Annotated in this window: 51 protein-coding genes, 1 tRNA gene and 2 pseudogenes (2 of these 54 running past the window's edge); 25 read left to right on the top strand and 29 right to left on the bottom strand. The window is 65.0% G+C overall.

Annotation, left to right across the window (positions count from 1 at the left end; genetic code table 11):
* Nucleotides 1–639: the 5' portion of a DUF4166 domain-containing protein gene (locus AC3WLX_RS22815; RefSeq protein ID WP_492337667.1), read on the bottom strand. It extends 27 nt beyond the left edge of the window; only the first 639 of its 666 coding nucleotides appear in the window; its start codon is at nt 637–639; its stop codon lies beyond the left edge, outside the window.
* A gap of 15 nt (nt 640–654) precedes the next feature.
* A complete protein-coding gene (locus AC3WLX_RS22810) occupies nt 655–1212 on the bottom strand; it encodes a GbsR/MarR family transcriptional regulator (RefSeq protein WP_492337666.1) in 558 nt (185 codons plus the stop codon).
* 134 nt (nt 1213–1346) lie between these two features.
* Between AC3WLX_RS22810 and AC3WLX_RS22805 the strand changes: the two are divergent.
* Nucleotides 1347–2866 (top strand): annotated as a pseudogene (locus tag AC3WLX_RS22805) (PAS domain-containing sensor histidine kinase).
* A gap of 6 nt (nt 2867–2872) precedes the next feature.
* Here the strand turns inward: AC3WLX_RS22805 and AC3WLX_RS22800 are convergent.
* The 4 genes from AC3WLX_RS22800 to AC3WLX_RS22785 form a co-directional block, all read right to left on the bottom strand.
* A complete protein-coding gene (locus AC3WLX_RS22800) occupies nt 2873–3172 on the bottom strand; it encodes an acylphosphatase (RefSeq protein ID WP_492337665.1) in 300 nt (99 codons plus the stop codon).
* Nucleotides 3169–4035 carry an isocitrate lyase/PEP mutase family protein gene (locus AC3WLX_RS22795; protein WP_492337664.1) on the bottom strand — a complete coding sequence of 289 codons (867 nt, stop codon included), beginning with the start codon at nt 4033–4035 and terminating at the stop codon, nt 3169–3171. The genes AC3WLX_RS22800 and AC3WLX_RS22795 overlap by 4 nt, the downstream gene beginning before the upstream one ends.
* Before the next feature lie 148 nt (nt 4036–4183).
* On the bottom strand, nt 4184–6199 hold the full coding sequence (locus tag AC3WLX_RS22790; RefSeq protein ID WP_492337663.1) for an acetyl-CoA carboxylase biotin carboxylase subunit: 2016 nt from the start codon (nt 6197–6199) through the stop codon (nt 4184–4186).
* Nucleotides 6200–6363: 164 nt separating this feature from the next.
* Nucleotides 6364–7455: a zinc-binding metallopeptidase family protein gene (locus tag AC3WLX_RS22785; protein ID WP_492337662.1), complete on the bottom strand. Its 1092-nt coding sequence runs from the start codon at nt 7453–7455 to the stop codon at nt 6364–6366.
* A 227-nt stretch (nt 7456–7682) separates the two neighbouring features.
* Between AC3WLX_RS22785 and AC3WLX_RS22780 the strand changes: the two genes are divergently transcribed.
* The 3 genes from AC3WLX_RS22780 (at nt 7683) to AC3WLX_RS22770 (ending at nt 12844) form a co-directional block, all read left to right on the top strand.
* Nucleotides 7683–10145, top strand: coding sequence for a hybrid sensor histidine kinase/response regulator (locus AC3WLX_RS22780; RefSeq protein WP_492337661.1), 2463 nt, complete (start codon nt 7683–7685; stop codon nt 10143–10145).
* Nucleotides 10146–10294: 149 nt separating this feature from the next.
* Nucleotides 10295–11569: an MFS transporter gene (locus tag AC3WLX_RS22775; protein WP_492337660.1), complete on the top strand. Its 1275-nt coding sequence runs from the start codon at nt 10295–10297 to the stop codon at nt 11567–11569.
* Between the two features lie 24 nt (nt 11570–11593).
* Nucleotides 11594–12844, top strand: a complete 1251-nt coding sequence (locus tag AC3WLX_RS22770; protein ID WP_492337659.1) for an arsenic transporter — start codon at nt 11594–11596, stop codon at nt 12842–12844.
* Nucleotides 12845–12917: 73 nt separating this feature from the next.
* On the opposite strand, the pseudogene AC3WLX_RS22765 reads toward AC3WLX_RS22770, so the two are convergent.
* Nucleotides 12918–13349 (bottom strand): annotated as a pseudogene (locus tag AC3WLX_RS22765) (DUF2380 domain-containing protein); the annotation flags it as partial.
* Nucleotides 13350–13540: 191 nt separating this feature from the next.
* Between AC3WLX_RS22765 and AC3WLX_RS22760 the strand changes: the two are divergent.
* The 3 genes from AC3WLX_RS22760 (at nt 13541) to AC3WLX_RS22750 (ending at nt 18755) form a co-directional block, all read left to right on the top strand.
* Nucleotides 13541–14920 (top strand): sensor histidine kinase, encoded by a 1380-nt coding sequence (locus AC3WLX_RS22760; protein ID WP_492337658.1) that lies wholly within the window; start codon nt 13541–13543, stop codon nt 14918–14920.
* Nucleotides 14917–15579, top strand: a complete 663-nt coding sequence (locus tag AC3WLX_RS22755) for a response regulator (protein WP_291620344.1) — start codon at nt 14917–14919, stop codon at nt 15577–15579. The genes AC3WLX_RS22760 and AC3WLX_RS22755 overlap by 4 nt, the downstream gene beginning before the upstream one ends.
* A 287-nt stretch (nt 15580–15866) precedes the next feature.
* Nucleotides 15867–18755, top strand: a complete 2889-nt coding sequence (locus tag AC3WLX_RS22750; RefSeq protein ID WP_492337657.1) for an autotransporter family protein — start codon at nt 15867–15869, stop codon at nt 18753–18755.
* 96 nt (nt 18756–18851) lie between these two features.
* Here AC3WLX_RS22750 and AC3WLX_RS22745 read toward each other — a convergent pair whose 3' ends face one another.
* Nucleotides 18852–19835, bottom strand: coding sequence for a VOC family protein (locus tag AC3WLX_RS22745; protein ID WP_492337656.1), 984 nt, complete (start codon nt 19833–19835; stop codon nt 18852–18854).
* Between the two features lie 145 nt (nt 19836–19980).
* Here AC3WLX_RS22745 and AC3WLX_RS22740 point away from each other — a divergent pair, with 145 nt between their 5' ends.
* The gene (locus AC3WLX_RS22740; RefSeq protein WP_492337655.1) at nt 19981–20772 is read left to right on the top strand and encodes a DNA-binding transcriptional regulator; all 792 of its coding nucleotides are present in this window, start codon (nt 19981–19983) and stop codon (nt 20770–20772) included.
* Nucleotides 20773–20803: 31 nt separating this feature from the next.
* Here the strand turns inward: AC3WLX_RS22740 and AC3WLX_RS22735 are convergent, their stop codons facing one another.
* Entirely contained in the window at nt 20804–21988 is a 1185-nt protein-coding gene (locus AC3WLX_RS22735) for a cytochrome P450 (RefSeq protein WP_492337654.1), read from the bottom strand.
* Nucleotides 21989–22020: 32 nt separating this feature from the next.
* Entirely contained in the window at nt 22021–23169 is a 1149-nt protein-coding gene (locus AC3WLX_RS22730) for an ABC transporter substrate-binding protein (RefSeq protein WP_492337653.1), read from the bottom strand.
* A 205-nt stretch (nt 23170–23374) separates the two neighbouring features.
* Here AC3WLX_RS22730 and mhpA point away from each other — a divergent pair, with 205 nt between their 5' ends.
* Both mhpA and AC3WLX_RS22720 read left to right on the top strand, forming a co-directional pair.
* Nucleotides 23375–24883, top strand: coding sequence for a bifunctional 3-(3-hydroxy-phenyl)propionate/3-hydroxycinnamic acid hydroxylase MhpA (mhpA, locus tag AC3WLX_RS22725; RefSeq protein WP_492337652.1), 1509 nt, complete (start codon nt 23375–23377; stop codon nt 24881–24883).
* Nucleotides 24884–24908: 25 nt separating this feature from the next.
* Nucleotides 24909–25760: a fumarylacetoacetate hydrolase family protein gene (locus AC3WLX_RS22720; RefSeq protein ID WP_492337651.1), complete on the top strand. Its 852-nt coding sequence runs from the start codon at nt 24909–24911 to the stop codon at nt 25758–25760.
* A 123-nt stretch (nt 25761–25883) separates the two neighbouring features.
* Here the strand turns inward: AC3WLX_RS22720 and AC3WLX_RS22715 are convergent, their stop codons facing one another.
* The gene (locus AC3WLX_RS22715; protein ID WP_492337650.1) at nt 25884–26528 is read right to left on the bottom strand and encodes an MSMEG_1061 family FMN-dependent PPOX-type flavoprotein; all 645 of its coding nucleotides are present in this window, start codon (nt 26526–26528) and stop codon (nt 25884–25886) included.
* Between the two features lie 4 nt (nt 26529–26532).
* Entirely contained in the window at nt 26533–27510 is a 978-nt protein-coding gene (locus AC3WLX_RS22710) for a Bug family tripartite tricarboxylate transporter substrate binding protein (protein WP_492337649.1), read from the bottom strand.
* 140 nt (nt 27511–27650) lie between these two features.
* Here AC3WLX_RS22710 and AC3WLX_RS22705 point away from each other — a divergent pair, with 140 nt between their 5' ends.
* Nucleotides 27651–29204, top strand: coding sequence for a winged helix-turn-helix domain-containing tetratricopeptide repeat protein (locus AC3WLX_RS22705; RefSeq protein WP_492337648.1), 1554 nt, complete (start codon nt 27651–27653; stop codon nt 29202–29204).
* A 113-nt stretch (nt 29205–29317) separates the two neighbouring features.
* Here AC3WLX_RS22705 and AC3WLX_RS22700 read toward each other — a convergent pair whose 3' ends face one another.
* Nucleotides 29318–30160, bottom strand: a complete 843-nt coding sequence (locus AC3WLX_RS22700) for a hypothetical protein (RefSeq protein ID WP_492337647.1) — start codon at nt 30158–30160, stop codon at nt 29318–29320.
* A 212-nt stretch (nt 30161–30372) separates the two neighbouring features.
* Here AC3WLX_RS22700 and AC3WLX_RS22695 point away from each other — a divergent pair, with 212 nt between their 5' ends.
* The 4 genes from AC3WLX_RS22695 to AC3WLX_RS22680 are packed head-to-tail and all read left to right on the top strand — an operon-like array spanning nt 30373 to nt 34731.
* Complete coding sequence (locus tag AC3WLX_RS22695) at nt 30373–31260, top strand: IclR family transcriptional regulator (RefSeq protein ID WP_492337646.1); 888 nt, start codon at nt 30373–30375, stop codon at nt 31258–31260.
* A gap of 1 nt (nt 31261) precedes the next feature.
* Nucleotides 31262–32458 (top strand): CaiB/BaiF CoA transferase family protein, encoded by a 1197-nt coding sequence (locus AC3WLX_RS22690; protein WP_492337645.1) that lies wholly within the window; start codon nt 31262–31264, stop codon nt 32456–32458.
* A gap of 51 nt (nt 32459–32509) precedes the next feature.
* Nucleotides 32510–33496 (top strand): Bug family tripartite tricarboxylate transporter substrate binding protein, encoded by a 987-nt coding sequence (locus tag AC3WLX_RS22685; RefSeq protein ID WP_291620373.1) that lies wholly within the window; start codon nt 32510–32512, stop codon nt 33494–33496.
* Between the two features lie 20 nt (nt 33497–33516).
* Complete coding sequence (locus AC3WLX_RS22680) at nt 33517–34731, top strand: ABC transporter substrate-binding protein (RefSeq protein WP_492337644.1); 1215 nt, start codon at nt 33517–33519, stop codon at nt 34729–34731.
* Between the two features lie 116 nt (nt 34732–34847).
* Here AC3WLX_RS22680 and AC3WLX_RS22675 read toward each other — a convergent pair whose 3' ends face one another.
* From AC3WLX_RS22675 to AC3WLX_RS22660, 4 genes are all read right to left on the bottom strand, one after another.
* Nucleotides 34848–35114, bottom strand: coding sequence for a hypothetical protein (locus AC3WLX_RS22675; RefSeq protein ID WP_492337643.1), 267 nt, complete (start codon nt 35112–35114; stop codon nt 34848–34850).
* Nucleotides 35115–36299: 1185 nt separating this feature from the next.
* Entirely contained in the window at nt 36300–36791 is a 492-nt protein-coding gene (locus AC3WLX_RS22670) for an SRPBCC family protein (protein ID WP_492337642.1), read from the bottom strand.
* Nucleotides 36788–37180, bottom strand: coding sequence for an ArsR/SmtB family transcription factor (locus AC3WLX_RS22665; RefSeq protein WP_492337641.1), 393 nt, complete (start codon nt 37178–37180; stop codon nt 36788–36790). Before AC3WLX_RS22665 ends, AC3WLX_RS22670 begins: the two co-directional genes overlap by 4 nt.
* An 88-nt stretch (nt 37181–37268) precedes the next feature.
* The gene (locus AC3WLX_RS22660) at nt 37269–37973 is read right to left on the bottom strand and encodes an SDR family oxidoreductase (RefSeq protein WP_492337906.1); all 705 of its coding nucleotides are present in this window, start codon (nt 37971–37973) and stop codon (nt 37269–37271) included.
* Between the two features lie 104 nt (nt 37974–38077).
* Between AC3WLX_RS22660 and AC3WLX_RS22655 the strand changes: the two genes are divergently transcribed.
* Complete coding sequence (locus AC3WLX_RS22655) at nt 38078–38920, top strand: GNAT family N-acetyltransferase (protein WP_492337640.1); 843 nt, start codon at nt 38078–38080, stop codon at nt 38918–38920.
* Nucleotides 38921–38926: 6 nt separating this feature from the next.
* On the opposite strand, the gene AC3WLX_RS22650 is transcribed toward AC3WLX_RS22655, so the two are convergent.
* Nucleotides 38927–39376 (bottom strand): hypothetical protein, encoded by a 450-nt coding sequence (locus AC3WLX_RS22650; protein ID WP_492337639.1) that lies wholly within the window; start codon nt 39374–39376, stop codon nt 38927–38929.
* 284 nt (nt 39377–39660) lie between these two features.
* On the opposite strand from AC3WLX_RS22650, the gene AC3WLX_RS22645 reads away from it, so the two are divergent.
* The gene (locus AC3WLX_RS22645; protein WP_291630079.1) at nt 39661–39945 is read left to right on the top strand and encodes a hypothetical protein; all 285 of its coding nucleotides are present in this window, start codon (nt 39661–39663) and stop codon (nt 39943–39945) included.
* An 848-nt stretch (nt 39946–40793) separates the two neighbouring features.
* Here the strand turns inward: AC3WLX_RS22645 and AC3WLX_RS22640 are convergent.
* Nucleotides 40794–41366, bottom strand: a complete 573-nt coding sequence (locus AC3WLX_RS22640; protein WP_291630804.1) for a hypothetical protein — start codon at nt 41364–41366, stop codon at nt 40794–40796.
* A 393-nt stretch (nt 41367–41759) separates the two neighbouring features.
* Between AC3WLX_RS22640 and AC3WLX_RS22635 the strand changes: the two genes are divergently transcribed.
* Nucleotides 41760–42419, top strand: coding sequence for a peroxiredoxin (locus AC3WLX_RS22635; protein ID WP_492337638.1), 660 nt, complete (start codon nt 41760–41762; stop codon nt 42417–42419).
* 116 nt (nt 42420–42535) lie between these two features.
* Here the strand turns inward: AC3WLX_RS22635 and AC3WLX_RS22630 are convergent, their stop codons facing one another.
* Complete coding sequence (locus tag AC3WLX_RS22630; protein WP_492337637.1) at nt 42536–44266, bottom strand: methyl-accepting chemotaxis protein; 1731 nt, start codon at nt 44264–44266, stop codon at nt 42536–42538.
* 169 nt (nt 44267–44435) lie between these two features.
* On the opposite strand from AC3WLX_RS22630, the gene AC3WLX_RS22625 reads away from it, so the two are divergent.
* Together AC3WLX_RS22625 and AC3WLX_RS22620 are read left to right on the top strand one after the other, a co-directional pair.
* Entirely contained in the window at nt 44436–45827 is a 1392-nt protein-coding gene (locus AC3WLX_RS22625) for a cryptochrome/photolyase family protein (RefSeq protein WP_492337905.1), read from the top strand.
* A gap of 66 nt (nt 45828–45893) precedes the next feature.
* Nucleotides 45894–46181 (top strand): histone, encoded by a 288-nt coding sequence (locus AC3WLX_RS22620; protein WP_492337636.1) that lies wholly within the window; start codon nt 45894–45896, stop codon nt 46179–46181.
* Between the two features lie 83 nt (nt 46182–46264).
* Here AC3WLX_RS22620 and AC3WLX_RS22615 read toward each other — a convergent pair whose 3' ends face one another.
* Nucleotides 46265–47137, bottom strand: a complete 873-nt coding sequence (locus AC3WLX_RS22615) for a DMT family transporter (RefSeq protein WP_492337635.1) — start codon at nt 47135–47137, stop codon at nt 46265–46267.
* 99 nt (nt 47138–47236) lie between these two features.
* Nucleotides 47237–47683: a hypothetical protein gene (locus AC3WLX_RS22610; RefSeq protein ID WP_492337634.1), complete on the bottom strand. Its 447-nt coding sequence runs from the start codon at nt 47681–47683 to the stop codon at nt 47237–47239.
* A gap of 288 nt (nt 47684–47971) precedes the next feature.
* Here AC3WLX_RS22610 and AC3WLX_RS22605 point away from each other — a divergent pair, with 288 nt between their 5' ends.
* On the top strand, nt 47972–48235 hold the full coding sequence (locus AC3WLX_RS22605) for a hypothetical protein (RefSeq protein ID WP_291629396.1): 264 nt from the start codon (nt 47972–47974) through the stop codon (nt 48233–48235).
* Between the two features lie 25 nt (nt 48236–48260).
* Here the strand turns inward: AC3WLX_RS22605 and AC3WLX_RS22600 are convergent, their stop codons facing one another.
* Nucleotides 48261–48722, bottom strand: a complete 462-nt coding sequence (locus AC3WLX_RS22600) for a host attachment protein (RefSeq protein ID WP_492337633.1) — start codon at nt 48720–48722, stop codon at nt 48261–48263.
* 41 nt (nt 48723–48763) lie between these two features.
* Nucleotides 48764–49150: a DUF3775 domain-containing protein gene (locus AC3WLX_RS22595; RefSeq protein WP_291629400.1), complete on the bottom strand. Its 387-nt coding sequence runs from the start codon at nt 49148–49150 to the stop codon at nt 48764–48766.
* 250 nt (nt 49151–49400) lie between these two features.
* On the opposite strand from AC3WLX_RS22595, the gene AC3WLX_RS22590 reads away from it, so the two are divergent.
* Together AC3WLX_RS22590 and AC3WLX_RS22585 are read left to right on the top strand one after the other, a co-directional pair.
* Nucleotides 49401–49682: a hypothetical protein gene (locus AC3WLX_RS22590; RefSeq protein ID WP_492337632.1), complete on the top strand. Its 282-nt coding sequence runs from the start codon at nt 49401–49403 to the stop codon at nt 49680–49682.
* A 327-nt stretch (nt 49683–50009) separates the two neighbouring features.
* Nucleotides 50010–50978, top strand: coding sequence for an AraC family transcriptional regulator (locus tag AC3WLX_RS22585; RefSeq protein ID WP_492337631.1), 969 nt, complete (start codon nt 50010–50012; stop codon nt 50976–50978).
* A 55-nt stretch (nt 50979–51033) separates the two neighbouring features.
* On the opposite strand, the gene AC3WLX_RS22580 is transcribed toward AC3WLX_RS22585, so the two are convergent.
* From AC3WLX_RS22580 to AC3WLX_RS22570, 3 genes are all read right to left on the bottom strand, one after another.
* Nucleotides 51034–51110, bottom strand: a tRNA-Arg gene (locus AC3WLX_RS22580).
* Between the two features lie 147 nt (nt 51111–51257).
* Nucleotides 51258–51773, bottom strand: a complete 516-nt coding sequence (locus AC3WLX_RS22575; protein ID WP_492337630.1) for a hypothetical protein — start codon at nt 51771–51773, stop codon at nt 51258–51260.
* A gap of 161 nt (nt 51774–51934) precedes the next feature.
* Nucleotides 51935–52507: a hypothetical protein gene (locus AC3WLX_RS22570; protein WP_492337629.1), complete on the bottom strand. Its 573-nt coding sequence runs from the start codon at nt 52505–52507 to the stop codon at nt 51935–51937.
* A 179-nt stretch (nt 52508–52686) separates the two neighbouring features.
* Here AC3WLX_RS22570 and AC3WLX_RS22565 point away from each other — a divergent pair, with 179 nt between their 5' ends.
* On the top strand, nt 52687–53073 hold the full coding sequence (locus tag AC3WLX_RS22565; RefSeq protein ID WP_291624384.1) for a VOC family protein: 387 nt from the start codon (nt 52687–52689) through the stop codon (nt 53071–53073).
* 40 nt (nt 53074–53113) lie between these two features.
* Here the strand turns inward: AC3WLX_RS22565 and AC3WLX_RS22560 are convergent, their stop codons facing one another.
* Nucleotides 53114–53611 carry a hypothetical protein gene (locus tag AC3WLX_RS22560; protein WP_492337628.1) on the bottom strand — a complete coding sequence of 166 codons (498 nt, stop codon included), beginning with the start codon at nt 53609–53611 and terminating at the stop codon, nt 53114–53116.
* Between the two features lie 253 nt (nt 53612–53864).
* Here AC3WLX_RS22560 and AC3WLX_RS22555 point away from each other — a divergent pair, with 253 nt between their 5' ends.
* On the top strand, nt 53865–54218 hold the full coding sequence (locus tag AC3WLX_RS22555; RefSeq protein ID WP_492337904.1) for a GrlR family regulatory protein: 354 nt from the start codon (nt 53865–53867) through the stop codon (nt 54216–54218).
* On the opposite strand, the gene AC3WLX_RS22550 is transcribed toward AC3WLX_RS22555, so the two are convergent.
* Nucleotides 54219–56254, bottom strand: partial view of a PAS domain S-box protein gene (locus tag AC3WLX_RS22550; protein ID WP_492337627.1) — the 3' portion only. Its footprint extends 652 nt past the window's final position; 2036 of the gene's 2688 nt are visible here — the last part of the coding sequence; its start codon lies beyond the right edge, outside the window; the stop codon is at nt 54219–54221. It abuts the gene before it with no gap.

Here is a 56254-nt window from a genome sequence, read left to right as displayed (position 1 = left end):
GGACTGATGGATCAGCGCGCCGTAGCGCGGATGAATGACATCGAGGGTGAAGCGGAACACGCCCTCGCCGAGGTCGCGGTGCGTCACCGTGAGATCGCCCGGCGTGAGCCATGGCGGCAGAGGGATCCAAAGGTGTCCGATTTGCAGGCCATAGCCGGCGCTGCGGAAGACCAGCGTCTGGTCCTCGACCGCAATGCGCAGCGCCATGGACACCCCGAAGCCAACATATTCCTCGAGGCCGGTTGGGCCTGCAAAGCGCTTTGCCGAATGGATCACCTGCGGAAAGCCGCGTTCGCGGGCGCAGATGCGCGTCCAGGTCTGGCCGCCGGTCGCACCGTCCTCGGTGACCGTGACGATCATCGGGACACCGATATCGCGGCCGGTCGGCAATGGCCCGCCGATCAGTCGCGCCGCTTGCGCGAACCACCAGCCGAGATTGCTGAACGCGACCTTCTCGATGATTCCGACATAGACAACGCTGTCGCCATCGGCGACGCGCTTGGAAAAGCGCCGCCAGGTCGCAAGCGGCAGGCGGCCCCAATCCTCATCCGATAGCAATGCGCGGAAACGGCGATCGTCGAGCAGTTTCGTATGAGCGTAGGTTCGTGCCTTGCAACCTGACAATCGAGCCGACGTCATCGCCCTCTCCTTCCGCTATTTGGTTTTGCCCAGCGGCAGCAGGTTGGCGATCTTCTCGCCAAGCCGCATCAAGGCGACCAGCCGCGGCCGCGGCACTTTCAGCATCTGCATGAACCAGTGGTCGGCGAGCTCGGTGAACGCGAGCATCTCCTTCAGGCGCTTGGCTGCGACCGGACTGATGCCGGGATCGTCCGTGGCATCGGCCACGCAGGCGCGAAGCGCCGCGATCGCCGGGTCGATCTCCCGCTCCTTGCGCCGCGCCGCGATCCTGGCCGCGATCTCCCAGATGTCGGTCTCGGCCTCATAGTGGTCGCGGCGGTCGCCGAGGATCGGCACCCGCCGGATCAGGTTCCAGGCGAGCAGCTCCTTCAATGAGTTGGACACGTTCGAGCGGGCCATGCCGAGCGTCTCGGCGATGTCCTCGGCCGTCATCGGCGCCTCGGCGAGATAAAGCAGCCCGTGAATCTGGCTTACCGAGCGGTTCACTCCCCACTCGTCGCCCATGTCGCCCCAATGCAGGATGAAGCGCTCAACGGCGATAGGGAGTTTTGTTTTTCCGGTCATTTCTGTCATGACAGAAATATCTGACGAAATCGCCTTGTTGTCAAGGCGCCTTGCCTACGGCCGGTTACCTGCCCAGAAAATGCGACATGCCTAGGGAACAATTTGGCCGGTGCCGCGTTTGTCCCCGTCGAGGCGGGCCCGGAATGATCGAAAAGCTCAATCAGCAGAGAGACTTATTCGAAAGCGAACGCAGTTTCCGGCTGTTGGTTGAAGGCGTTGCCGACTACGCCCTCTACATGCTCGACCCCAACGGGATCATCACGAGCTGGAACATCGGCGGCGAGCGCATCAAGGGCTATTCGCCGAGGGAGATTCTCGGCCAGCATTTTTCCCGTTTTTACACCGAAACCGATCGCGCCAACGGCAAGCCCGCACGGGCGCTGGGCATCGCACGGGACAAGGGCCGATACGAGGAGGAAGGCTGGCGCGTCCGCAAGGACGGCACCTTCTTCTGGGCCAGCGTCGTGATCGACCCGATCTACGAGGCCGGCGCACTGATCGGCTTCGCCAAGATCACGCGCGACATCACCGAGCGCCGCAATTCCCAGCTCAAGCTCGAGGCGATGCAGAAGCAGCTCGCCGAGTCGCAGAAGTTCGATGCACTCGGACAGCTCACCGGCGGGGTCGCCCACGACTTCAACAATCTCCTGATGATCATCAGCGGCAGCCTTCACATCCTCAAGAAGGGCACCGCCGAGGACCCCAGGCTCGCGCGCGCCATGTCCGCAATCGAGACCGCGACCAGACGCGGCGCCGCGCTGACCAGCCAGCTCCTCACCTTCGCGCGGCGGCAGAGCGTCAACCCACAGGCGATCGATTTCGCCGAACGCGTCGCGGCCATCCGCGAGGTGCTCGAGGCCGGCGTCGGCAGCTCCGTGCGCCTCGCCTTCGACATCGGCTCCGACACCTGGCCGATCAAGACCGACGTCTCCGAGCTCGAGACCGCGCTGCTCAACCTCGTCATCAATGCCCGCGACGCGATGCCGGACGGCGGCACGGTGACGATCCGGGCGCACAATGTCGTGCTGAACGAGACGCCCCTTGCCGGCGATTTCGTCGCAATCGAGATCAGCGATACCGGGCTCGGAATTCCCTCCGACGTTCTCGACAAGATCTTCGAGCCCTTCTTCACGACCAAGCCGATCGGAAAAGGCACCGGCCTCGGCCTGTCGCAGGTGCACGGGTTCGCCCACCAGGCCGGCGGCACGGTGAAGGTCGCAAGCGAGCTCGGAAAAGGCACGACCTTCACGGTCCTGCTGCCACGAGGAGACGAGACGCCATCAGCCGACGCACCGGGAGAGCCGGCGTTTCGCGGCAGCGGCACGGTATTGCTGGTGGAGGACAATCCCGACGTCGCGCTCGTCAGCACCGGACTGTTGGAGCAGCTCGGCTACCAGGTGCGCCGGGTTGCCGACGCCGAAGCCGCCTTGCGCGAGATCGAGACCAACGGGGTGGACTTCGTGTTCTCGGATATCGTCATGCCCGGCAAGATGGATGGCTTGACCCTCGCCCATCATCTCCGCCAGATCCACCCAGGCCTGCCGATCCTGCTCGCGACCGGCTACAGCGAGGTGGCCGCGGGCGTCCGCGGCGATTTCCCGATCCTGCGCAAGCCCTACGAATCCACGAGCTGAGCGAGGCGATCGCGAAATTGCCGAGGTGACCGGACCTACACCGTCGGCAGCACCGAAAACGCTTCCCCTGCCCGGCGCAGATTCAGCTCATCCACGCTCGCCGTCTCGCTGGTGACACTGTCGACGCGCGCGGACGGCGGGCCGTGGCGGCACAGCGCAACCATGTCGGCGACGTGCTTCGGCGTGCCCGCGAACAGCGCTTCCACGCTGCCGTCGCGGCGGTTGCGGACCCAGCCTTCGAGACCGCTCGTCGTCGCCTGGTATTCAACCCAGGCCCGATAGCCAACGCCCTGCACGCGCCCGCGGATCATGACCTGGAGGATCGCCCGGCTCATCGCTTCAGCCCGAGCACGTCGGCGCTGCGCGCCTTGACGTCGGCCTCCCGCATGACGCGGGCCGTCAGCTCGGAGGATGCGAGCCCTTTGAGGTTTTTTGGCGCAACGCCTTCGCGCAGCGCCTTCTGCGTCTCGTAAACCGCCTGCGTCGCGGCGGCGATCGGTGCATGGCCCTGGAGCGCGATGCGAACGCGTTGGCGTGCGAGGTCATCGAGCGCGCTCAACGCCTCCGGCGCGCCGCCGAGCACGATCGGCAGGCGCGTGGCGGATGCGATGGCCTCGAGCTCGGTGCGCGACTTGATGCCGGTGAAGAACAGCGCATCGACCCCGGCGGCCTCATAAGCGCGGGCGCGGCGAACCGCATCCTCGATCGAGGTGATCGCGGCGGCGCCCGTGCGGCCCATGATGACCAGGGAGGGATCGCTGCGGCCGTCGAGCGCCGCCTTCATCTTGCCGATGCCTTCCTCGAGCGAGACCAGCTGCGCCTTCGTCTCGCCGAACGCCGCCGGCAGCAGCGTATCCTCGATGGTGAGCCCGGCAGCGCCCGCCATCTCCAGCTCCTGCACCGTGCGGCGCACGTTCAGCGCATTGCCGTAGCCGTGATCGGCATCGACGAGCACCGGCAGCGCCGAGGCACGCGACATCCGCCGCATCTGCTCGGCAAGCTCGGTGAGGGTGATAAGCGTGATATCGGGGTCGCCGAGCACGGCCAGCGAAGCGACTGATCCGCCGAACATGCCGAGCGGAAAACCGAGATCCTCGGCAATGCGGATCGAGATCGCGTCATAGACCGAGCCGGGATGGACGCAATTGTCGCCCGACAGGATGGAGCGAAGTTTCTCGCGGCGGGAACGAAAGGCCATGGGTGCCTCACTCTCAATTCCTCATCCTGAGGAGCGCGCTCTTGCGCGCGTCTCGAAGGATGCAGGCCCGGCTGTGGCCTCGCCCTTCGAGACGCCGCGCAAGCGCGGCTCCTCAGGGTGAGAGTCGACTGTCGTGCTCCGGAGCGCTCTAAGCAAACTCCAGGATCAGCGCGTCCACCGCCAGCGTCGCGCCGGCGCTGGCGTGGATCTTCTTCACCGTTCCATCCTGCTCGGCGCGCAGCACGTTCTGCATCTTCATGGCTTCAACCACCGCGAGCGTCTCGCCGGCCTTGACCTCCTGCCCCTCGGTCACAGCGATGGAGACCACGAGGCCGGGCATCGGGCAGAGCAGCTTCTTGCCGCTGTCGGACGCAGTCGTGACCGGCATCAGCCGCGCGGACGCTGCTTCCGCCTCGGTCCAGACATAGACCGGCACCTCGACGCCCTGATGCGCGAGACGGACTCCGTTCGCGATCGGGCGTGTCTGCACCGCGACAAGGTGGCCGTCGATGGTGCCCTGCCAGACCGGATCGCCGGGCTTCCAGGGCGAGGCCAGCAGATGCGTTTTGCCGGCCTTGCCGTCGGCGTCGATGAAGCGGATCGCGATCGCCTCGCCCTCGCGCGCCACGTCGAGCAGAATCTCCTGGCGGTCGAGCCAGACCGCGCGACGCCGCTCGCGCTGCACGACGCGGCCACCCATCTGGCCGGAGATCTGCCGCTTGCGCTCGCCGAGCACATGGTCGATCGCGGCGCCGACCGCCGCGATCCGTCGCGCGACCTCGCCTTCAGGCACGCGCACTGCAAAGCCCTTGGGAAATTCCTCGGCGATGAAGCCGGTCGAAAGCCGTCCCTCGCGCCAGCGCGGATGATGCATCAGCGCCGACAGGAACGGGATGTTGTGCCTGATGCCGTCGACATAGAACGAATCCAGCGCAGTGGCCTGAGCCTCGATCGCGGCCGCACGCGAGGGCGCATGCGTGACCAGCTTGGCGATCATCGGATCGTAGTGGATCGAGATCTCGCCGCCCTCCTGCACGCCGGTGTCGTTGCGGATGGTGATGCCGTCGTGGCTCGCTTCTGCGGGCGGACGATACTTCACCAGGCGCCCGATCGAGGGCAGGAAGTTGCGGAACGGATCTTCGGCGTAGAGGCGCGATTCCACCGCCCAGCCCGTCAGCGTGACGTCCTTCTGCGCGATGGCGAGCTTCTCGCCGCTCGCGACGCGGATCATCTGCTCGACGAGGTCGATGCCGGTGACGAGCTCGGTCACGGGATGCTCGACCTGAAGACGCGTGTTCATCTCCAGGAAGTAGAAGCTCTTGTCCTGGCCGGCGACGAACTCGACGGTGCCGGCGGAATCGTAGTTCACGGCCTTGGCCAGCGCGACCGCCTGCTCGCCCATCTTGCGGCGCGTCGCCTCGTCCAGCAGCGGCGACGGCGCCTCCTCGATGACCTTCTGGTTGCGGCGCTGGATCGAGCATTCGCGCTCGCCGAGATAGATCACGTTGCCGTGCTTGTCGCCGAGCACCTGGATCTCGATGTGGCGGGGATCGACGATGAACTTCTCGACGAAGACGCGGTCGTCGCCGAACGAAGCCTTGGCCTCGGCTTTGGCGAGGTTGAAGCCTTCGGCGACCTCGGACCTGGAATTGGCGATACGCATGCCCTTGCCGCCGCCGCCGGCGGAGGCCTTGATCATCACGGGATAGCCGATCTCGTCGGCGATCTTGACGGCGTGCTTGTCGTCCTCGATGACGCCGAGATAGCCCGGCACGGTCGAGACCTTGGCCTTCGCGGCCGCCTTCTTGGATTCGATCTTGTCGCCCATCGCTGCGATCGCGCCCGGGTTCGGGCCGATGAAGACGATGCCCGCGGCCTCCAGCGCGCGCGGAAAGGCCTCGCGCTCGGACAGGAAGCCGTAGCCGGGATGCACGGCCTCGGCGCCCGTCTTGCGGCAGGCCTCGACGATCTTCTCGATCACCAGATAGCTCTCGGCCGCGGCGGGGGGACCGATCAGAACGGCCTCGTCGGCCATCTCGACATGGAGGGCATCGCGGTCGGCCTCGGAATAGACCGCAACCGTCTGAATTCCCATCTTGCGAGCGGTCTTGATGACCCGGCAGGCGATTTCGCCGCGATTGGCGATCAGAATGCGTTTGAACATGCTTTTCTTGAGTCTCGACCTTGGGCGGGACCCCTTCCCCGGCCGTTGGGGCCTGTGGGAGGAGCCGTGTGGCTCCCGTGGTACATCAAAATGGGCTGGAGGCAACGGTCTAAATCCGGGGCCTCTGGCGTACCAGCGCAAGACCGAAATGGGCTCGGGAAGACCTAAGGACGCAGCGCCGCTCCCTGGGGCTCCCCCGCCTTGGCCACGTCCCGGACCAGGTCATGGATGAAGCCCAGCTTGCCGACCACCGCGGGCGACAGGATGAAGGGATAGAGGTCGCGCAGGCCCATGGCGCGGTTGACGCTGTTCATGGCGAAGGTGAAGGGCAGCCATGCGTCGATCAGTGCCTGGACGTCCCTGGCCTCGTAGGGATTGAACCGGATGCGCGCCGTCAACTCCCCGTCGCGATCGACCTTGGGCCGCACCTCCATCCCGAACTCGCTGGCCATCTCCAGCGTGTCGACGATGTGGAGATAGTGCGCCCAGGTCTCGGCGAAGTCTTCCCAGGGATGCATGGTGGCGTAGGCCGAGACGTAGCTCTGCTGCCAGTCCGGCGGCGCGCCTTCGGCATAATGGCGCTGCAGGGCCTGCCCGTAATCGGTGGAATCGTCACCGAAGACCGCACGGCATTCCTCGAGCTTGCCGCCGCCCTGCACCAGCACATCCCAGAAATAGTGCCCGACCTCGTGACGGAAATGCCCGAGCAGCGTCCGATAGGGCTCGCCCATCTCGAGCCTGCGCCGCTCGCGCTCGATCTCGTCGGTCTCGGTGAGCGCGATCGTGATCAGGCCGTTGTCGTGGCCGGTCATGACCCTCTCCCCGCTGTTGGGATCGTCGGCAAGAAAATGGAAGATCAGGCCGTGCTCGGGGTTGTCCTGCCGGGTTTCGAGCGGCAGCTTCCAGCGGATCAGGGAATAGAACAGACGGTGTTTCGCCACCTCCAGCTCGCGCCAGCCGGCAAGCTGAACCGGGTCGGACAAATCCGGGACGATGCCGTTGTGGCGGCAGGCGCGGCAATAACCGGTGGTATCGCCGGCGTCCGTCAGCCAGTTGCAGGCGTCATATTCGGCGTTTCGGCACAGCATCCGGCTCTCACCCTTGTCGGCCAGGATTTTCCAGGCCTCCCCGTCGGGCTCGATCGCCGACATCGTCTCCTTCTCCGGGAGGAAGGCGACCCGGTGGCCGCAGCGTTCGCAGGCCCGGTTCTCGAAATAGAGAACATTGCCGCAGGCCTGGCAGACAAAGAGCTTCAAGATCTGGCCTCTCTGGAAAGGGAGCATTAAGAGAAAACTGGCGCCTCGCGAAGACGCTTCGATCGGCGGATCGTTCCAGCGTCTGGAACAAATTGACAGACCGGACGTTGCTTAGCGGAGTTCTCGGCGCCGAGGATGTGCGCAGTCATTTCCCGTCAATTTATCCTCTAAACAATGGTCATCACGCCCCGTCTGTGTGAATATCGGTCCGGCAAGCGCTCACTTGCATGATGGCCGATGCCTTGAACGATCCCTTGCCTGAGACCATCGCCGCCGAAAGGCTGCGCCAGCACCTCGAAGACGTCGCGCGCGAGCGCGACAACGCCTATCGCGCGCTGCAGGAGCGCGAGGCCGAGCTCGCACGGATCCAGCGCATAGGCAAGGTCGGCGGCGTCGAAGTCGATTTCCGCGAGGGGTTCAAGAACCGCCGTTCGCCCGAATATCTGATGATCCACGGCCTGCCCCCCGAGGCGGCGGACGAAACGCACGAGGCTTGGGTCAACCGCATCCATCCCGAGGACCGGGACGCGACGGTCAGGCATTTCCTGGACGCTCTCGCCGGAACGAGCGGGGATTACACTGCCGAATACCGCATCATCCGTCCGAGCGACGGCGAGACGCGCTGGATCCGGGTCGTCGCCAAGATCGAGCGCGACAAGGATGGCCGCGCCCTCCGCCTCGTCGGCGCCCACATCGACATCACCGACCAGGCGCTCGCGCGCGAAACGCTGCGCGAGAGTGAGGAACGCTTTCGCCTGATCGCCGACAGCGCGCCGGTGCCGATCTGGGTGACCAAGCTCGACCGCAGGCGCTCCTTCGCCAACCAGGCCTATGTCGATTTCGTCGGCCTGCCCTACGATCAGGCCATCGATTTCGACTGGCGTAAGGTGCTGCATCCCGACGACCTGCCGCGCGTGCTCCAGCAATCGGTTGAGGGCGAAGCCTCCCTGAAGCCCTTCGTGCTGGAAGCGCGCTACAGGAACGCCGGCGGCGAATGGCGCTGGCTGCGATCGGAATCGCAGCCGCGCTGGGACCCGACCGGCAAGCATATCGGCTTCATCGGGGTCGCCCACGACATCACCGTCGCCAAGCAGGCGGAGATCGAGCTCCGGCAGCTCAACGAGACGCTGGAAGAACGCATCGCCCAGCGTACCGCCGAGCTCGAAGCCAACGAGGCCCGGCTGCGCGCGATGCTGGAGACCAGCAATCAGTATCAGGGGCTGGTCAATCTGAGAGGGGAGCTGGTCTACGCCAACAGGACCGCGCTTGACGGCATCAAGGCGAGCTCTTCGGAAGTGATCGGAAAGCCGCTATGGGAGACGCCCTGGTTCAGCGAAACGGAGGGCATGAGCGCGCTGGTGCGCCAGGCCTTCGACACCGTGCTGAAGGGTGAAGCGGTCCGCCTGGAGATGCGGCTGCGCCTGCCCATCGGCGAGCGCGATTTCGATTTCGGCATGCGTCCCGTGCTCGACCGCCACGGCAACATCACCGGCGCCGTGCCCGAGGCCGTCGACATCACCGAGCGCCGTCGCGGCGAGGACGCGCTGCGGCAGTCGCAGAAGATGGAGGCGATCGGGCAGCTGACCGGCGGTGTCGCGCACGATTTCAACAATCTCCTCACCATCATCCGCTCGGCAACGGACTTCCTGCGCCGCCGCGAGCTGCCCGAGGAGCGGCGGCGCCGCTATGTCGACGCCATTTCCGACACGGTCGAGCGCGCTTCCAAGCTGACCGCGCAGCTTCTCGCGTTCGCGCGGCGGCAACCGCTGAAGCCGCAGATCTTCAACGTCGGCAGCCAGGTCGAGGGCGTGGCGCAGCTGGTCCGGCCGCTCGTCGGCAGCCGCATCGAGATCGACGTTGAGGTTCAGGATGCCGATTGCTTCACCGTGGCCGACATCGCCCAGTTCGAGACCGCGCTGATCAACCTCGCGATCAACGCCCGCGACGCCATGGACGGCGAAGGCCGCCTCACCATCGCCGTGCGCAAGGTGCAGGGCATCCCGAGCCTGCGCGCGCAACCGGCCCGCAGCGGCGCCTACGTCGCCATCTCCGTCAGCGACACCGGCAGCGGCATCGCGCCGGAGCATCTCGACGCGATCTTCGAGCCGTTCTTCACCACCAAGGAGGTCGGCAAGGGCACCGGCCTCGGGTTGAGCCAGGCCTTCGGCTTCGCAAAACAGTCCGAAGGCGACATCGCGGTGACGAGCAGGCAAGGTGAAGGCACGACCTTCACCTTGTATCTGCCGCAGGCGGACAGCCCAGCGACGGACAACGCTGCCGCGGCGCTGACCCATGAGGCCGCAGCCACCGGGCGCGGCCATCGTGTGCTCGTGGTCGAGGACAACGACGAGGTCGGACGCTTCTCCACCGAACTGCTGGAGGATCTCGGCTATGTCGTGCGCCGTGTCGCGAACGCGAGCGCGGCGCTGGCGATCCTTGGCGAAAACGAGTTTGCCGTCGACCTCGTGTTCTCCGACGTCATCATGCCCGGCATGAACGGCGTCGAGCTCGCGGGCGTGATCCGCGAGCGTTATCCGGGCCTGCCCGTCGTGCTCACCTCCGGCTACAGCAACGTGCTCGCCGAGAACGCCCATCGCGGCTTCGAACTGATCCAGAAGCCGTATTCGGTGGAGTCGCTGTCGCGTATCCTGCGCAAGGCGATCACGGAGAAGATATCGATGGCGAGGTGAGTGTAAGGTTCTCGCGGGGTTGCCGCATCCCTCGTCGTTGCGAGCAATTAGTACCCCGCCCCATCCAACAGACGTGAAGCTCAAAGTCGGGAACAAAGCCGGCCTGACGGCAGTTTCAGCCGCGCTTCACAGCCTCGATCGAGAACCCGATGTCCAGCGAAAATCCCGATCAGGCAAGGCGCGCCGGCCGAGCGCTGGATGCGGCCAATTTCTTCCTTGCCGACGTCCGCGACGGGCTCGGCCCCTACCTCGCCGTCTACCTCCTCACCGAGCAGCGTTGGGACGAGGCGCGCATCGGCCTCGTGATGTCGGTCGCGACCGTCGCCGGCATCGTGGCGCAGACGCCGGCCGGCGCCCTGGTCGATGCGACCCGGGCGAAACGTCTTGTCATGGTGATGGCTGCAATCATGGTGACGCTGGCATCGCTGTCGCTGCCGTTGTTTCCGAGCTTCCTCCCCGTCGCGATCTCGCAAGGCATCGCGCAGGCCGCCGCCGTGGTGTTTCCGCCCGCGATCGCCGCGGTCTCGCTCGGCATCTTCGGCCATGCCGCCTTCACCCGCCGGATCGGTCGCAACGAGACCTTCAACCATGCCGGTAATGCGGTCGCGGCCGCGCTGGCCGGCGTCTCCGCCTATTGGTTCGGTCCGACGGTCGTCTTCTTTCTCCTCGCCGCCATGGCGATCGCGAGCCTCCTCAGCATCCTCGCAATTCCAGCCCGCGCCATCGATCATGACCTCGCCCGCGGGCTGCACGATGCGACGACGGATGCGCAGCGGGACACGCCGTCGGGCTTCGCCGTGCTCCTCACCTGCCGTCCCCTGCTCGTCTTCGCGATCTGCGTGCTGCTGTTCCACCTCTCCAACGCTGCAATGCTGCCGCTGGTCGGGCAGAAACTGGCGCTGCAGGACAAGAACCTGGGCACCAGCCTGATGTCGGCCTGCATTGTCGCCGCGCAATTGGTGATGGTGCCGTTCGCCATGCTGGTCGGCGCCAGGGCCGACCGTTGGGGCCACAAGCGATTCTTCCTTGCAGCGCTCTTGATCCTCCCGATTCGCGGCGCCCTCTACACGCTCTCCGACAATCCGTTCTGGCTGGTCGGCGTCCAGTTGCTCGACGGCGTCGGCGCCGGAATCTTCGGCGCCATCTTCCCCGTCATCGTCGCCGATCTCATGCGCAACACCGGCCGCTTCAACGTCGCTCAAGGCGCGGTCATCACGGCCCAAAGCATTGGCGCGGCGCTGTCGACGACGCTGGCCGGCTTCGTCGTGGTCGGCGCGGGCTACAGCGCGGCGTTCATCACCCTCGGCGTCGTCGCGGCGATCGGCGCAGCCGTCTGCTTTCTCGCGCTGCCCGAGACTCGGCATCGTCCCTCCCGCCCCAAGGGGGAGACAGCAGCGGTGGCATCCGCTATCGCTGCCGAATGAACTCGTTCATCTCAAGGACTGACCGTGCCGTCTGACGCCATCTGGGCCTGGAGCATCATCGCCGTCGCGACCGCAGGGGTGATCATCCGGCCATTTCGTCTGCCGGAGGCCATATGGGCCGCAATCGGTGCCAGCGCCCTGGTGCTGCTGGGTCTGCTGCCGTGGCGGGACGCGCTGACGGGAATCGAGAAAGGCGTCGACGTCTATCTGTTCCTGATCGGCATGATGCTGATCGCCGAGCTCGCCCGGCTCGAAGGCTTGTTCGATTATCTCGCCGCGCTCGCCGTGGAATACGCACGCGGCTCGCCACAGCGGCTGTTCCTGCTGATCTACCTCGTCGGCACGATCGTGACCGTGCTGCTCTCCAACGATGCCACTGCGATCGTGCTGACGCCGGCCGTCTATGCCGCGACGCGCGCGGCGGGCGCCAAGCCGCTGCCTTATCTGTTCGTGTGCGCCTTCATCGCCAATGCCGCGAGCTTCGTGCTGCCGATCTCGAACCCAGCCAATCTGGTCGTGTTCGGCGCTCGCATGCCCCCGCTGGTCGAATGGCTGCGCCTGTTCGCCCTGCCCTCGGCAGCTTCGATCGTGCTGACCTATGTCGTGCTGCGCCTGACCCAGCACCGCGCGCTGAAAGAGGACAAGATTGCGCGCAGCGTGCCGCATCCCGAGCTCGGACGCGGCGGCAAGCTCACGGCCGTCGGCATCGTTGCGATCGGGGTCGTGCTGGTCACCGCGTCCGCGCTGGACCGGCAGCTCGGCCTGCCGACCTTCATCTGCGGCGTGGCGACGGCAGCCATCGTGCTGCTGATCAACCGGCAATCGCCCCTGCCGGTGCTGCGCGGAGTCTCCTGGAGCGTGCTGCCGCTGGTCGGTGGTCTCTTCGTCATGGTGGAAGCGCTGGTGAAGACCGGCGTGATCGCGCAGCTCAGCACGCTGCTGCAGCAGGCTGTGGCGCAGTCCGTGCCGAAGGCCGCCTGGAGCGTCGGCCTCGCGACCGCGCTCGCCGACAACATCGCCAACAATCTTCCGGTCGGCCTCGTCGCCGGCTCGGTCGCCGCCAGCGACCACCTGCCGGCGCCCGTCGTCAGCGCCATCCTGATCGGCGTCGATCTCGGCCCCAATCTGTCGGTCACCGGCTCGCTCGCCACCATCCTCTGGCTGGTCGCGCTCCGGCGGGAGAAGATCGAGGTCGGGGCCTGGCCATTTCTCAAGCTCGGCTTGCTTGTGACGCCGCCCGCTTTGATCGCGGCATTGGCTGCGGCCATCAGGTAACGGCCGCCGGACGCGGCCGCCCAGCCATTTGCGGTGCGCCAATGCCGGCAGCGAGCCACGGCTAAAGTTTCCCCGTCGCGAGCGCAGCCAGGATCTCGCGGGACAGGAATATTTCGGCACGCTCCCAGGCTTCGTCATTGTCGCCGCGGAAGGAATAGAGCTTGTCCATCACGATCTTCCTGGCGCTGATGTCGATCACGGCGACCTTGGCCCATTGCACCAGCGTGCTCGTCTTCTGGATGCCGCCGATGACCTTGAACGCCGCGCCGTCCTGCGCGGACGGAACCAGCCGATAGCGCGGATCGGCACCAATATCCCTTCGAAGGGCAGCCATGAACGCCGCCAGCCGCCGCGCGTGGGCGGCGGTCTGATCGGTTGGTTCGCCCGATGTGTCGCTATAGCTGAAATCGTCCACGGCAACGCCAACGGGGGCCCCGGCAACGACTGGCGAACAAGAGAGGACGAACAGGAGAATGGCAGAGATAATCAGCCGACGGCGGTGCATGAACGAACCTTCCAGGACGGAGTTTTGGCACATCTGGTCGCACGACGAAGGCCATGCAGCTGCGATCATCCCGCCGGATACCGGGAAAATTTCCCGACGTTGCACTGCGGCGAAGCGGGAACGCTTCCCGCACCCTGCGTTCTGCCCTTTAATGCGGGGAGCGACAGCCCCGTTCGCACCAGGTGCCGCCGATGTGGAATCCGAGATTCGATCTCAAGGTCCGTCTGACGCTGCGCGTGGCCGCGATCTCGGCCGCCTGCTTCGCCGCGATCTCCGCCTACTTCCTCGTATCGGCCGACCGTGCTGCGCAGGCGCGCATCGACGGCATCGCCGCCATCGTGGCGAAATCGCTCGAGCTGCAACAGGGCAAGGTTCAGTGGGTCGCCAGCCCGCGCGCGGACTTTCCCAACCTCGATCCTGTTTCTGCCTATGTCATGACGCCCGGCCTGTGTCTGGCATTCCGCGGCACCAGCGGCGACATCCTCCAGCGCTTCTGTAGCGGCGCGCCTGCACCGGCGAAGGCGCCGCCGCAGGCCTTCGCCGCGTTTTACCGCAGCCTGTTCGATCCGGGCCGAGAGGCGGCACGCCCGGTCATCGTGCGGGGAAACAAGCTCGGCGAGACCGTGGTCTCGGTCGATCCTTCGGTGCAGACGGCGGAGGCGTGGCACGAGGCCGGGCGATTGATGATCGCGCTCGCGATCGCGTTGCCGCTGCTCTGCGCTCTGGTCTATGCCGCACTCGCGCGCGCCCTGCGCCCCACCCGCATGATCGGCGACGGACTCGAGCGCATCGCCGCCGGCGATCTCACCGCGCGGCTGCCGCCTTTCGACCTCGCCGAGCTCTCCACCATCCGCGACGTCTTCAACCATCTCGCCGAAAGTCTCGATACGGCACTTGCCGAACGCAACGATCTGACGCGAAAGCTGATCGCGCTTCAGGACGAGGAGCGCCGCCATCTCGCCCGCGAATTGCACGACGAGTTCGGCCAGTCGCTCGCCGCGATCCGCGCGCTTGCCGCATCCGCCCGCCAGACTGCGGCGCAGGACTGCCCCGATCTGCTGGGAGAGTGCGACGGCATCGCCCGGACCGCGACCGGCATGATGGAGTCGCTGCGCGGTGCGCTGTTCCGGCTGCGGCCGCCCGACGTCGACGAGCTCGGCCTGGTCGCGAGCCTCGAAGGTCTGGTGTCGGGATGGAACGGCCGCAGCCGCGGCCAGACCCGCTTCGACATCCGGTTCGAAGGCGCCTTCGAAAGCGTACCGGCGTCCGTCAGCGCCAATCTCTACCGTATCGTGCAGGAGGCGCTCACCAATGCGGCCAAGCACGCCGAAGCAACACGGGTCAGCCTGCATCTGACGGCGACTGAAAGCGAGATTGCCCTCGTGGTCGAGGACGACGGCGGCCCTAACGAGGCTTCCGCCAAATCGGGCATGGGCCTGCTCGGCATGCGCGAGCGTGTCGCCGCACTTCGCGGCCACCTGAGTTTCGAGACCAGCCCTCACGGCTCGGCCCTGCGTGTGTTCATTCCGCTCGTGCCCGCCGATCGGCAGGCGCTGGGGCACGCGGCATGAGCGCGGCTGATACGACCATCCTGCTGGTCGACGACCACTCCGTCGTCCGCGAGGGCTATCGCGCCGTGCTGCAGAAACAGCCGGGCCTGCGTGTCATCGCCGAGGCGGGTGATGGCGCGGAAGCCTATCGCCTGTACAAGTCCGAGGCGCCCGACCTTGTCATCATGGACCTCAGCATGCCCGGCATCGGCGGCATCGAGGCCGTCAGGCGCATCAGGCAGTGGGACAAGGCGGCACGGATCCTGGTCTTCACCATGCATGAGAATGCCGGCTTTGCCGTGCAGGCGATCCGCGCCGGCGCGAGGGGTTACGTCACCAAGACCAGTCCGCCCGAGACCCTGGTGCGCGCGGTCAAGGACGTGCTCGCCGGCAAGATCGCCATCAGCCCCGACATCGACCACGAGCTTGCGCTCAGCCGCATCAGCGGCGAAAGCTCGGCCGCCGACGTGCTGACGCCGCGCGAATTCGAGGTGCTGCGGCTGCTGCTCGCCGAGAACACGACGGAGGAGATCGCCGAGACGCTCCATGTCAGCCCGAAGACGGTTGCGAACCTGCATTCCCTGATCAAGGACAAGCTCGGCGTCGGCTCCGACATCGAACTGGTCCGGCTGGCACTTCGTCAGGGATTGTTGACGGAGCTCGATCTCGGGCGAGCCTGAGGCAAAGCCGGATCATTCAAGCGCGACATGATCCAGTGATGCGCGATTTTCTCTGAGCGACGGAGAAATCCGCGGAATCAACCGAATGATTTGCAGCACCTCGCCCCATGGTGCCGCCAAATTTAGCACGCGTCCCGCGCCTGATTGGGGACGCGAGGTGCAGCATTTTTGCGACAAGGGCGAGAAAACACCAGGACACGGACGCGGCGAAGCCGATTCTGTTGCGCGCGCATGCGGAACTGAACTAGAAATCCCGTTGCAGTTTCTGGGAATTCATTTCGCAGTCCATGCGTAGATCGATTGTCTTATCGAACCGGTGTCCGTTGGTCCGATGGGATTGGCCGAGCATCAACCGGATTCAGCCACGATGGCTGACCGAAATCTGCCTGCATGTCGCGCTGATCTTCTTCTTTGTCGTCGGATGCACGATCGCCGCCAACGCGCAATGTACCCTGACATCGTCCCCTTCGGCGTTCACGGAGGTGGGGGTGAGCTATTCGCAGGCCAACACGGCCAGCCTTTGTACGACGCCTCTGACCTTTTCTCTGGCAAGCGGGGCGTTGCCGAGCGGCACCACGCTCGACCCATCGACTGGCACGGTATCGGGCACGCCGTCCAGCCAGGGATTTTTCAACTACACCATTCAGGTGACCGACGCAGGCTCTGCCGTTAGCCAGGCCTCAAGCAGCGGTACGATCGCGCCCGTCCTCACCCTCACGGCGACCCCATCCGCAACCGCACAAGTCGGCGTGCCCTATTCGCAGACCAATGCCGCCACCGGAGGCACTACGCCCTACAGCTATTCTCTTGCGTCCGGCTCCCTCCCTGGCGGGACTAATCTCGACCCGGCGACCGGTACCGTGTCGGGCACGCCGACCACCCAAGGCGCTTTCAACTACGCCATCCGGGTGACCGGCGCTGGCTCGTCGGCGGCACAGGCCTCCAGCAACGGCACGATCGCGCCGGCCCTCTCCCTGACGGCGAACCCGTCCGCAGCGGCACAGGTCGGCCAAGCCTATTCGCAGACCAACATTGCCAGCGGCGGCACGACGCCCTACGTCTTTTCGCTTGCGTCCGGCTCGCTCCCGGCCGGCACGTCGCTCGACACGTCGAACGGCACCGTATCGGGCACGCCGACCACCCAGGGGCCTTTCAGTTACACGATCAAGGTCACCGACGCCGGCTCGGCGACGGCGCAGACTTCATCCAGCGGCACCATCGCGCCAGGGGCTCTCGCCATCGTGGCGACAGCGTCCATCATCGCGCAGGTCGGTCAGAACTACTCGCAGACCAACGTCGCCAGTGGGGGCAGCACGCCCTATACCTATTCGCTCGCGTCCGGCTCGCTCCCGGCCGGCACGTCACTCGATACCGCGACCGGCACCGTGTCGGGCACGCCGACCACCCAAGGGGCTTTCAGCTATATCATCAGGGTCACCGACGCTGGCGCGGCGAATGCGCAGGCCTCAACCACGGGCACGATCACTCCTGTGACTCTCACCATGACGTCGGCAGCATCCGCCACCACGCAAGTCGGTCAGAGTTATTCGCAGACCAACGTCGCCAGCGGCGGCACCACACCCTACACCTATTCTCTCGGGTCCGGCTCGCTCCCGGCCGGCACGTCCCTCAACCCGTCGACCGGCACCGTGTCGGGCACGCCGACGACCCCGGGTCTTTTCAGCTATACCATCACGGTCACCGACAGCACGGCGCCCATTGCGCAGACCGCGACCGCTGCAAGCAGCGGCACGATTGCGACGACGACGACCACGACGTCGTTGCACTCCTCGGTCAATCCGAGCGTGCTCGGCCAGCCAGTGACGTTTACGGCGACCGTCAGCGGCGGCTCGTCGCCGTCCGGCACGGTGACCTTCAGTGATGGCGGCAGCCAGCTCGGCACCGTCAGTTTGGCCGGCATCACCGCGACGTTCACCACGTCGTCGCTTTCCCTGGGCAACCACGCCATCACCGCCAGGTACAATGGCAACGCGAACAACGCGGCCAGCAGCTCGGCCGTCCTGCAGCAATCGGTCGCCATCCCCGCCGACAGCATCAGACTGCGGCAGATGCAGATTCTCGCTGCCCAGCAATCTGCGCAGCTCTCCGGTCAGATTATCTCCGGCGCCGTCAGCAACGCGATCGACAATGCTTTTAGCGGAAACGTGCAGGCGGTGACGCCGAACGGCAGCGGCTTCACTTACAATTTTGCCGCCGAGGGTCCTGCCGTCCCACCAGCCGGCGGTTGGCAAGCAGGCGGATCGGCAGCGGACAGCCGCGTCAGGGAGTTCATGGCCGCGCCTGACCGCACCACCAGCAATTTGGTCGAGCACGGGTTCTCCGCGCTCGGCTATTCCGGCATCACCAGGGCTCCGCCAAGGACTCCGCCGAGGGCGCCGCCGCCGGACTGGCTGGCGTGGGTCGATGTCCGCGGGATCAGCTTCAGCAATCATGCGCCCGGCACGGACCTCCGCGGCAATCAGCTCAACGTCACGGCAGGCCTCACGCGCAGATTGGGGGCGGACCTCGTCATCGGCGGATTTGGCGGCTTCGAACACCTGGATTTCAATTCAGATGCGTTGAACAGCCGGCTCAAGGGCGATGGCTGGACGGTCGGCGGCTATCTCGGCTGGCAGCTGGCTCCCGACATGAGGTTCGACATGATGCTGGGCCGTTCGGCCATTGGCTACAACGACACGGCCGGCACGGCCTCCGCCACTTTCCGGGGCGCGCGATGGCTGGCATCAGGCGGCCTGACCGGCACCTATGAGGTCCGGGGCTTCTTGCTGCAGCCTTTGGCAAAGCTGTATGCGCTGTGGGAGCGTGACGACGCCTATGTCGACAGCCTCGGTATCGCGCAGCCGAGCTACAGCTTCTCAACGGGGCGGGCCAGCGCGGGCACCCGCGTCAGCTATCCCTTCGCATGGTCGTCCGCGACTTCGTTCGCCCCCTATGCCGGCGTTTATGGCGACTATTACTTCACCGGCAACCAGGCGGCCGTGGCCGGCGTTCCGACAATTCCCCTGTTGCTGCAGGGATGGTCGGCGCGCGTGGCCGCCGGCCTGGACATGAAATTCAACAATGGCGGAACGATTGGATTCGGAGGCGAACTCGGCGGTCTCGGAAGCCATACGTCCGTGCTGACTTACAAGTTGCGCGGTTCGCTACCGTTCTAGAGCGGTTTCGAGCGAGCTGTCGGGTGAAGAAGACGCGTCAAGACAAGAATGTAGAGCTTCGGTTCTGATTCAATCAGACCCGAAAATGTTCCAGCATCATTCGCGCGCGACCACCGAATCCAGCCAAGCGCAGTTCAGCGGCGGCACGCGCGGGTCGGCGACGCGCACGCCGCGCGCGGCAGCATCGAGCCGCATGTCGCGCAATCGTTTGCGTTGCTCTTCCGGCATGTGGAGCCGCTCGTGCCCCCACAGCGACGGGCCGTCGAAGGTCTCGTGCGGCTGCCAGGTCTCGGGATCGATCACGCGCGCGCCCCAGCCATATTCGATGAAGAAGCCGGACGGCGTGTTCACGTAGAACGAGGTCATGTGGTCATTGGTGTGCCGGCCCAGCGTGTAGGCCACGCGCCCCTCGTCCATCTGCGCGAGGTCGTAGCCTTGCCCGACATCGTCGAGGCTGCCGAGCTCGACCATGAAGTGATGCATCGCCTTGCGCCCGGAGCCGACCATCGCAAAGGAGTGGTGGCGGCCGTTGACGTGGAAGAAATAGAGCCCGTAGGGCTTCAGTCCGAAATCGGACACGTGAAAACCGAGCACGTCGCGATAGAACGGCAAGAGCTGCTCGACATCCTCCACATTGAGCACGACGTGCCCCATGCCGAGCGCGCCGGTGCGGAAGCCCGAGATCGGACGGCCCGGGTTGAACGGCTCGCTCGCAAGCTCCGGCTTACAGAACGCCTCCAGCCTGTTGCCGGCGGGATCTACAAACGCGATCAGTTCGGCGACATGCCGCTCGTCCGCGAGCGCGCGCGAGCCTCGGACCACCTTGATGCCGTGGCTTTCCAGCCGTCCCGCCAACCGGTCCAGTTCGGCGGTCGAAGGAACCTCCCAGCCCATCACCGCAAGGCCCCCATCGCTGCCGCCGTCGACGATCAGCCGCTGCTTGCGATCGTCCATGCGGAACGCGCGCATCTTGCCGCCGCGATCGACCTGCTGCATGCCGAGCAGCCCGGTCGCCATCCGGCTCCACTGCTCCAGCTGGGATGAACTGATACCGATATAGCCGAGCGCGGTGATTTCCATCGAATTCCTCCCGGAGGCATCGCGATCACCGCCGCGGCGAGCTTGATACCGGCCGCGCGCGATCTTACGGTGGCGCCCCGCAATCGCTTCGCGTTCGCAATGACAATAATCGCGCCGCGATGTGCCACAAGGGAGGAAATAGGAAGTGTCCAAGGTGCGGACGCCGAACGGCCGGCCGCGACAGTCCGAGGGCGTCCGCGCCTTCAAGCGCGGGCTCGACGTGCTGCACGAGGTCAACCGCTCCGGAGGCATCCGCGCCGGCGATGTCGCCCGTGCACTCGACCTGCCCCGCCCGACGGTCTACCGCCTGCTCGAAACGCTGGAGGAACTCGGCTATATCGCTCGCAGCGCCAGCGACGACCGATTTCGCGTCACCCGGCGCGCGCTCAGCCTCGGCGACGGCTACGATCCCGGCGTGGTGATCAGCCAGGCGGCGGCGCCTCATCTGGCCGATCTCAGCAAGAAGCTGGTTTGGCCGGTCGATCTCTCCACCTATGAAAACGCGGCGATGGTGGTGCAGGAGACCACGCACTCGCGCAGCCCGCTCTCGATCGACCGCGGCATGATCGGCAAGCGCCTGCCGATGCTGCGCACGTCCGCGGGCCGCGCCTATCTCGCCGCCTGCCCGCCGCGCGAACGCGAACTGATCCTCAATCATCTGCGTCGGATCGACGAGGCCGAGGATCGGCCCTTCCTCGATCAGGGCCGGCTCGACCGCATGATCGCCGAGACTGCCGCGCGGGGATACGCGATCCGCAGTGAGGGCGAATACAATCCCAAAACCGCTTCGATCGCCGTTGCGATCGTGCGGGACGGCACCGTATTCGGCTGCATTTCGATCATCTGGATCCGCTCGGCGCTGGGGATCGAGGAAGCCGTCGCAACCTTTGTCGATCCGATCCGCAGCGCCGCAGCAGCCATCGACGTCGGAGCCTGAACTTGGAACGCCGAAATCGACAACCCGCGGGCTATGCCCGTTTCACCCGAACCGGCAAGGAAGCGAGGCCACGCAGCACGTTGTTGAGCGCCAGCACGGGTTCGCCGATCTCGAAACCGGCCACACGCTCCACAAGCACTTCGAGCAGTGCCGTCATCTCCAGCCTGGCCAGATGCAGGCCTGCGCACATGTGCGTGCCGTTGCCGAAGCCGAGATGGTCGTTGGCGCGGCGCTTCACGTCGAAGCGTTCCGGATCCTGCCATTTGCGCTCGTCGCGATTGGCTGATGCGTAGAGCAGCAGCAGGCGGCTCTCGCGCGGAATGGTCAAATCGCCGATCGTGGCATCGGCCGCGAGATGGCGCGTGAACCCTCGCACCGGCGATTCCAGCCGCAGCGCCTCGTTGATCGCATTCGGGATCAGGGCCGGATCCTCGCGGACCAGATGCCATTGCGCGGGATGCCGGCCGAACAGCAGGACGAGATTGGCCGTAGCGAATATGGTCGTATCCAGGCTCGGGCCAAGATAGTCCCGCATCAACACCGGACAGCGCTCCGGCTCGACCTCGCCGCGGTCCGCGGCGGCGAAGATGCGGTCGCCCCAGCTGCCGGGCCTCAGGCGGCTCCTGATCTCGTCTCCGCCGAGATAGGCACGCATCTCCTGAACGTCCTTCAGCGCCGTACAAGCCCGCGCATTCATGCTGCCGAGCACGTTGAAGGTCGCGGCAGCCCAGCGCAGCATGCTGCTGCGGCCATGATCCTCCAGACCCACGAGCTTGGAGACGATCGTCAGCGGCAAGTGCTGAGCCAGATCCGAGACCGCATCGAACTGGCCGCGCGCGACCAGTTCGTCGACGAGCCGGCGCGCCTCCGTTCTGATCGCGGGCGCAATCTCCTCCAGCGCCCGCGGCAGCAACGGCGCCGCTATGATCGCACGAAGCCGATCATGCAACGGCGCATCGCTCGCCAGCGTCGTGCCGCGTGAAATGGTGTTGACGTGATCGTTGGCGGCAACCCCTTCCGCCGAGGAGAACACGGCCGGGTTTCGCAGCGCCGCGCGGACGTCCTCGAAGCGGGCCACCGCATGAAGATCGTTACGCGGCAGCCAGACCACGGCGCCCAGTTCGCGCAGGGCTCTATAGTGGGGATACGGGTCGCGCAGGACCTCGTCGCTGTAGAGATCGACGTCGTAAATGGGTTGTCCGGAAACTGCCGGCATCCTTCATTCTCCCTGCCGTCCCGAGGTACCCCTCAGGGCACGGCCACCCATTCGCCCTTCTCAAGCCGGCCCAGCGTCAACGCGCTCTGGTCGAGGCCGGTGTGGTCATTCGGTCCGTAATTGTAGACACCGCGGGAGCCGGCCAGGCCTTTGAGGCCTTCGATCGCGCTGCGGAGGCCCTCGCGAAATTCGGCCGTTCCGGGCGCGCCGGCCTTGAGCGCGGCGGGTGCGGCACGCTCAATCAACAGCAGGGCATCATAGGCGGATCCCGCAAAGATGTTGCGGCTTCCCGGACCGAACTTGGCTTCGTAGCGCTGAATGAACTCCAGCGCGGCCTGCTTGGCGGGATGTTCGTCCGGCAACGAGGCGGCGCCGACGGCCGGGCTGAGCGGCACGAAGATGCCGTCGCCCTGAGCCCCCGTGAGCTTGCGGAAATCTCCGAAGGTGGCGCCGAGCGTGCCGTACACCTTGCCGGCAAACCCCTTCTCGCGAAGCTGAAGCAGCGGCAGCGCCGCAGGCGCGCCGGAGGCTGCAATGAGGACGGCGTCGGGATTGGCGGCCACGATCTTGAGAATCTGTCCGACGACGGTGTTGTCGGTCCGTGCATATTTCTCGTCGGCGACGAGCGCGATCCCCGCGGCCGCGCTCATCTCCGCACTGACCTTGCTCCAGGCGTCGCCGTAGGAGTCGCCGAAGCCGATCAAAGCGAGCTTCTTGACACCGCTCTTCTTCATGTGCGCGAACAACGGCGCCGCTTCGTGATCGTCGTTGGTGGTGGTCTTGAATATCCAGCGCTTGCGCGCATCGACCGGCGCCACCAGAGCGTTGACGGGGGCCAGCGTAATGACCGGAAGCCGGTATTCCACGGCGGGATCGATCACCGCGAAAGATCCGGGCGTCGTGGTCGGACCGACCAGGATATCGATGTTGCTGCCCTGGAACAGCTTTCGCATCGCGGCGACGGCGGCGGTGCTATCAGAGGCTTCGTCGAGGAAAAGATAGTTGACCTTGTGGCCCGCGATTTCGGTAGCGCCAAAGCTGGCCCCGTTGCGCTCGGCATTGCCGATCGCCGCGGCCGGACCGGTCGTGGACAGCAGGATTCCCACGTTGATGTCGGCAGCCAAAGCCGGCGCCACGAACAATTGGATGGCAAGGTACGCCATTCCCGCGCATTTCAGCATCGTCGTTTCCTCCGCGGCTGCCCGGATCGACAACCCTGCACTTTTTTTCCCGACCCTAAGTAGCCAAGGCAGGCCCGCCGGACGTAGCCTCATTGCGGAAATGTCCGGCTGGCGGACAAGACGGGCTTGGGGCAGGTCGTCCGCTGGGCGGACACTTGGCGCGCCGGCGTTGAAGGACCGGCACCGCTTCGGGAAGAGATGGCCCATGCAAGATCAATCCACCGCTGATGACTTCGACGTCGTGATCGTTGGCCGCGGCCCGGTCGGCGCCACGCTCGCCAACCTGCTCGGCCTTTGCGGCGTGCGGACGCTCGTGCTGGAGCGCGAGGCGCGGACCTATCATCTGCCGCGGGCCGTGCATTTCGACGACGAATGCATGCGCGTGTTTCAGACCATCGGGCTTGCCGACGCGATCCTGCCGCATGTCATCCTCAGTCCCGGCATGCTGTTCTTGGACGCCAACGGCAAGATGCTGCTGGATTGGTCCCGCCCACGCACGCTGACGCCGATGGGCTGGCATCTCAGCTACCGCTTCCACCAGCCGGATCTCGAGGACGTGCTCATCGGCGGGCTCGCCCGCTGGCCACACGTCAGCTTGCGCAACCGCTGCGACGTGTTCGCGCTCGATCAGGACGAGACCGGCGTGCGCGTCCGCTACGAGGACCTCTCGAACGGCAGGCTCTGCGAGGTTCGCGCGTGCTATGTGATCGGCTGCGACGGCGCCCGCTCGCTGGTGCGCCGCTTCATCGGCTCCGGCATGGACGATCTCGGCTTTCACGAGCGGTGGCTGGTGATCGACGCCCTGCTCAAGTGGCCGCGCGACGATCTCGGCGATTACAGCCTCCAGCATTGCGATCCCGCCCGTCCGGCGACCTATGTGCGCGGCACCGGCACGCGGCGGCGCTGGGAGATCACGGTGCTCCCGGACGAAGATTCGAACGATGTAGCGCAGCCGGCGAAAGTATGGGAGCTGCTGTCACGCTGGATCACGCCGGAGGATGCCGAGATCGAGCGCGCTTCGGTCTACACGTTTCATTCCGTCATCGCGCAGCGATGGCGCAACGGACGATTGCTGCTCGCGGGCGATTCCGCGCACCAGACCCCGCCCTTCCTCGGCCAGGGCATGTGCGCCGGCATCCGCGATGCCGCAAACCTCGCCTGGAAGCTGGCGAGCGTGATCGAGGGCGGCGCGGCGCCCGATCTGCTCGACACCTACCAGAGCGAACGTCTGCCGCACGTGCGGGAATTCATCGAGCTGGCCATCCGACTTGGCGGCGTCATCAATACCAAGGCGATCGAGGCCGGCCTTGCCGCCGGCGAGGCTCGCGAGAACGCGCCCGTGAAGCTCGAGGTGAAGAAGCCGCTGCTCGGCCCCGGGCTCGTATCCGCGGACCTGCCGCTGGCCGGACATCTGGCGCCGCAGTTCACCTTGTCCGACGATAGCCGCAGCGACGACCGGACCGGCTACAGCCACGTGCTGCTGGTCGAGACGGCGGCGGCGCTGTCATCGCCTCTCGCGCTTTCGCAGGCGGGGATCAAGGTCCTGACCAGCGACGATGCGAAAGCCGTCGGCGGCTGGCTGCGCGAGCACGGCATCATCGCCGCGCTCGTTCGCCCCGATCGCTATGTGCGCGGCACCGCCCGCAACCAATCCGAGCTCGACCGGCTCATCGCCGTCGTCGCGCCTTCAGCCCATGTACCCTCCGCGGCCTGAGCGGACACTTCTCGAGGATATCTCCATGAAGCTGCTTTCTTTCATCGTCGACGGCCGTCCCTCCTTCGGCGCCGTCAAGGACAACGGTGTCGTCGATCTCGGCGCGCGGATGACAGGCTGCACCACGCTGCGGCAGCTGCTCGAAGCGGGCCGTCTCGCCGAGGCTGGAAGGCTGGCGGCATCCATGGCGCCCGATCATCCGCTCGACAGCATCACCTTCGCCCCCGTGATACCCGATCCCGGCAAGATCATCTGCGTCGGCCTCAACTATCGCGACCACGTCGCCGAGACCGGGCGCACCGTCACCGAAAAGCCCGCGCTGTTCGCGCGCTTCGCCTGCAGCCAGGTCGGCCATCTCCGGCCCATCGTCAAGCCGAAGGTGAGCGACGATTTCGACTATGAAGGCGAGCTCGCGCTCGTCATCGGCAAGGCGGGCCGTCACATCCCGGCCGACCGCGCGCTCGACCACGTCGCCGGTTATTCCTGCTACAACGAAGGCAGCATCCGCGATTGGCAGCGCCACACCAGTCAATTCCTCTCCGGCAAGACCTTTGCCGAAAGCGGCAGTTTCGGCCCTTGGCTCGTGACGACCGAGGAGATTCCCGATCCGTCGAAGCTCACCTTGCAGACTCGGCTGAACGGCAAAATCGTGCAGGACACCACCACGGATCTCCTGATCACCGCCATCCCCGAGCTGATCGCCTACATCTCCACCATCTGCCCGCTCGTGCCCGGCGACGTCATCGTCACGGGCACGCCGGGCGGTGTCGGCGCCAAGCGCACGCCGCCGCTGTGGATGCGCCCGGGCGACAGCGTCGAAGTCGAGATCTCCGGCATCGGCACCTTGCGCAACAGGGTGGTCGCCGAACCGGCCTGACCGTCAACACCGATCAATCAACGACAAGCTTAGGAAACGCCATGGGGACCCCGGGATGTCCTCAAGCTGGTCGCGATCATCACGCGGAGCTGGCCCAGGTCGGGACGCCGAACTTGAATTGCCTCAGTAGAGATTGGCAATTCCGTGATCGATGACCGCTTGGACATCCGCTTCGGTCTCCCCTGATTTGGCGTGTGTCACGATCGCATGGGCGAGCGAAGGCAAGGTCGATCGATCGGGCCAATGCTGCGAGTTCCACAACCTCGAGCGGAGCACACATTTCGGACAATGTAAGAACACCTCGGCTACTTCGATGACGAGGATCAGGTTCGGAGACTTGCCGTTAACGGCAAAGCGCGTCTGGAGCGCGCAATCACGGACGATCTTTCCGATCCCGCTGATGCGTAGCGTGTCGCTGTGACCGGGAATCATGAAGATCAACCCAATCTCGGGATGCGCCAGCAAATTCTCGAACGTATCGAGGCGATTATTTCCCGCGCGATCCGGAATCGCCAGCGTCTTATCGTCGAGAACCGCGACAAAGCCGGCCGGATCGCCCTTGGGTGAGACGTCGATCCGTCCATCGGCTCCTCGCGAAGCCACGACTACGAATGGGCACGCCGCAATGAATTGGCGGCATATCTCGTCGATGTGATCGATGACTTTGTTGCTGGCACGAAAACTCGGCGGATTGGAGATCTCGCGCAAGCGCTCTCGCGTCGTGATGACCTCATCGAACCTCGGTGACATCTCGATCTCCGGCGACACCGCGCTACTCCGATTTGATCTGCGCGGTGCGGATCACATTTCCCCAACGCTCGGTCTGCTCGGCAATGAGCATGCCGAACTCGGCCGGGGAGCCCCGTAGCGGCACCCCGCCGAGGTCCGTCAGCCGGGCCTGAATGGCGGCATCCGCCAGACCCGCGTTGATTTCGGCGTTGAGTCGCTCGACGATCTGGGTCGGCGTGTGCCGGGGCACTCCAATGCCGACCCAGCCGACCGACTCGTAACCCGGCACGGTCTCTGCGACGGTAGGGACGTCAGGCAGAGCTGAAGACCGGGTCGCGGTCGTCACGGCCAGTGCGCGCAGCTTGCCGGACTTGACGTGTTCGAGCGATGATAGGATCGGGTCGAACGCCATCTGGATTTCGCCTCGAAGAAGGTCGGCCAACATTGCTGATGAGCCGCGATAGCGCACATGCACCACGTCGATCCCGGCCATCATCTTGAACAGCTCGCCTGCCATGTGCTGCGGGCTGCCAGTACCCGCCGACCCAAAATTCAGTTTGCCCGGATTAGCCTTGGCGTAAGCGATCAGCTCGGACACCGTGCCGGCCGGAATGGAGGGATGCACCGCCATGATGAGCGGATTGCGCATGATGCCGCCGACCGGGGCGATATCGCGGATGAAGTCGAAGCTGAGCTTCTCGTAAAGGGTCGCGTTGATAGCGTTGAACGATCCAGCCAGTAAGAGCGTATAGCCGTCCGCCGCCGACGTCACCACCGCCTCGGTCCCGATATTGCCGCCCCCGCCCGGCCGGTTTTCGATGGTGCAGGGCTGGCCGAGGCGCTCCGATAGCCAATGACCGATCAACCGTGCGCTGATGTCGGCAGCGCCTCCGGCGGCTTGCGGCACAATCAAGCGGATCGGCCGCGCCGGATATGCATCTGCCGATGCGGTCGATTCCAGGACCGGCAGAGCGGCAATCCCCGCGGCGAGTTGGAGCAGTCGGCGGCGCGCAATGGTCATGAGCTGTGCCCTTTTTGCTGCAACGCTATCGCGATAGTTGTGCCACGCCTTCGGTATCCGCGCTTTGCGAATGGCTTACATTATCCTTACCTTGGTCTTCATTTGACGGGCTCGGTCGCCTGCCTTTGCTGGAGTGCAAGTTGCTGTACCGGTTCGAAGAATATGCGCTGGACACTGACCGCCGGGAGCTCAGGAATGGCGGCAAGCTGGTCGACCTTGCACCGCAAGTCTTCGATATCCTCTGTTTTCTGATCCGCCATCGCGACCGTGTCATCAGCAAGGACGATCTCATCGCCGATATCTGGCGCGGTCGGATCGTGTCGGAGTCCGCCCTGACGACGCGGCTGAATGGCGCCCGGAAGGCGATTGGCGACAGTGGTGAGGAACAACGGCTGATCAAGACGCTTCCCCGCAAGGGATTCCGCTTCGTCGGCGAGGTTCAGGAGGGAGCGACGTCGTCGCCCCCCGCGGCAAGGATTGCGCCGAGCCTCACCTCTCACGAGCTCCCATCTATCGTCGTCCTGCCGTTTGCGAATCTGAGTGGCGATCCGCTGCAGGACTATTTCACTGATGGAATTGTCGAGGATATCACGACCGAATTGTCTCGATTCTCCGAGCTGTTTGTCATCGCGCGCAACACGAGCTTCACCTACAAGGGACGAGCGGTGGATATCAGGGCCGTGAGGCGAGACATCGGCGTGCGCTATGTACTGGAAGGGAGTGTGCGCAAGGCCGAAAAGCGCGTGCGGATCACTGGCCAGTTGATTGATGCCGAAAGCGGGAAGCACATTTGGGCAGATCGGTTCGAGAGTTCGCTCGATGATATTTTCGAGCTGCAGGATCAGATGGCGCACAGCGTCGTGGGCGCGATCGCTCCCCGGCTGGAACAGGCTGAAATTGAGCGCGCAAAGCAGAAGCCGACGGAAAGCCTGAGCGCCTATGATTGCTTCCTGCGCGGCATGGCCGATTGGCACGACTGGACCAGAGCCGGTCACGATGCTGCGCTAAGGCAATTCTATCGGGCGATTGAGCTTGATCCTGCATTTGCCAGGCCGCATGCGCTCGCCGCAGCCTGCTTTCTCATGCGCAAGTCGAATGGCTGGGTAGTTGATCGCGCTGCCGAGACGGCCGAGACCAATCGGCTTGCGCGACTGGCGGCGGACCTCGGCCGCACGGATGCCGTCGCGCTCGCCTGGAGCGCACATGCGCTGGCGCACGTCGTCGGCGATATCAAGGCCGGGATTGCTCTGATCGATCACGCCTTGAAATTGAATCCGAACCTTGCCGTGGCCTGGCAACGCAGCGGCTGGATCAATGTCTATGCGGGCGAGTGCGAGGTGGCGATCGAGCACTTGCGGCACGCCATACGCCTCAGTCCGCTCGACCCCCTGATGCATCTCGCCTACAGCGCGATGGCTTTTGCCCATTTCCTTCTTGGCGACCTCGACCAGTCTGCCACATGGTCCGACCGCGCATTGCAGATGCGGCCTGACTGGCCGGTTGCGCTGCGCGTTTCGGCGATGAGCCATGCCCTTGCCGGCCGTGAACGTCCGACGCGAGAGGCGATGACGCGGCTCCGAGCGCTGCAGCCCACCTTGCGGCTGTCGAATCTGCACGAGCAGGTGTTCCTCCATCGGCCTGAGCACATGAGGAAATTCATCCAAGGCATGAGGCGTGCGGGGTTGCCCGAATAGTCGACAGCAGGCTCGTGTACTCTCGTGTTGAAAGGCTCTATGGGCAAAGCGGCCGGGGTGAGCACAAGCCCACCGTTCGACACCCGCACGCCGAAATCTGCGCGTCCATGCCGTCAGGCCAGATAGCGCGTGAGATAGCCTTCCATAGCGTAGAGCGCGCAGAGCGCGAGGCTGGACCAGACCGCGGCGCTGAAATAGAGGAACATCCAGGTCAGCTCGCCCCTCCAATGCGCGATGTCGTGGGTCACCACCCAGCGCGTCGCGACGTCATGCAGGCCTTCGACCAGGCCGAGAAACTCATTGCCCTCGGCGTGCCCTGCCCGCCAGCGGCTGAGATACATCGGCACGTCCACGGTGATGAGGAAGGCGAGGAAGCAGGCGATGCCGACGACGCCTGACATCAGCGCCCAGCGCACCACGCCCTGGAATTCCGGCATCAGGCGGCACAGCGCAATGCCGGCCAGGAAGAAGGTCACCGCCCACAGCGAGTTCTCGATCGCGTTGTAGAGGAAGTTTGTGGTCACCACGGCGTACCAGGAGAAGCATTCCGCGATGATGATGATCGGCACGATCACCCACGCGATGTTCACGGCCGTCTCCGCGCCGGTCATGGTGCCGAGCTGATGCAGGATGATGGCCCATTGCGCCGCGAAGCAGACCTCGGCGACGGTCGCGACTGAGCGTCCGACGAAGACGCTCGAGAGCCAGGTGTCGAACAGGCAGATGCGCTGAACGTCGGCGCGGGGCAGCACTGAACGGAACGCGCAGCCGAACACGTAACCGGCGCAAAGCAGCAGCATCAGCCCGATGTCAGAGCCTCCGCTCATGCTGCCCGGCGACGCCGGATAGAACTCGCGATACAGCATGAACCAGACGAGGATGTTGGCACTGCTCACAAAGGTGAGGGATCCCCACCACCACGCGAGGGGATTTGACCGCGCCTGCCACTGCAACATGAGCCGCTCCGAAAATCATCGATCTGACATGTGATCGCAATAATACTGTCATAACGCGACCTGCAACCGCGACAAAAATTTGCGTGTCCGGTCGTTCCAGCGCTGTCCCCAAGGCAACACGGCGTCCTAACAGGGTGTCCACATATCGGACAATTTAGGCGCTTGAGTCGAATTTGTTGGACATCCTTTCGGCTAGCGTCTGATATCTGGAGATGGCCCCGACGAGCTCATCCAAGCCCCGACATCCGCTTTCCTCCGCCGCAGCCGTGCTCGCGGACAGCGCAGACGACGCAGCGTTCGCCACGACGCTGGCCAAGGGGCTCGTCGTGCTCGAAGCGTTTAAGGCCGGGAGCACGCTGCTCGGCAACATGGAGCTGTCATCCTTGACGGGCATTCCGCGGCCGACCGTCGCGAGGCTGACCCATACGCTGGCCGAGCTCGGCTACCTCCGCTACGACGCGGCGCGGGCGAAGTACCGCGTCGGTGCACGCGCGCTGCGCATGGCGCATCCCCTGCTCGCCGGGATGCAATTCCGCCAGGTTGCGCGGCCGATGATGCAGGAGCTGGCGCACAGCGTCCGCGGCACGGTCTCGATCGGCCTGCTCGACGCCACCTCGATGATCTATGTCGAGAGCGCGCGCTCCGGCGATGTCGGCCCCCACGTGCCCGACATCGGCATGCCCATTCCGGTGGTGATGACCGCGATGGGGCGCGCTGCGGCATCGACCTTGCCGCCCGCCGATGCGGAGCGCCTGGAACGGAACATCGCCGCCGAAGACGGCGAGCTGTGGGCATCCTTCCGCGACAAGTACCGCGCCGGGATCGCGCAATGCAAAAACCGCGGCTTCTGCACCTGCTGGGGCGAGTACATGGCCTCGATCCATGCCGTCGCCGCGCCGCTGTTTCATGCGCCCGAATCGAAGCAGTCGTTCTCGATCAATTGCGGCATCCCCGCCTTCCGGCTCCAACCGGGTCAGCTTGAAGGCGAGATCGGTCCGCGCATCGCCGCGCTCGCCGACAGCATCCGCAGCATCGTCGGGCAGGCCGAACTTGCAACGCCGCCGCGCAAAACCAAGAAGATCACAAGCGCCGGGACATGACATGGCTGGACCGCTCGAAGGACTGAAGGTTCTCGACATCGCGACGATCATCGCCGCGCCGTTCGCCGCCACGCTGCTGGCCGACTACGGTGCCGACGTGCTCAAGATCGAGATGCCCGGGCACGGCGACGGGGTGCGGTCGTTTCCGCCCTTCAAGGACGGCAAGCCGCTGTGGTGGAAGGCCGCCAACCGCAACAAGAAGTTCGCCACCCTCGATCTGCGCACGCCGGACGGGCTTGCGCTGTTCAAGCAGCTCCTCCCGCGCTTCGACGTGCTGATCGAGAATTTTCGCCCCGGAACGCTGGATCGCTGGGGCCTGTCCAAAGAGGTGCTGTGGTCGATCCAGCCACGCCTCGTGATTCTGCGTGCCACCGCCTTCGGGCAGGACGGCCCCTATCGCGAGCGTCCGGGCTTCGCCCGCATCTTCGAGGCCATGGGCGGCCTCACCTACATCACCGGCGAGAGCGAGGGCGAGCCGACCCATCCCGGATACCCGATCGGGGATTCGATCGGCGGCCTGTTCGGCGCCGTCGGTGTGCTCGCGGCATTGTGGAAACGGGCGCGCGATCCGCATGCGCCGGGCGAGGAGATCGATCTTGCGCTGACCGAAGCCGTGTTCCGCCTGCTCGACGTCCTCGCCATCGAGCACGACCAGCTCGGCACTGTTCGAGAGCGCATCGGCAACGCCAACGGCTATTCGGCGCCCGCCGCCGTGTTTCGCACCAGCGACGACCACTGGGTCACGCTTGCAGGTTCGACCAACGCGCTGTTTGCAGCGAATTGCCGGGCGATCGGCCGCCCCGACCTCATCGAAGATCCGCGGTTTGCCGGCAATGAGCAGCGCGTCAAGCACGCCGCCGAGCTCAACGACATCTTTGCTGACTGGTGCGCCGCGCATCCTCTCGACGAGGTGCTCGCCAGCTTCAACGCCGCGCAGGGAACGCTCGCCCCGATCTATTCGATCGATCAGATCGCCGACGATCCGCAAGTGAAGGCCCGCGAGGTGATCACGCGCGTTGCCGACCGGGATTTCGGCACGGTCGCCATGAGCAATGCCGTGCCGCGCTTCACCGTCGATCCCGCGCGCTTGCGCCATGCCGCGGGCGACGTCGGCCAGGACAATGACGAGGTCTACCGGGATTGGCTCGGCCTTTCGGACGCCAGGATCGAGCAGCTCACCCAGCGAAAGGTGATCTGAGGTCGCAAGACCGACAAATAAAGAGCGACAAAAACAGGGAGGAAGACAACAGTGACATCGTTCAAGGTCACACGGCGGGCCCTGCTGGGCACAATCGCGGGCGGGCTGGCAGTCGGGTCAGGCATGACGGCTCATGCCGAGGACGCCTGGCCATCGCGCATGGTGCGCCTGATCTCGCCTTACGGGCCCGGCGGATCCAACGACATTTCGCTGCGCCTGCTCGCCGAAGAGTTCGGCCGCAGCCTGCGTCAGCAATTCATCGTCGAGAACAAGCCGGGGGCCGGCACGCGCATCGCCAACGACATGGTCGCCCATGCGCCGGGCGACGGCTACACCATCCTCTACGTCGCGGCACCCTACGCCACCGCCGAAGCATTGTTCGGCAAGCTGACCTACGAGCGCAAGGAGCTGCAGCCGGTCGCGATGGCGGTGATCGCACCGCTGTTCCTGATCATCAGCGCAGACGCGCCGTTCAAGACGTTGCCGGAGTTGATCGCCTACGGCAAAGCCAAGCCCGACGGCCTCACCTTCGCCTCGCCCGGTGCCGGTTCGCAGCCGCATCTGGCTGGAGAGCTCCTGTTCCGGGATGCCGGCGTCAAGGGCCTCAACATCCCGTTCCGGGGCGATGCGGCGTCCTACACCGAGCTGCTCGCGGGCCGCGTCGACGCCACGCTGACCGCGCTGCCGACTGCCCTGCCCTACATCCAGAGCGGCAAGTTCACCGTGCTCGGCGTCGCCTCGCCCGAGCGCAGCGCGCTCTACCCGCAAGCGCCGACACTACGCGAGCAGGGCTTTCCCAACGTCGCGGCCGCGGGCTGGTACGGCTTCATGGCGCCGGCGACGACGCCCCGCGTCATCGTCGACAAGCTCCAGGCCGAAGTGCTGCGGGCGCTCGCCGAACCAGGGATCAAGGACAAGCTGACCGCCCAGGGCCTCGAAGTACGCCCAGGCACCGCCGCCGAGTTCGGCCAGTTCATCGATGCCGAGACGCAGAAATGGACCAAGCTGATCCGCGACGCCGGCCTCAAGGGCGAATGAGAATTGCAGGGGAAACCGACATGAAAAACCTCGTCACGACATGCCTCGCGGCCTCCGCGCTTCTGCTCTCGGTCACGGGGGCGCAGGCGCAAAAGAAGTATGATGCCGGCGCGTCCGACACCACGATCAAGGTCGGTCAGACCGTGCCGCTGAGCGGGCCTGCCTCGGCCTATGCCGTGATCGGCAAGACCCAGGCCGCCTATATGAGGATGATCAACGATCAGGGCGGCGTGAACGGCCGCAAAATCGATCTGATCCAATATGACGATGCTTATTCGCCGCCGAAGACGGTGGAGCAGGTCCGCAAGCTCGTCGAAAGCGACGAAGTGCTCTTGACGTTCCAGATCATTGGCACCGCGCCGAACGTCGCCGTCCAGAAATATCTCAATGCCAGGAAAATCCCGCAGCTGTTCGCCGCCACCGGCGCCGCACGCTTCACCGACCCGAAGAATTTTCCCTGGACCATGGGCTTCAATCCCTCCTACCTCGTCGAGGGCCGGATCTATGGGCAGTACCTCCTGAAGAACCATCCGAACGCCAAGATCGGCGTGCTCTTCCAGAACGACGATCTCGGCAAGGATTACCTGGCCGGCCTCAAGGCCGGCCTCGGCGACAAGGCGACGATGATCGTGGCCGAGACGTCCTACGAGATCAGCGAGCCGACGATCGACTCGCAGATCCTGCGCTTGAAGGATGCGGGCGCCGACGTGCTGTTCAGCGCGACGACGCCGAAGCAGGCCGCGCAGGCGATCAAGAAGGTCGCCGAGATCGGCTGGAAGGCGCTGCACATCATCGACATCAACGCCTCCTCAGTCAGCGCGGTGCTGAAGCCCGCAGGGCTCGACAACTCCAAGGGCGTCATCAGCGTCGGCTACGTCAAGGATGCCGCCGACCCCGAATGGAAGGACGATCCCGGCATGAAGCGCTATCTCGCCTTCATGGCCAAGTACTACCCGGAAGGCGACAAAGATTCGAACCTGAACGTCTACGGCTACATCACCGCGCAGCTCCTGGTGCAGGTGCTGAAGCAATGCGGCGACGATCTCACCCGCGACAACGTGATGCGGCAGGCCGCCAGCCTGAAGAACGTCGAACTCGACCTGACGCTGCCGGGGATCTCGGTCACGACCTCGCCGACCGACTATCGGGTCAACAAGCAGTTCCAGATGGTACAGTTCGACGGCCAGCGCTGGCAGAAGCTCGGCGAGATCATTGCGGACGAAGCGAAGGAATGACGGCGGCAATCGGCCGAAGCATGATCCGGAAGTGCAAAGGGGCTTTTAGGAAGGATCATGCGGCAACGTGAAGCGCGGCGATTCATCCAGATATCATCGCACTCTGGACGCTGCGCTCAACTCCCTCCGGCACGGCGGTCGGCTAGTCGGATGACCTCATCCGCCTCTTCGACATGTCGCTGATATTCGGAGATCGCGCGATTGGCCATGCGGATTCGATTCGTCAGCCCCTCCTCGACCATCATGGTCATGCGCTGCGCCAGGAACACGCACGCCTCGAACTCATCGCGGATGGTGCCGGTGCGCGCGAGGAAGTCCCAGGCAATCCCGAAAGCCTGCTCCGGGGCGGAACCGCGATAGTCACTGAAAATCATATGCGCCATCACTGCCAAAGCCGGGAGGCATCGATCGTTCCTAACGTCCAATGTGCGAGACGGCTGAGGGCATAAATGCCACCGGCCGCATTTGCGCCGGGCCTGCCCAGACGCAGTTTCCTCGCTCTTCCGCAGCCGAAACGGAAAAACCCGAATTCGACATCGAGCGCAACAACAACACGCGGCAGATCGCCGCGGACATTCCCAATCGGCAGCTCGCAATCGTCAATGTGATCGTCTCGGCCTCGAGAATGCGACGCCGGCCCATACCGCGGGCACGTCTCGCTCTGGCGCGAGCGCGACCGCGTCCTGATCGCCGGCGACGTCTTTCATCACAACCCGGCAGGAATCGATCTACGTGTCGGTGGCACAAACACCCGAGGATGCACGGACCTCCGGTGTATTCGGCGCGAAAAGCTCTGTGCGCAACATCGCCGCGCTGGCTCCCGAGATCATCGTGACCGCCGAACGATTCGTGAGGTCGCAGCCCCAAGATCGACGGGCTTAGGAACGGTCCTCAGCGGACGGGATTGGTTGTTCATTGAAAACCCCTAGGAGAGACAACATGCGTAGGACCATTCTGACAATCTTGACGGCCACTGTGCTGGCCGGTGCCTCCGTCGGCGCAGCGTTCGCACAAGGCGGTGGTGGCGGCGGTGGCGCTGGTGGTGGTGGTGCTGGTGCTGGCGGATCCGGTGCGGGTGCGGGTGCGGGCGCGGGAAGCGGCGCGGGCGCCGGTGGAGCAGGTGCGGGCAGCGGCGGTGCTAGCGCGGGTAGCAGCGGCGCGGGCGCGGGCACCTCCGGAACGGGCGCAGGCAGTTCCGGTATGGGCGGTGGCGGCGGCGGCGGAGGTAACTCAAATATGGAGCGCGGCGGACAAGGCGCCTCCAGCCCTCCGGGCATGCGAAACGAGACCACCCCACGATCCGACGGCACGATGCGACGTTGAGCCTGATTCGATCGCGCGCCTCGGGCGATCGATTTCCTGATCATGTGAAAGCGGCCTCGGCGGGTCCTCCACTCCCGCCGGGGCCGCATTCGTGTCCGGTCCGCCGCCCGAGATCAAGAATGCGTCATGCACAGCAGCAATCGCTTGCCGTGATCAAACGCTTGGCGGAGACGCGCGATGCCGATCCCGACAGCTTGACCGGAGCAAGGAGGCGACGAAGTTCAGCTACTTGTTCATGGCGACCCTCACGCCTTGAGTCCGGCCACATACGCCGCCAGCTTGTCCAGCGTCTGGTAGCCATATTCGACGGCGCCGAAGCCGATCATGCCGTCGCGCTGCTCGGTGCTGGAGGCCAGCTGCCGCATCATCAGCACGGTCTTGCCGTTGCTCTGCTCGGCAAAGGTGACGGTGAAGCGGAACATGCCGGGATCGTCGTCCTGGTCGAGGCCGTGATCCATCTCCATCAGAGACGGCCGCTCGATGCGGCGGAAGCGCATGCGGTTCGGATAGACCGTGCCGTCGGGCCCGATCATGTTGAAGCGCCAGACGCCGCCGACCCGCACGTCGATCTCGAAGGTCTCGATCTTGAATCCCTTCGGGCCGAACCATTGCGGCAGATGCTTCGGATCGGACCACGCCTCGAACACCAGATCGCGCGGCGCGTCGATCACGCGCGACATCACGATTTCGCGGTCGAGCGACCATTGCGACAAGGCGGGATTGGCACAACTCGTCATGACTGAGACCCTTTCCGTTTGGTTGTTCGTGACGGCCGCTTGGCGGCCGCCCGCTCCTTCTCTTTCTTGAGCTTCATCACATAGGCCTCGAACCGGTCGAGCCGCGCCTCCCAGACCGCGCGCTGCTGCTGGAACCAGTCCTCTGCGCCGAGGAGCGCGTCCGGGCCGAGGCGGCAGGTGCGCACGCGGCCCGACTTCTCGGACTGGACCAGCCCGCTCGTCTCCAGCACATGGATGTGCTTCATGAAGCTCGGCAGCGCCATGTCGAAGGGATCGGCGAGTTCGCCGACCGACGCCTCGCCGTCACAGAGCCGCATTACGATCGCGCGTCGCGTGGGGTCGGCGAGCGCTGCGAAAATCTGGTCGAGGCGAGATGATTGGTTAGCCATGCAGCTAACTATAGGGGCGTCGCGCCACGCCGTCAATAATCGTTAGCTCATTGGCTAAGTATTTTTCGTTGGCCCGCGGCGCCCTGCCTCAGACCGAGCGCGTCAGCCCGCCGTCGACGCGGATGTTCTGGCCGGTGATGTAGGCCGCGCCGTCCGAGGCCAGGAACGAGATCGTCGCCGCGATCTCCTCGACCTTGCCGTAGCGCTTCATCGGCACGCCGTCGCGGCGCGCGTCCTGCTGCGGCAGGCTGTCGATCCAGCCCGGCAGGACGTTGTTCATGCGGACGTTGTCGGCGGCGTAGGTGTCGGTGAATATCTTGGTGAAGGCGGCGAGCCCTGCGCGGAACACGGCCGAGGTCGGAAACATCGCGCTCGGCTCGAAGGCCCATGCCGTCGAGATGTTGATGATGGCGCCGCCCTTCTGCGCCTGCATCAGCGGCGTCACCAGCCGCGTCGGGCGGATCACGTTCAGCAGATAGGTGTCGAGGCCGGTGTGCCATTGCTCGTCGGTGATCTCGGTGATCGGCGCACGCGGCCCGTGCCCTGCGCTGTTGACGAGCACGTCGATCCGCCCCCACTTCGCCATCGCCGCGTCGACCAGGCGCTTGAGATCGTCGTTCGACGTGTTGGAGCCGGTGATGCCGAACCCGCCGAGCTCGGCAGCCAGCGCCTCGCCCTTGCCGGAGGACGACAGGATCGCGACGCGAAAGCCGTCCGCCGCGAGCCGCCGCGCGGCCCCCGCCCCCATGCCGCTGCCGCCCGCGGTGACCACTGCAACCTTCTCCGCCATGATCGATCGTCCTCTGTGCTATCGTTTGAAGCGAGCCGCAGGCTTGGCCTGTCGTGAGCCTTCTACCGCCGGACGCGCCGGCCGGTCCACCGTCGAGAGCATCGGCCATGAGTGATCTGCAGATCCGCAATCTAGGCCCCGGCGAAATCGGACTCGCCGTCGACTGGGCCGCAGCCGAGGGCTGGAATCCGGGCCTTGAAGATGCCGCATGCTTTGCGATTCCCGACGCGCAGGGTTTCTTCGTCGGCGAGATCGACGGCGCGCCGGTCGCGACCGTCTCCTGCGTCAACTACGACGACCGCTTTGCCTTCCTCGGCTTCTATATCGTGCGCGAGCGCTTTCGCGGCGGCGGCCATGGCCTGCGGATCTGGAACGCGGCGATCGCGCATGCGGGCGGTCGCGTGATCGGGCTCGACGGCGTGGTCGCGCAGCAGGAGAACTACAGGAAATCCGGCTTCCGGTTCGCTTATGCCAATATCCGCCATCGCGGCGTCGTGGCCGCGCCGGCCAAACCGCCGGCCGACATCGTCGCCCTCGACCAAATCCCGCTCGCAATCGTCGAAGCCGACGATGCCACCGTCTTCCCTGCAGTCCGCAGCGCCTTCCTGCGCGCCTGGATCAACACGTCGGGACATGTCGGTCGCGCGCTGCTGCGCGACGGCAGGCTGGCCGCATGGGGCGTGATCCGGCCGTGCCGCTCAGGCCACAAGATCGGCCCGCTCGTCGCAGACGACCGCGCAGCGGCCGAGGCGGTCGTGCAAGCCTTGCTTGGAAGCACGGGCGGCGGTGAGATCTTCCTCGACGTTCCCGCCGTCAACGGCGAGGCGATTGCGCTGGCGCAATCGTTCGGCCTCGCGCCGGTGTTCGAGACGGCGCGGATGTACACGGGGCCGATCCCGCCGCTGCGCATCGACCGCGTTTTCGGCGTGACCAGCTTTGAACTCGGTTAGTTCTGATCAGTAGCAGCGCGTGATGTTGACGGTGTGCTCGCTGCCGCCGCGGCCGGGCACCGTCACCTGTTCGGTCGGACAGCTCGGCACATAGGGCCGGTTCGACGGCACGACGTTCGGCGGATAGCGATGCGTCCAGTCCCAGGGCACATCGTAGGTGTAGGTGTAGCGCAGATCGGCGGAGAGCGACTGGGTTACATCGGCGAAGGGCTGGCTGTAGCCGGCGCCGTCGTTGAAGAAGCCGCCGCCGCCGGGCCAATAGACCCAGGGAGAGCTGCGGCGATGGAACCGGGCCCCCGGGCCGATCGGCGCGCGTGCCGCAGCCGGCGGTGGCGCGGCCGTGACGGCACCGGGCGCCGCTGCCACGGCGGGTCCGGCAAAACTGTGACTGGAGCTGAGGAGCAGCACGGCAGCGCTGAGCGAGGCGAACACCGCCCCATGTGATCTGGCAATCATGATACGCACCACACTCGTTTGGCTTTGCAACAACGCTCCCCGCGAGAGGCTAGGCCGGGCCGTCACCCACCCGCAAACGTATTATTAATTGTTGGTTAAGGCACGGGATTACCAGGGAACCGGGTGCGGCAGAACGCCCGGAATTCCGTTCTGGTTTCAACGGCTTCGTTCCGCGGCTCACCCCTCATAACCAGTTGATCGGAGTTTGATCGCGCGCCGCCGAGCGCCCCGGAACGCTACCGCACTGCAACCGTTGGCTTACGACACCAGCAAGGAGCATCAAAATGCAGAACAAGACAAAACTGATCGGCGCGATCACGGCAGCCCTCATCGTTGGCACCACCGCGGCGTCGGCACAGGGCTATGATTGGAACGGCCCGCGCGTCGGCTGGGACCGCAGCGCGCCCGCCTATGAGCCGGTCCAGCCGGGCGCGTATTATCCCGACGCCGTCGGCCCCTATGGCGCCCTCAACGGCACCAACCATCCGACGCCGAGCTCGACGCAGGGTGATGTCGGCCCCGGCGGTAACAACAACGGCACACTGACCGGCCGTTACCGCAGCTGGTAACCTCACCAGCAACAAGGCCCGCCGCCCTCTCGGGGAGCGGCGGGCCTTTTGCATGTCAGTGATTTCCTAGCTGCTTGCGCAGCCGCTTGAGCACCATGCGCAAATGCCGCTTTCAGGACAGACACAGATCGAGATCTCGTTCGCGCTGCGCGCCTTCCCTTGCACAAATCCAAGGGCCCAGGCCGCCTCGGCCACAACACCTCGCGTTACCCGTGGGGCAAGACACGCAAGCCATGGGTCAACGCACGCGGCTACAAATATTCCGCTTTACCGAACTTCGGAAATTACGTATGTGTTGCGGCAACCTGGCCCAACGAAGAGGGGCGTATCGCGATCGTCACGAACGCGGGTCGGGCGGCGGTGGACGTGGGTCACACCGGCGCGAACGGCTTCGCAGGGCGGGCAACCGTGAGCGGAGACCTCGTGCCAACGACGGGTGTGGCTTGCGTACGGCAAAATCGTGTGGTCCTGGCGCCCGGGGTCTGTGCGCCAAGTGTTGCGGTGATGCGGCGGCCCGACCGGGCACGCGCATCAGCCATCCGCAAGGCGACGGGGGCAATAGTGCATCGCTCCCCGGGGAGAGCTCGACATAAGCCGTCAAACCACTGCGCAGGGAAGGCCGGGATGTCCTGGCTACACCTGTATGCCGCTGTGCAGCTCACTACGCAGATTTCGCACAGTGGACCTCGGGTGCCTGCGGGCTCCCGGTCTTCCCTGCGCCCTCTTCATCTCAGAGGGCGAGAGATCAAAGCAAAGCTCGGGCGAGATCGGCCGCGAGGATGAATATGCACGTCTGCAACGACACGCTCGCGTCATCCGCCGACGCCCAAGATCTCACATGCCCGGTATCACATCCCGATGTCGAACACGTTAGGCAATTGGCCCGCCAGAGGCAGTGCGGTGGCGCCGAGGAAGGTCGCGACCATCGCCATGAGGCGGCGATTATTGTGACGCTTGCCGCGCATCTGGCCGGCGATCCATTCCAGCATCTCGCTGTTGACCTTGGAGGCATAGGACGGCGCCCAGCTCTCGATCTCGGTGTCGGCCGCCAGCGCAACGCTGCGTGGCGGCACCTTCAGGCCCGAGGCGCTCGCGGCATAATGGGCCACTGCCTTGGCGAGCAAATCGTCGAAGCGGCCGCCGTCGGTGCGCTCGGTCGCGGCCTCGTTGATCTCGAACAGCACTTCGGCCTCGGCGCGGCTGACCGGCTGGTCGTTGACGGCGGTGGCCGTGAGGATGCGCGTGCACCAGGCGGTGTCATCGGCATCGAGCGAACGGGAGAAATGCACCCTTCCCTTGGTGGTCGGCCCCTCTCCGGTGATCACCCCGTCGCGCACGACGGAGAGTGCATGGGCCGCGGTATCGCGGCAGGACGGTTCGAGGGAGGAGGACTCGGCAGATTTAGGCGCAGCGGCGGACATAGTTCACTTCCAGATTTCTTCTGACGGACCAGCAATTTCATGCCGGCGTAAAGGGGTGGTTAACGATTCGATACGGCGATCGCGACTTCTCCAGATGGTTGCCAATTGGTCGCTGTGAAGACCACGATGGTTCTGGGATGCGCCGGGCGAGCGTGATGGAAGTCATAAAAGGCATTATCGGGGCGAGCGATACCGTGCGAGCCCGGGTGGAGATGTTTCGCCGCAGGTGCAGCCGTAACAATAAGTTGCTAGGAAACCGGCCCTTCAGGGAAGGAATTCACATTTTACGTGAGCCGGTTCAGTTGTCGTTCACTTAGGCCTGTAACGCCCTTATACTGAAAGCGACGGCCAGAGACGAATTCTCCAGTAAATTCAATGCGATGAGGTAACATCATGACACTTCCGATCGGCGCCACCGCGCCCGACTTCGAAGCCGAGACCACCGAAGGCAAGATCAAGTTTCACGACTGGATCGGCGACAGCTGGGCGCTCCTGTTCTCGCACCCCAAGGACTTCACGCCGGTTTGCACGACCGAGCTCGGTGCGCTCGCCAGGCTCAAGCCGGAATTCGACAAGCGCGGCGTCAAGCTGATGGGCCTCTCGGTCGATCCGGTCGATCGTCATGCCAAATGGTCGGAAGACATCAAGGAGACGCAGGGCGCGGCTCCGAACTACCCGATGATCGGCGACACCGATTACAACGTCTCGAAGCTCTACGGCATGCTGCCGGCCGCGATCTCGGGCGATCCCCTCACCCGCACCGCCGCCGATAACCAGACCGTCCGCAACGTCTTCATCATCGGGCCGGACAAGAAGATCAAGCTGGTGCTGGTCTATCCGATGACCACGGGCCGGAACTTCCAGGAGATCCTGCGCGTCATCGACTCGCTCCAGCTCACCGCCAAGCACCGCGTCGCCACCCCGGCCGACTGGTCGCAGGGCGACGACGTCATCATCGCGGGCTCGGTCTCCAACGACGAGGCCAAGACGATCTACCCGCAGGGCTGGAAGGAGCCGAAGCCCTACATCCGCATCGTGCCGCAGCCGAAATAATGCACTGTCATTCCTGGGCGATGCGTCAGCATCGAACCCGGGATCTCGAGATTCTCTGGTGCGCAATTGCGCACCAGAGCTCGGCTCTACGAGCCGCCCCGGAATGACCGTATCGACTAAGCCGCCCGCACGCGGTCGAGGAAGCCGTCGACCTCGGCCTTCAGATGCAGGCTCTCGCCCGACAAGGCCTTTGCGGAAGCAAACATCCGGCTCGACGTCTCGCCGGTCTCGCTGGCGCCCTTGGCGGCTTCACGGACATTGACCGCGACATCGGCCGTGCCCGAGACCGCCGCGCGCACGCTGGCCACGATGTTGTGGGTCGCGCCCTTCTGCTGCTCGACCGCCGCCGAGATCGAACCGGCGATGCCGCTGATGCGCTCGATGGTCTGGCTGATCCCCTTGATTGCGGCGACTGATTCCTCGGTCGCGAGCTGCATGCTCTCGATCTGGTTCGAGATCTCGTCGGTGGCCTTGGCGGTCTGGCCGGCGAGCGTCTTGACCTCCTGGGCCACCACCGCGAAGCCGCGGCCGGCATCGCCCGCGCGCGCCGCTTCGATCGTCGCGTTCAGCGCCAGGAGGTTGGTCTGCTCGGCGATGGAGGTGATCAGGTTGACGACGTCGCCGATGCGCGAGCCGGCTTCCGAGAGCTGCGCAATGCGCTGGTCGGTCGCCTCGGCCTGCCGGACCGCCTCGGCGGAGATCTGGTTCGACTCCTGCACCCGGCGGGTGATCTCGGAAATCGATTGCGACAGCTCGTCGGAAGCCGACGCGGCCGAACGCACGTGCTCGGAGGCGTTTTCGGAAGCGCCCGCCGACTGCGCCGACAGCTCCGCCGTGGCGCGCGCGGCCTCGGTGAGTTGGTGCGCGGCGCGCTCGAACTCGCCCGACGATGCCAGCACCTTGTCGAGAATGCCGCCGACGCTGCCGCGGAACTCCTCGACGAAGTTGCGCAGCTCGGCCTTGCGCTGCTCGGCGGCAGCAGCACTTGCCGCCGCCTGCTCGCTGCGCAGGCGCGCCCGCTCCTGCGAATTGCTCCTGAACACCGCCACCGTGCGGGCGATCTCGCCGATCTCGTCGGCCCGGTCCTCGCATTCGATCGCGACCTCGCTCTGGCCCTCGGCAAGCGCCGTGAGCGAGCGCGTGACCGAGGTCAACGGCCGGGTGATGCGGCGGACGACCAGCAGGGTCAGGACCAGGACCAGCAGCGCGGCGAGCCCGGCGGCGGCAGCCATGCTCTCCATCGCCTGGGACAGCATGCCCTCGAATTGCGCCATGGGAATGCCGACATAGAGAATGCCGGCGACCTTGCCGCTCGCGTCCGCGATAGGGAAATAGGCGGTCATGAACGTCTTGCCGAACAGCGTGGCCGGGCCCTTGTAAGCCTCGCCACGGCGCAGCGGCGCCTGGCCCGGATGGTCCGCGGCGAGCTGGGTGTCGACCGCGCGGTCGCCGTTTTCCTTTTTCACATTGGTCGAGCGTCGCACGAACTGCCCGCTCACCTCGTCGAACACGAACAGCGTCGCGTTGCCGCCGACATAGGACACCGCCCGGTCGACGATGGCATGGTCCTTCAGCTCGGGCATTTTCGGGATCTCGGCACGCACCACCGCGCCGTCCCGCACCGTAATCTTGGCGGCCGGAACGGTCTCGCTGAAGGCCAGCGCCAAGGTGCGGAGGTTGACCTCGATGTCCCGCAGCGCGCGATCATTGAAGGCGGATGTCAGCGACCAATAGCCGGCGCCGACAACCAGAGCCGTATTCATTGCGATCAGCAGCACCGCGCACAGCACGGCCTTGGTGCCGAGCTTGAACTGCGGCAAGAACTTCCCAAGCGAAGCTTTGAACATGGATGGAATGACCCCCGTAATTCCTGCATAATAGTGCAAGCGGCTTACGGCCGCATTAACGGTGGTTCCCCAACACCGCTCGTGGCATGGTTTCCAACTGGTAAACGAGGCCTCCCTGACCCCGCCAAGTCCGCCGTCCATCATCGTCTGGTTTCGCGACGATCTCCGCCTGACCGATCACCCTGCCCTCCACGCCGCCGCGAAGACGGGCCAGCCGGTGGTCTGCCTCTATGTGTTCGATGAATCCGTGGGACGCGCACCCGGCGGCGCGGCGCGCTGGTGGCTGGCGCAGTCGCTGCGGGCGCTCGGGGCCGGGATCGCCGCACGTGGCGGGTCGCTGGTCCTGCGCAGAGGACCTGCGGCCAAGGTGATCCCCGAGGTGGTGCGCGAGAGTGGCGCACGCGCCGTCTACTGGAACGCAATCGCGCAGGCGCCTCACCAGGCCCTTGAGAGCCAGCTCGCGGCAACGCTATCGAAGCTCGGCATCGACTCGCAAAGCTTCCCTGGCGATCTCCTGGTGCCGCCCTCGGCGATCCGCAACAAGGAGGGGCGGGGCTTGCGCGTGTTCACGCCGTTCTGGCGACGCGTGCTGTCGCTCGGCGATCCGCCAAAGCCCTTGCCCGCGCCCAAAGAGCTGCGCCCTTCGGCGCGGATCGCCAGCGATCGGCTGGAAAGCTGGGAGCTCGATCCGAGCAGGCCCGATTGGGCGGGCGGCTTGCGCGAGAGCTGGACGCCGGGCGAAGCCTCTGCCCGAGCGCGCCTGCGCACCTTCCTCGAGCAAGGAGCCCGCGACTATGTCGCCGACCGCGACCGCCCCGATCGGGACGGCACGTCGCGGTTGTCGCCGCATCTGCGGTTCGGCGAGCTCAGCCCGCGCCAGGTCTGGCACGCCGCCCGGTTTGCCGCGGCGGAAGATCCGACCCTCGTGCCCGGCGTCGAAAAGTTCCTGAGCGAGCTCGGGTGGCGCGAATTCTGCCGCCACCTCCTGCACGATCACCCCGACCTTGCCACCGCGAATCTGCAAACGAACTTCGACGGCTTCCCCTGGGCGCCCGACGGCAAGGCGCTCTCCGCGTGGCAACGCGGCCGCACCGGATATCCCATCGTCGATGCCGGGCTACGCGAGCTCTGGCACACCGGCGTGATGCACAACCGCGTCCGGATGGTGGTGGCGTCCTTCCTGGTCAAGCACCTCCTGATCGACTGGCGCGAAGGGGAAGCCTGGTTCTGGGACACGCTGGTCGACGCGGACGCCGGCAGCAATCCCGCCAACTGGCAGTGGGTCGCCGGCTGCGGCGCGGACGCTGCGCCCTATTTCCGCGTGTTCAATCCGCAGCTCCAGGGCGAGAAGTTCGATCCTGACGGAGCCTATGTTCGACGCTGGGTCCCGGAACTGAAGGACATGCCGGCCAAGCTGATCCACCGACCCTGGCAGGCAACGCCGATCGAACTCGCAAGCGCCGGCATCACGATAGGCAAGACCTATCCGCCGCCGATCGTCGATCACGCCAGGGGACGCGAGCGCGCACTCGCCGCGTACGCAAAGATCCGCAAAGGTTGAGCGTTGCTTTGACACAATTTCGAAACCCGCTATCGTGATCGCGCCATACAAACCGTGGGGGACGATATGGACGACGACAAGCCGATTACCGAACAGGCGATGGACACGATCACCAACGCCGTCGAAGCGACCAAGGAAGCCGCGGTCACCGCCGTCAAGCAGGTGAAGAAAGCCGCCAAGAAGGTCGCGAAGAAGGTCGCGCCGAAGAAGGCCACCAAGAAGAAGGCCAAGAAGGCTGCGAAGAAGACGACGAAGAAAACGGCCAAGAAGACCGCGAAAAAGGCCGCCAAGAAATCACCGAAGAAAGCTGGAAAGAAAGCTGCAAAGAAGAAAGCCAAGAAGGCGAAGCGCTGATCGGGGCGCTCTGGCTAGGTCCTCCGGATGCGCGCGTGTCCGGAGACCAGTCCCGCGACTCCCTATCTCCCGGCCCCGGCCGCTTAGGCTCGCCGGTTGACGACGAACACCGCGGCCGCGCACATCGCCATGCCCGCGATCGCCAGCGCATCGAGCTTCTCGTCGAACAGCAAATAGGCCATCAGGGCGGTCACGGCCGGAACCAGATAGAACAGGCTCGCGACCGAGGTCGCCGCCGCGTGGCGGATCAGCCAGTACAATAGTCCGATCGAACCGATCGAGAGCGCCACCGCGAGCCAGGCGAGCGCGAGCACGAACTCCCGCGTCCAGTGCACCACGCGGTCCTCGAACAGGAAAGCGCCGACCGCGAAGAAGATGGTGACGGCGACGTACTGCACGAGGTTGCCGGCGCGCCAGTCGATCTGGTTGCAATGGCGGCGCTGATAGAGCGTGCCGAGCGTGATGCTGATCAGCGAGACCACCGACGCCAGCCAGCCGAGCCCGGCTTCGCCGGTCATCGGCCGGTTGTGCAGGATCAGAACGACACCGCCGAGGCCGAGCACGAGCCCGGCCCATTGCAACGGCGTCACCCTCTCGCCGAGCCAGCGATTGGCAATGGTCGAGGTCAGGATCGGCTGCAGGCCCGGGATCAGCGCAGAGAGCCCGGCGGGAATCGAGTGCGCGATCGCAATTGCGGTACCACCGAGATAGAAACCGTGAACCAGGATACCCGCGACGGCGCTGTGCGCGATGCCGATGCCATCAGGCCATTTCGGCCGCGCAATTGCGACGATGATCGCCATCAGGGCGACCACGATCGCCATGCGGATGGCGAGGTACGTCAGGGGATCGGCGTTCTCGACGACGTATTTGGTGCCGATGAATCCGGTGCTCCAGAGCAGGACGAACAGGATCGGCGCGGCGCGGGCGCTCAGGGCTTCTTGATTATGGTTCATTGCCGCCCTCATTGCCCGAGCGGACGCCATGCGGCAATGCGAATTTCGTCCTCATGATTGCTGCGCTGCGACGGACCGGCGGCGGTCCAGCTCAGCCGCTCACCATTCTTCCGGACAGGGGTTGACGATTTTCCAGAGGTCGACGCCGTTCTTGATCTTCTTCATGTCCGTGGTGAGCCCGCCATTGCGGCGAATCCATTCCTTCACGGCGTCGGGGTAGTAGGACATGAGATCGGAGGTGCCTTCGGCGCTGGTGACCTTGATGCCGAAGGTGAACGCCTTGTCGTAATAGGCTTGGTGGAAGCCGAGGCTCGCGCGCGGCGTCACGCAGATCTTGTTCATGGGCACGATGCCGAGCACGAGCGTGCACGCCGAATTGCAGATGCCGTCGATGATGACGCGCTCGCCCTTCTCGCGCACGCGCTTGTACTTGGCCTTGTATTCCTCGACATAGCCGCCATGGTCACGGGTGATACGCAGCTCGGCGCGCGCCGGGGTGGCGGCGGCGAAGCAGAGCAACAACAGGCTCAAAAGCGTGATGCGCATGGCGAGTGGCGGCGACAGCCTTCAGACGTGCACCGGCCTCGAAGGAGCCCCCAAAGGCCGGCGACAGGATTCCTGAACTAAATACTTGGTCATACTTGAGTGGGGAATTCGTTAAGCATCCCGAAAAGGCCAAAAATGGGCAACTTCCGACCGCCTAGCCGGCAATTCTGTCACACCCCGCTGAAAATCCGCGGGATCGGCCATGATTTCGAGCCTTTGGAGCAATGCCTGAGCGCCCGAAATTGCTATAAACGGCTGACCTATTCGAGCGGGTTCCGGAGAATCGAGATGAGCAAGTTGGCGCGTGTCACCGCGGTTGCGGCCCTGACGGCAGCAATCCTGGCCCCTGGCCTCGCAGAGGCGCACGGGCGCCACCGGTATCACCGCTCTTACGCCAACCCGCTGCCCTACCCGATCAGCTATCTGCACAATTACGGACCCGGCATTACCCCCGGCACTTTCGCCTATTACGACGGCCCGGCGACCAATCGTTGCTACCGCAGCGCGGCCGCCTATATCGGCCAGGACGGCCGGCGGCACCCCTGCTACTGAGGGAGCGCCCGGCCCTGCGGCGCCGTTATTTGGCAGCCCCCGACCGCAGCAATTGCTTCTCGATCTCGTAGACCGGCAGCTTGACGAGGTCCTTGCCGATCTCCCCCTGAAGCGCCTTGCGCACACCCTCCGAATAGTCGGCGCGGATCATACCGAGCGCGCGCGGTGAGGCCACCATGGTCAGCGCCGTGGTCTCGCCGGAGTTGACGGCAGCGTCGAGCCGCCCGGCCAGGCTGCGCAGGAAAGCACGCTCGGCTTCGTCGTGCCAATCGGTCTGCTCGACCGAGCTGCGGGCGCCGCCGGCAGCGGCATGCAGCCGGCCCGGCGCATCGCTTCCTTGCGCGCTGGTCGATGGATTGGGCTGCTCGTGCACCTCCTTGGTGTGAAGGTTCGGAAACATCCCGTCGCCGAGATTTTCCAGAATCAGCGCCTTGCGCCCGTCGCACACGACCAGCCAGTCGCCCTTTTCGATTCTCATCTTGTCCATTTGCATCTTCTCCTTCACACGCGTTGACGCCGAGTCCGGCATCAAAGCTGTTCTTCGAATTCCTCTGAGGACTTGCCGAACTGCTCCATGGCCTCCTCCAGATAGTCGGCGAGCATCGGCGTGCCGATCAGGTAGGACGCGGTGCGCTGGTTGTGTGCCTGCGCGGCCTGCACGCGCAGTTGTCGCCAGTCCGAGAGATCACCGTCGCCGCGGCCAATCTGCTCGTCGACATTGAGATCGCGGATGAAGCCTGCAAGCTCGGCACGGTCGGTGATTTCGCCGCGTCCGCCGCGGCCATAGCCCATGTCGTCGTCGCCGAAATCCAGGGCCACACCGCTCCCGGCGGCTTCGCTGTCGGAGCGGCGCGATTTCGAGATGACGAAGAAGACCTTCTCCGGCGAGATCGATAGATTTGGAATGACTCGCATCCGGCTCACCTTGCCCGGCAGCAAGCACTGCGCCGCTGCCATGATTGCGACAGTAAGAGCCAAGGCAGAGTGGCGAATTGCGCAGGATCAAGTTCAAGGCACGGCACGAGCTGGCCGCCAAGCCGGCTCGGGGCAGCGAGTCAGGGACTGGCTCGCCGAAGGTCTGTTCATCAGCATTACATTTCGGTTCCGCCACAATTTGATCCGATGAATTTCGATATCCTGCATCGCGTAAGCAGAGGAAGACACCATGACTCTCAAGACTGGCCTCGTCGCCGCGTCCCTGTTCGGCGTTCTCGCTGCGGCGTCGGCGGCATCCGCCATGCCGATCGCGCCCGCACCTGCGACACCACAAGTCTCCGACGTGGAGCAGGTCCGCATGGTCTGCGACGCCTGGGGACAGTGCTGGTGGCGTCCGAACTATTATGGGTATTACAGGCCCCAGCCGTATTACTACGGTCCTCGGTATTATGGGCCGCCGCGCTATTACGGTCCGCGCCCTTATGGATATTATGGCTATCGTCGCTGGTGACGTTTGAAGGGGGCCCTCGGGCCCCTTCGCTTTTTGCGATCGTGTCGCGGCCGAGCGGCCTTGCGCGATCGAGGCATGATCTAGATCAAAGATGAGACAGCCGATAACGTCATTCTACAATGCGACGGAGCTGGACGCCTTCGCCTGTGAGCATCGCATTGACCTTGCCGCCGCGAACGTCGCGGTGACATCGACCTGACGGACTCATGGCATGATGTCCGCAATACTACGGCCTGAAATCCGGTTTACTGAAGCGCGTTGTTTCGCCATTGATGGCCATGCATCGACGTTCATTTGATTGTCTCATTTCAGCAACCGGCCGGAAACATGTTGTTCGACGACCTCGCTTCCTCCTCCGCGCTTCAACTGATCGGCTTTTCCGATGTCGATGCGTTTCGGCCGATGGAGGCGATGGAGGATGCCAGAAGCATTCCGCTCGACATCCCCAACTTCGCGGCGGCCCGCGCCGTCGTCTCCCTGCCGGCGTGCCGCATCATCATGATGAGATCGTTCGCGCGTATCCTCGACAGCGCCTATCGGATGCCGGGCGGATTGGTGATCCTGTCCATGACCGACGATCTTCAGGCCAGTTTCAAGGGAGTGGATCTCGACGCCCGATTCTTCATGGCGCTTCGCGGCAACGATGATTGCCATTTCGTCGAACCCCGGACCAATCATCATGCCATGATCATCTTCTCTCCCGGGCTGAGAGACAGGGGCTGGTTCGATCATGCCGACCGTTTGCGGACTCATGTCGCGAACCGGCCCGCGCTGCTGCACACGCGACAGCTCCTGCTCGACATCCTGCGCACCGCATCGGTGCAGCCGGGCCTGTTCGAAACCGCCGAGGTTGCGGCCCATCTCCAGGAAGGCCTTCTGCTCGCGCTCGACGATCTGTTTCGGACCGATTCGACGTCGGCTCGGAGTGCCTCGGTCCAGGGCGAGCGGGCGATCAAGCTTGTGCAACGCATCGACGACTATGTCGCGACCTACCCGACCGCGCCGATCTATACGGCCGATCTGGCCCGCGAGTTCGACGTCTCGATCAGGACTATCGGCGGGGCCGTCAGCAAGGTGCGTGGCATGAGCCTGCACCAGTACATTCGTCTGAAGCGCCTTTGGGCGACCCGGTCCCGGCTCCTCAAGGGCGGCGGCGTCACCGTCGCCAGTTGCGCACGCGCCCACGGCTTCCATCATCTCGGCGAATTCGCCGCAGCCTACCGTGCGAGCTTCCACGAGGCGCCTTCTGACACGCTGGCGCGCGGCCGGCAGGGTGGTGTTCGCCAGGCCTGCTGACGCATCCAGTGCTGCGACGACGTCGATTGAGAACATGTCGGGAACAACACAGGACTGGCGCGCTCGGAAGGATTCGAACCTCCGACCCTCGGAATCGAAATCCGATGCTCTATCCAGCTGAGCTACGAGCGCCCTGGCCCGGGTACCTGGCCACCGAGATCGCCCAGCCGGCGCTGGCAAACCAGCACACCGGACGACGTTCGGGTCGCTCCGAATTAGCAGAGAGGCCGGCTAATAAAAAGCCCTTCCAACCTCCGGCCAGACGGGTTGAAGGCGTCGTCACCAGGTCGTGTTGAAGAGACCAAAATGCGGCTGCTGGGCGACCAGCATCATGGGACGGCCAGGCTGCGGCGCCGGTTGCGTCCTGACGATCTTGCGCTTGGGCTGAGCCTGTACCGGAGTGGCTTGAGCCTGAGGAACCTGAGGCTGAGCGGCCTCGGACTTCCTGGCTGCAGCGGTCTCGGCCTTCGCCGGCGTGAACTGGGCAAAGGTCTCGCGCACCCGCGTCTTAGCCGACATCTCGGCAAAGGCCGGCGACACGACCTCCTGGACCGGCGGCTGGGGAGCAGCAACAGAGGCGGTCTTCACCGCGGGTGCGGCTATCGCCGGTTGACTGGTGTCGAGCACCACGCGCTCAGGCAGATGCTGATTGGACCGGATCCGGATCAACGGCTGGTCGTTGCCGGCGGCCGCGACTGCTTGCGCGACAGGCGCCGCCGGGAAGACGAAGTCCACCGCGAACAGCAGTGCGAGCAAAGCTCCACCGACAAAGATGAAATATCTAAAGATGGGCATCGGCCACGCTCCGGCCCCGCATTCCCGCGTGAGCTCTCTCCGCCTCAACAGGCGATCTTTCAATTGGTTCCTAGCCCAGCCGTTCGGTTCAATTGGCCATGCACGCATTTTTTGCCAATGACCGCGCAAGGTAACTTTTCCGCTACCGGAACACGCCGCCCTCAGGCACGGCGTGCTGCAGCCAGCGAGCATTTTGCCTGATCCGCATTCACGTTAACGAAGCCGACGGGGACATGCGCGAAGGTCTTGCGGCTCTTCATTTCCACCGGGTCCGCCAGCACACGGCTGCGCTCGGTGAGATGACTGCCGTCGCGTCTCATAAAGGCACACACGATCTCGACATCTCTTACGGCATAGTCATTGTCGTTTCGCAGCGTGAACGTCACCAGCGCTTTGGAGCCGTGTCCGCCGCGGCGCCAGGTCTGAGACGAAATCCTGAGACGACCGAGCTCTGCCGCCGCCGAACCCTGAGCCTCGGACGCCGGCAACGCCAGTGGGGGCGCATCGCCCGAGCGGGGTGCCTCAACAGCCGCCAGATCGTTCCTCGCCGGCTCAGCACTATTGCCTTTGGAAAGCGGCAGCAGCATCCAGATCCCGCACCCGGCGATGATCGCCGCCAGTAGCCACAGGAGGCTTCGGCCAAACGAGACGCTCGCGATCGTGACAGCGCGCGCCACGCGTTCGCCGGTCCCGGCGAAACGCCCCAATCCGATCCGGTCGAGCTTGGCGTTCATATGGTTGCATCACCGATCGCGGCCGAAGCGCATCGACGACGGACGGCCGCAGCTTCCATAATCCGGGCAACGAACTAAGGTTCCCGCGCGTCATGCGAATCGGCAAGGGCGGTGGCGAGCACCGGCCGAGGCCGCTAACATGCGGCGCAACATCGCAAGACCCGTTGGGAGACCATGAAATGCCTTTCGCCGTCACTTGGGATCACGTCCATCTGCGCAGCCCCGATCCGGAGGCCACGGCAGCCTGGCTGCGGGACATCCTTGGCGGCGAGATCGTGCACGCCCCAGGACGAATCGACGTGAATCTTGGCGGGGCCAGGATCTTCATCGCGCCGCTCGAAGGCGATGGCGCAGTCAACCCGCCGCCGCCGCACCCGCATCAGGGCCTCGACCATTTCGGCCTGACCGTGAAGGACATCGACGCCGTGGCGGCCGAGATCAAGGCCAAGGGCGTCACGTTCACGCGCGAGCCGACGACCATCCGGCCCGGCGTGCGCATCTGCTTCATCCGTGGCCCCGAAGGCATCTCCATCGAGCTGCTCGAGCGCGACAATAAGTACACCTAACGCGACGCGGCCTCGTGGGACGACATGAGACCGCGTGGGGCTAGGTCATGCTACCGGGCATGAAGCAGCGGATGGAGACGCCCATGTAGCCGTAGATCGGCCAGACCATGGTGCGCCCCACCCGATTTGGCTCCGAGATCACAGCCTCCTCGGGCACATCGACCCAGACGAGTTCCTGCGGCTGGCCGTCGAGCGCATAGCCGTGGCGCGGGATGCGGACGCGGTAGTGTCCGTCCTTGCTGTCCCAGTCGGAGTCCGAAAGCGCCGAACCGTCGGCATCGGAGCAGCAAGGCCCCTTGCCGCTGCGCAGACTGTCGAACCAGGCCTTCAATTCGGGATTGGTGTTGGCGAACTGCCCGCGGTCGCGCGCGTGCCCCGAGGAGGCTGCGAGCGCGATCAAAGCCAAGACGAACGCCAGCCGCATCAGGTTTCCCCGATCTATCGCGTCGCCGATCCGCCGTTGTTCGCTTTTGCAATTCGTGGGACGCGCACTGTACAGACGCGGCTCATGGCCGCCGGAATCGATCCAGTTGGTCACGTTCGTCTTGCTCCAGCACCCCGCGGCCAGTGCAACAATGGTTATGCATTTCGCGGGCCAATTCTGATTCGCAACGCCGGCCTCGCCTCACCATCAGAGCGTCACGAAGCCGTCACGGACAAGCTGGGACAACTACGGCTCGCAGGCCGCCGCGACCGGCCGGCAAACTCCGCGTTGCGCCAGCGGAAGGGCTTTGGCATAAAAGCCGGACCGGTTACGCCATTGGGCGATGGCGGCCGGCCTGTGGGACGTTATGAAGAACGGCCTCTATTCGATTCACGTGACCCTGCTCGATGGGCGAGTCGGCAAGGGCAGCGGCGTGATTCTTTTCCGCGACGGCAAAATCCTCGGCGGCGATGCCTATCTCTATTATACTGGCAGCTACACGGTGAGGGACAACAACACCTTCAAGGGCGAGGTGCTGGTGCAGCGCCACACCTCGCCTCGCGGCAATGACAATCCGCTGTTCGGCGGCCCTGCCCCGGTCGGCATCGGCGTCACCGGCACCTTCACGGACACGCGCGGGGAGATGACCGGCACTGCGCTGGTCGGCAAAGCCAGCCAAATCTTCGGCGCGACGCTGCATAAACTCGCCGACGCGGACTAGCTACTCGGCCGCCTGCTCGAGCGGCGCCACGCGGGGCAGGATTATCTGGATCCGCGTGCCGCCACCCGGTTCAGAATCGAGATCGAGGCGGCCGCCGAGCCGGTTGGTGACGATGCTGTAGACGATGTGCAGGCCGAGACCGGTGCCGCCCTGATCGCGCCGCGTCGTGAAAAACGGATCGAAGGCGCGGCGACGGACATCGAGCGACATGCCGCAACCATTGTCGGAAAAGATGATCTCGACATTGTCCTTGCCGCACTCCCGCACCTGGATCTCGATCGTCCCGGGCCGGCCGTCGGGGAAGGCGTGCGCCACGGAATTGAGAAACAGGTTGGTCAGCACCTGGCCGTACGGGCCGGGATAGCTGTTCATGGTCAGATCCGGTTGGCACTCGACGTTGAGCGTCAGATTGTGCTTACGCAGGCCCGGTCGCAGGCTCATGACCACCTGCTCGGTGAGATCGCCCAGATCGAAGGTGCGCTGGTCCGAATAGTTGCGGTCGGCGGCGACCTGCTTGAACGACTGGATCAGCTCGGCGGCGCGGTTGAGATTGGAGACGAGCTGCGAGGACGCATCGCGACTGGTACCGAGAAAGTCGTTGAGCGTGGAGCGGCGGAGTTCGCCGCGCTCGACTTCGGCGGTGAAGATCGCGGTCTTGCGCTCCAGCGCGGAGGCGACCGTGAGACTGATACCGACGGGATTGTTGACCTCGTGGGCGACGCCGGCGACCAGGCGTCCGAGAGCGGCGAGCTTCTCCGCCTCGATCAGCGAGGCCTGGGTCTCGCGCAGATTGCGTAGCGCGGTCTCGGCGGCTTCCTTGGCCTTTCGCATCTCCTGCTCGCCGCGCTTGCGCTCGCCGATGTCGAGCGCCACCGTGACGATGCGCTCGATCTCGCCTTCGGCGTCGAGCAGCGGCAGCTTGTTGACGAGCCATTGCCGCATGTTGCCGGAGGCGTCCTGATACTCCTCCTCGTAGAAACCAAGACCTTTTCGATGCTTGAGCACCCGCTTGTCGTTCTCGTCGGTCTTGGCGGCACCGTAGCGCGACATCAGGTCGGCGGTGGTGCGGCCGAGCGCTTCGCCGGGCTCGATGCCGAAGATGCCGGCCATATAACGGTTCATCAGCACGTAGCGCAGATTGCGGTCCTTGACGTTGATGACCGCGGGCACGGTGTCGATGACCTGCTGCAGCAGGCGCCGGCCTTCGGCGATGGCCTCTTCCGCCCGCTTCTGGTCGGTGATGTCGCGCAGCGTGCCCTCGTAGCGGACGATGTTGCCCTGCTCGTCTCGCACGCCCGTGGCGCTGTCGGAGAGCCAGAGAATGTTGCCGTCGCGTTGGCGCACCTGGTACTCGAACTCGCGCACCATGCCGTCGCGCGCCATCAGCCGCTGGTATTCGGCGCGCGCCTCGGGATGGACGTAGATCGTGTGGGTGATGTCGTTGATGCTGTCGATGAGGTGTTGCGGGCTGTCATAACCCATCATACGCGCCAGGGCCGGATTGGCGTTGAGAAGGTCGCCGGCCGGCGTCGTCACGTAGATGCCGTCGACCGATCCCTCGAACAGTTTTCGGTAGCTCTCTTCGGCGAGGCGCTGCTCCGTGAGCGCCCGCACCGCCGCCTCGCGCGCCGTATCGGCCTCTTCCAGCGCGCGGCGGAACACTTCGGCCGCCCGCGCGATGTCGCCGATCTCGTTGTCGAGCTCGGCTGACGGAATCGAGGTATCCTTCCGGCCTGCCGCGAGCGCGCGAATGGATCGCGCGATCTGAGCAAGCGGACGCACCGTCCTGCGTACCACGAACCACGCAGCACCAATGCCGATCAGCACACCGACCGTACCGAGCACGATGCTCTGCCATCGCGCCTCGGTCAGCGTGCGGGCAAAATCGCGCGACAGCACGTGGCCGCGCCGGGAGCTGACCTCGCGCAGCAACTCGGTGACGCGGCCGATCAATCGGCCCTCGGTTCCCAGCACCTCGCGATCGATGTCGGCGATCTGCCGCTCGCGGACGGCCACGGCCATGATCGCCTCGGCAT

Source organism: Bradyrhizobium sp. FW305-F6, assembly GCF_058782905.1.
The sequence above is the reverse complement of the archived record's forward strand: the minus strand, read 5'-3'. Positions and strand labels throughout refer to the sequence as shown.

Coding starts and splice junctions, on each gene's coding strand:
- AC3WLX_RS22810 (WP_492337666.1), bottom strand. CDS start 1,212: ATGACAGAAATGACCGGAAAAACAAAACTCCCTATCGCCGTTGAGCGC.
- AC3WLX_RS22800 (WP_492337665.1), bottom strand. CDS start 3,172: ATGAGCCGGGCGATCCTCCAGGTCATGATCCGCGGGCGCGTGCAGGGC.
- AC3WLX_RS22795 (WP_492337664.1), bottom strand. CDS start 4,035: ATGGCCTTTCGTTCCCGCCGCGAGAAACTTCGCTCCATCCTGTCGGGC.
- AC3WLX_RS22790 (WP_492337663.1), bottom strand. CDS start 6,199: ATGTTCAAACGCATTCTGATCGCCAATCGCGGCGAAATCGCCTGCCGG.
- AC3WLX_RS22780 (WP_492337661.1), top strand. CDS start 7,683: ATGATGGCCGATGCCTTGAACGATCCCTTGCCTGAGACCATCGCCGCC.
- AC3WLX_RS22775 (WP_492337660.1), top strand. CDS start 10,295: ATGTCCAGCGAAAATCCCGATCAGGCAAGGCGCGCCGGCCGAGCGCTG.
- AC3WLX_RS22760 (WP_492337658.1), top strand. CDS start 13,541: ATGTGGAATCCGAGATTCGATCTCAAGGTCCGTCTGACGCTGCGCGTG.
- AC3WLX_RS22755 (WP_291620344.1), top strand. CDS start 14,917: ATGAGCGCGGCTGATACGACCATCCTGCTGGTCGACGACCACTCCGTC.
- AC3WLX_RS22750 (WP_492337657.1), top strand. CDS start 15,867: ATGCGTAGATCGATTGTCTTATCGAACCGGTGTCCGTTGGTCCGATGG.
- AC3WLX_RS22745 (WP_492337656.1), bottom strand. CDS start 19,835: ATGGAAATCACCGCGCTCGGCTATATCGGTATCAGTTCATCCCAGCTG.
- AC3WLX_RS22735 (WP_492337654.1), bottom strand. CDS start 21,988: ATGCCGGCAGTTTCCGGACAACCCATTTACGACGTCGATCTCTACAGC.
- AC3WLX_RS22730 (WP_492337653.1), bottom strand. CDS start 23,169: ATGCTGAAATGCGCGGGAATGGCGTACCTTGCCATCCAATTGTTCGTG.
- mhpA (WP_492337652.1), top strand. CDS start 23,375: ATGCAAGATCAATCCACCGCTGATGACTTCGACGTCGTGATCGTTGGC.
- AC3WLX_RS22720 (WP_492337651.1), top strand. CDS start 24,909: ATGAAGCTGCTTTCTTTCATCGTCGACGGCCGTCCCTCCTTCGGCGCC.
- AC3WLX_RS22710 (WP_492337649.1), bottom strand. CDS start 27,510: ATGACCATTGCGCGCCGCCGACTGCTCCAACTCGCCGCGGGGATTGCC.
- AC3WLX_RS22700 (WP_492337647.1), bottom strand. CDS start 30,160: ATGTTGCAGTGGCAGGCGCGGTCAAATCCCCTCGCGTGGTGGTGGGGA.
- AC3WLX_RS22695 (WP_492337646.1), top strand. CDS start 30,373: ATGGCCCCGACGAGCTCATCCAAGCCCCGACATCCGCTTTCCTCCGCC.
- AC3WLX_RS22690 (WP_492337645.1), top strand. CDS start 31,262: ATGGCTGGACCGCTCGAAGGACTGAAGGTTCTCGACATCGCGACGATC.
- AC3WLX_RS22680 (WP_492337644.1), top strand. CDS start 33,517: ATGAAAAACCTCGTCACGACATGCCTCGCGGCCTCCGCGCTTCTGCTC.
- AC3WLX_RS22675 (WP_492337643.1), bottom strand. CDS start 35,114: ATGGCGCATATGATTTTCAGTGACTATCGCGGTTCCGCCCCGGAGCAG.
- AC3WLX_RS22670 (WP_492337642.1), bottom strand. CDS start 36,791: ATGACGAGTTGTGCCAATCCCGCCTTGTCGCAATGGTCGCTCGACCGC.
- AC3WLX_RS22665 (WP_492337641.1), bottom strand. CDS start 37,180: ATGGCTAACCAATCATCTCGCCTCGACCAGATTTTCGCAGCGCTCGCC.
- AC3WLX_RS22655 (WP_492337640.1), top strand. CDS start 38,078: ATGAGTGATCTGCAGATCCGCAATCTAGGCCCCGGCGAAATCGGACTC.
- AC3WLX_RS22650 (WP_492337639.1), bottom strand. CDS start 39,376: ATGATTGCCAGATCACATGGGGCGGTGTTCGCCTCGCTCAGCGCTGCC.
- AC3WLX_RS22645 (WP_291630079.1), top strand. CDS start 39,661: ATGCAGAACAAGACAAAACTGATCGGCGCGATCACGGCAGCCCTCATC.
- AC3WLX_RS22640 (WP_291630804.1), bottom strand. CDS start 41,366: ATGTCCGCCGCTGCGCCTAAATCTGCCGAGTCCTCCTCCCTCGAACCG.
- AC3WLX_RS22635 (WP_492337638.1), top strand. CDS start 41,760: ATGACACTTCCGATCGGCGCCACCGCGCCCGACTTCGAAGCCGAGACC.
- AC3WLX_RS22630 (WP_492337637.1), bottom strand. CDS start 44,266: ATGTTCAAAGCTTCGCTTGGGAAGTTCTTGCCGCAGTTCAAGCTCGGC.
- AC3WLX_RS22620 (WP_492337636.1), top strand. CDS start 45,894: ATGGACGACGACAAGCCGATTACCGAACAGGCGATGGACACGATCACC.
- AC3WLX_RS22615 (WP_492337635.1), bottom strand. CDS start 47,137: ATGAACCATAATCAAGAAGCCCTGAGCGCCCGCGCCGCGCCGATCCTG.
- AC3WLX_RS22610 (WP_492337634.1), bottom strand. CDS start 47,683: ATGCGCATCACGCTTTTGAGCCTGTTGTTGCTCTGCTTCGCCGCCGCC.
- AC3WLX_RS22605 (WP_291629396.1), top strand. CDS start 47,972: ATGAGCAAGTTGGCGCGTGTCACCGCGGTTGCGGCCCTGACGGCAGCA.
- AC3WLX_RS22600 (WP_492337633.1), bottom strand. CDS start 48,722: ATGGACAAGATGAGAATCGAAAAGGGCGACTGGCTGGTCGTGTGCGAC.
- AC3WLX_RS22595 (WP_291629400.1), bottom strand. CDS start 49,150: ATGCGAGTCATTCCAAATCTATCGATCTCGCCGGAGAAGGTCTTCTTC.
- AC3WLX_RS22590 (WP_492337632.1), top strand. CDS start 49,401: ATGACTCTCAAGACTGGCCTCGTCGCCGCGTCCCTGTTCGGCGTTCTC.
- AC3WLX_RS22585 (WP_492337631.1), top strand. CDS start 50,010: ATGTTGTTCGACGACCTCGCTTCCTCCTCCGCGCTTCAACTGATCGGC.
- AC3WLX_RS22575 (WP_492337630.1), bottom strand. CDS start 51,773: ATGCCCATCTTTAGATATTTCATCTTTGTCGGTGGAGCTTTGCTCGCA.
- AC3WLX_RS22570 (WP_492337629.1), bottom strand. CDS start 52,507: ATGAACGCCAAGCTCGACCGGATCGGATTGGGGCGTTTCGCCGGGACC.
- AC3WLX_RS22565 (WP_291624384.1), top strand. CDS start 52,687: ATGCCTTTCGCCGTCACTTGGGATCACGTCCATCTGCGCAGCCCCGAT.
- AC3WLX_RS22555 (WP_492337904.1), top strand. CDS start 53,865: ATGAAGAACGGCCTCTATTCGATTCACGTGACCCTGCTCGATGGGCGA.